The 48,490-nt window shown below is 50.7% G+C and carries 44 protein-coding genes and 7 pseudogenes (1 of these 51 only partly in view); 14 read left to right on the forward strand and 37 right to left on the reverse strand.

From position 1 onward, the window contains the following. A protein-coding gene (locus GC087_RS24610) for an Ig-like domain-containing protein (RefSeq protein ID WP_324030755.1) crosses the window boundary here: on the reverse strand, positions 1 to 4,059 show its 5' portion. The gene continues 3,165 nt to the left of window position 1, outside the view; the window shows 4,059 of its 7,224 coding nt (coding positions 1-4,059); the start codon lies at positions 4,057 to 4,059; its stop codon lies off the left edge, out of view. A gap of 570 nt (positions 4,060 to 4,629) precedes the next feature. On the opposite strand from GC087_RS24610, the gene GC087_RS24615 reads away from it, so the two are divergent. Together GC087_RS24615 and GC087_RS24620 are read left to right on the forward strand one after the other, a co-directional pair. Then, on the forward strand, positions 4,630 to 5,067 hold the full coding sequence (locus GC087_RS24615; protein WP_210523163.1) for a YuaE family lipoprotein: 438 nt from the start codon (positions 4,630 to 4,632) through the stop codon (positions 5,065 to 5,067). A gap of 427 nt (positions 5,068 to 5,494) precedes the next feature. Further along, positions 5,495 to 6,079, forward strand: a complete 585-nt coding sequence (locus tag GC087_RS24620) for a hypothetical protein (RefSeq protein WP_210523165.1) — start codon at positions 5,495 to 5,497, stop codon at positions 6,077 to 6,079. A 90-nt stretch (positions 6,080 to 6,169) separates the two neighbouring features. On the opposite strand, the pseudogene GC087_RS24625 reads toward GC087_RS24620, so the two are convergent. From GC087_RS24625 to GC087_RS24690, 14 genes and pseudogenes are all read right to left on the reverse strand, one after another. After that, positions 6,170 to 6,610 (reverse strand): annotated as a pseudogene (locus GC087_RS24625) (Tn3 family transposase); the annotation flags it as partial. Positions 6,611 to 6,706: 96 nt separating this feature from the next. Next, a pseudogene (locus tag GC087_RS24630) lies at positions 6,707 to 7,081 on the reverse strand (hypothetical protein); the annotation flags it as partial. Between the two features lie 332 nt (positions 7,082 to 7,413). After that, positions 7,414 to 7,548 (reverse strand): hypothetical protein, encoded by a 135-nt coding sequence (locus GC087_RS24635; protein WP_275273048.1) that lies wholly within the window; start codon positions 7,546 to 7,548, stop codon positions 7,414 to 7,416. A 239-nt stretch (positions 7,549 to 7,787) separates the two neighbouring features. Beyond that, complete coding sequence (locus GC087_RS24640; RefSeq protein WP_324030756.1) at positions 7,788 to 8,675, reverse strand: metal ABC transporter permease; 888 nt, start codon at positions 8,673 to 8,675, stop codon at positions 7,788 to 7,790. Further along, entirely contained in the window at positions 8,672 to 9,547 is an 876-nt protein-coding gene (locus tag GC087_RS24645; RefSeq protein WP_324030757.1) for a metal ABC transporter permease, read from the reverse strand. Before GC087_RS24645 ends, GC087_RS24640 begins: the two co-directional genes overlap by 4 nt. Beyond that, the gene (locus GC087_RS24650) at positions 9,541 to 10,374 is read right to left on the reverse strand and encodes a metal ABC transporter ATP-binding protein (RefSeq protein ID WP_324030758.1); all 834 of its coding nucleotides are present in this window, start codon (positions 10,372 to 10,374) and stop codon (positions 9,541 to 9,543) included. Before GC087_RS24650 ends, GC087_RS24645 begins: the two co-directional genes overlap by 7 nt. Next, entirely contained in the window at positions 10,361 to 11,275 is a 915-nt protein-coding gene (locus tag GC087_RS24655; RefSeq protein ID WP_324030759.1) for a metal ABC transporter substrate-binding protein, read from the reverse strand. The genes GC087_RS24650 and GC087_RS24655 overlap by 14 nt, the downstream gene beginning before the upstream one ends. Before the next feature lie 224 nt (positions 11,276 to 11,499). Further along, positions 11,500 to 12,404, reverse strand: a pseudogene (locus tag GC087_RS24660) (IS5 family transposase). A gap of 66 nt (positions 12,405 to 12,470) precedes the next feature. After that, entirely contained in the window at positions 12,471 to 12,638 is a 168-nt protein-coding gene (locus tag GC087_RS24665; RefSeq protein ID WP_324030760.1) for a hypothetical protein, read from the reverse strand. A gap of 75 nt (positions 12,639 to 12,713) precedes the next feature. Further along, entirely contained in the window at positions 12,714 to 13,553 is an 840-nt protein-coding gene (licT, locus tag GC087_RS24670; RefSeq protein ID WP_324030761.1) for a BglG family transcription antiterminator LicT, read from the reverse strand. Then, complete coding sequence (locus GC087_RS24675) at positions 13,550 to 14,974, reverse strand: glycoside hydrolase family 1 protein (protein ID WP_324030762.1); 1,425 nt, start codon at positions 14,972 to 14,974, stop codon at positions 13,550 to 13,552. Before GC087_RS24675 ends, licT begins: the two co-directional genes overlap by 4 nt. Then, positions 14,971 to 16,851 carry a beta-glucoside-specific PTS transporter subunit IIABC gene (locus GC087_RS24680; RefSeq protein ID WP_324030763.1) on the reverse strand — a complete coding sequence of 627 codons (1,881 nt, stop codon included), beginning with the start codon at positions 16,849 to 16,851 and terminating at the stop codon, positions 14,971 to 14,973. Before GC087_RS24680 ends, GC087_RS24675 begins: the two co-directional genes overlap by 4 nt. A 198-nt stretch (positions 16,852 to 17,049) precedes the next feature. Beyond that, positions 17,050 to 17,178, reverse strand: a pseudogene (locus GC087_RS24685) (hypothetical protein); the annotation flags it as partial. Positions 17,179 to 17,360: 182 nt separating this feature from the next. Further along, a complete protein-coding gene (locus GC087_RS24690; RefSeq protein ID WP_324030788.1) occupies positions 17,361 to 17,492 on the reverse strand; it encodes a putative zinc ribbon protein in 132 nt (43 codons plus the stop codon). A gap of 80 nt (positions 17,493 to 17,572) precedes the next feature. On the opposite strand from GC087_RS24690, the gene GC087_RS24695 reads away from it, so the two are divergent. Beyond that, positions 17,573 to 17,773, forward strand: coding sequence for a hypothetical protein (locus GC087_RS24695; protein ID WP_324030765.1), 201 nt, complete (start codon positions 17,573 to 17,575; stop codon positions 17,771 to 17,773). Next, positions 17,767 to 18,075, forward strand: a pseudogene (locus GC087_RS24700) (transposase zinc-binding domain-containing protein); the annotation flags it as partial. The gene GC087_RS24695 and the pseudogene GC087_RS24700, both read left to right, overlap by 7 nt. 45 nt (positions 18,076 to 18,120) lie before the next feature. Here GC087_RS24700 and GC087_RS24705 read toward each other — a convergent pair. Continuing rightward, on the reverse strand, positions 18,121 to 18,816 hold the full coding sequence (locus GC087_RS24705; protein ID WP_210523173.1) for an IS6 family transposase: 696 nt from the start codon (positions 18,814 to 18,816) through the stop codon (positions 18,121 to 18,123). A gap of 46 nt (positions 18,817 to 18,862) precedes the next feature. Next, complete coding sequence (locus GC087_RS24710) at positions 18,863 to 20,521, reverse strand: hypothetical protein (RefSeq protein WP_324030766.1); 1,659 nt, start codon at positions 20,519 to 20,521, stop codon at positions 18,863 to 18,865. Positions 20,522 to 20,773: 252 nt separating this feature from the next. Here GC087_RS24710 and GC087_RS24715 point away from each other — a divergent pair. After that, positions 20,774 to 21,468 (forward strand): IS1 family transposase gene (locus GC087_RS24715; RefSeq protein WP_210523126.1). Its coding sequence is split into 2 segments (ribosomal slippage): positions 20,774 to 21,020 and positions 21,020 to 21,468, totalling 696 coding nucleotides; the frame shifts between segments, so codons are not numbered across the junction. A 335-nt stretch (positions 21,469 to 21,803) separates the two neighbouring features. Here the strand turns inward: GC087_RS24715 and GC087_RS24720 are convergent. The 17 genes from GC087_RS24720 to GC087_RS24800 all read right to left on the reverse strand — a co-directional run bounded on the left by GC087_RS24720 (position 21,804) and on the right by GC087_RS24800 (position 39,752). After that, complete coding sequence (locus GC087_RS24720; RefSeq protein WP_210523124.1) at positions 21,804 to 22,910, reverse strand: IpaD/SipD/SspD family type III secretion system needle tip protein; 1,107 nt, start codon at positions 22,908 to 22,910, stop codon at positions 21,804 to 21,806. A gap of 63 nt (positions 22,911 to 22,973) precedes the next feature. Further along, positions 22,974 to 24,218, reverse strand: coding sequence for an IpaC/SipC family type III secretion system effector (locus GC087_RS24725; protein WP_210523122.1), 1,245 nt, complete (start codon positions 24,216 to 24,218; stop codon positions 22,974 to 22,976). A gap of 50 nt (positions 24,219 to 24,268) precedes the next feature. After that, positions 24,269 to 26,239, reverse strand: coding sequence for a type III secretion system translocon subunit SseC family protein (sctE, locus tag GC087_RS24730; protein ID WP_324030767.1), 1,971 nt, complete (start codon positions 26,237 to 26,239; stop codon positions 24,269 to 24,271). Between the two features lie 83 nt (positions 26,240 to 26,322). Continuing rightward, positions 26,323 to 26,874 carry a type III secretion system translocator chaperone SicA gene (gene sicA / locus GC087_RS24735; protein ID WP_275273040.1) on the reverse strand — a complete coding sequence of 184 codons (552 nt, stop codon included), beginning with the start codon at positions 26,872 to 26,874 and terminating at the stop codon, positions 26,323 to 26,325. A gap of 132 nt (positions 26,875 to 27,006) precedes the next feature. Next, positions 27,007 to 28,119, reverse strand: a complete 1,113-nt coding sequence (locus tag GC087_RS24740) for an EscU/YscU/HrcU family type III secretion system export apparatus switch protein (protein ID WP_210523118.1) — start codon at positions 28,117 to 28,119, stop codon at positions 27,007 to 27,009. Between the two features lie 12 nt (positions 28,120 to 28,131). Then, a complete protein-coding gene (sctT, locus tag GC087_RS24745; RefSeq protein WP_210523116.1) occupies positions 28,132 to 28,896 on the reverse strand; it encodes a type III secretion system export apparatus subunit SctT in 765 nt (254 codons plus the stop codon). A gap of 12 nt (positions 28,897 to 28,908) precedes the next feature. Continuing rightward, positions 28,909 to 29,163: a type III secretion system export apparatus subunit SctS gene (gene sctS / locus GC087_RS24750; RefSeq protein WP_112287156.1), complete on the reverse strand. Its 255-nt coding sequence runs from the start codon at positions 29,161 to 29,163 to the stop codon at positions 28,909 to 28,911. Further along, positions 29,160 to 29,831 (reverse strand): EscR/YscR/HrcR family type III secretion system export apparatus protein, encoded by a 672-nt coding sequence (locus tag GC087_RS24755; protein ID WP_210523114.1) that lies wholly within the window; start codon positions 29,829 to 29,831, stop codon positions 29,160 to 29,162. The genes sctS and GC087_RS24755 overlap by 4 nt, the downstream gene beginning before the upstream one ends. Continuing rightward, positions 29,821 to 30,744 (reverse strand): FliM/FliN family flagellar motor switch protein, encoded by a 924-nt coding sequence (locus GC087_RS24760; RefSeq protein ID WP_210523111.1) that lies wholly within the window; start codon positions 30,742 to 30,744, stop codon positions 29,821 to 29,823. Before GC087_RS24760 ends, GC087_RS24755 begins: the two co-directional genes overlap by 11 nt. After that, on the reverse strand, positions 30,741 to 31,754 hold the full coding sequence (locus GC087_RS24765) for a SpaN/EivJ family type III secretion system needle length determinant (RefSeq protein WP_210523109.1): 1,014 nt from the start codon (positions 31,752 to 31,754) through the stop codon (positions 30,741 to 30,743). Before GC087_RS24765 ends, GC087_RS24760 begins: the two co-directional genes overlap by 4 nt. After that, positions 31,735 to 32,196 (reverse strand): SpaM family type III secretion system protein, encoded by a 462-nt coding sequence (locus GC087_RS24770; RefSeq protein WP_210523107.1) that lies wholly within the window; start codon positions 32,194 to 32,196, stop codon positions 31,735 to 31,737. The genes GC087_RS24765 and GC087_RS24770 overlap by 20 nt, the downstream gene beginning before the upstream one ends. After that, on the reverse strand, positions 32,180 to 33,475 hold the full coding sequence (sctN, locus tag GC087_RS24775) for a type III secretion system ATPase SctN (RefSeq protein ID WP_210523105.1): 1,296 nt from the start codon (positions 33,473 to 33,475) through the stop codon (positions 32,180 to 32,182). Before sctN ends, GC087_RS24770 begins: the two co-directional genes overlap by 17 nt. A 17-nt stretch (positions 33,476 to 33,492) precedes the next feature. Beyond that, positions 33,493 to 33,900 (reverse strand): InvB/SpaK family type III secretion system chaperone, encoded by a 408-nt coding sequence (locus GC087_RS24780; RefSeq protein ID WP_210523103.1) that lies wholly within the window; start codon positions 33,898 to 33,900, stop codon positions 33,493 to 33,495. A gap of 12 nt (positions 33,901 to 33,912) precedes the next feature. Then, positions 33,913 to 35,964: an EscV/YscV/HrcV family type III secretion system export apparatus protein gene (locus GC087_RS24785; protein ID WP_210523133.1), complete on the reverse strand. Its 2,052-nt coding sequence runs from the start codon at positions 35,962 to 35,964 to the stop codon at positions 33,913 to 33,915. A 47-nt stretch (positions 35,965 to 36,011) separates the two neighbouring features. Further along, the gene (gene sctW, locus GC087_RS24790; RefSeq protein ID WP_210523101.1) at positions 36,012 to 37,133 is read right to left on the reverse strand and encodes a type III secretion system gatekeeper subunit SctW; all 1,122 of its coding nucleotides are present in this window, start codon (positions 37,131 to 37,133) and stop codon (positions 36,012 to 36,014) included. A 14-nt stretch (positions 37,134 to 37,147) separates the two neighbouring features. Next, positions 37,148 to 38,929: a type III secretion system outer membrane ring subunit SctC gene (sctC, locus tag GC087_RS24795; RefSeq protein WP_210523099.1), complete on the reverse strand. Its 1,782-nt coding sequence runs from the start codon at positions 38,927 to 38,929 to the stop codon at positions 37,148 to 37,150. After that, positions 38,922 to 39,752, reverse strand: a complete 831-nt coding sequence (locus GC087_RS24800; RefSeq protein WP_324030768.1) for a helix-turn-helix domain-containing protein — start codon at positions 39,750 to 39,752, stop codon at positions 38,922 to 38,924. Before GC087_RS24800 ends, sctC begins: the two co-directional genes overlap by 8 nt. 470 nt (positions 39,753 to 40,222) lie before the next feature. Between GC087_RS24800 and GC087_RS24805 the strand changes: the two genes are divergently transcribed. The 8 genes from GC087_RS24805 to GC087_RS24840 are packed head-to-tail and all read left to right on the forward strand — an operon-like array spanning position 40,223 to position 45,006. Then, the gene (locus GC087_RS24805; protein ID WP_416383447.1) at positions 40,223 to 41,497 is read left to right on the forward strand and encodes a PrgH/EprH family type III secretion apparatus protein; all 1,275 of its coding nucleotides are present in this window, start codon (positions 40,223 to 40,225) and stop codon (positions 41,495 to 41,497) included. Further along, positions 41,490 to 41,753, forward strand: a complete 264-nt coding sequence (sctF, locus tag GC087_RS24810) for a type III secretion system needle filament subunit SctF (protein ID WP_210523095.1) — start codon at positions 41,490 to 41,492, stop codon at positions 41,751 to 41,753. Before GC087_RS24805 ends, sctF begins: the two co-directional genes overlap by 8 nt. A 50-nt stretch (positions 41,754 to 41,803) precedes the next feature. Further along, positions 41,804 to 42,127: a type III secretion system inner rod subunit SctI gene (sctI, locus tag GC087_RS24815; RefSeq protein ID WP_210523093.1), complete on the forward strand. Its 324-nt coding sequence runs from the start codon at positions 41,804 to 41,806 to the stop codon at positions 42,125 to 42,127. After that, positions 42,127 to 42,897, forward strand: coding sequence for a type III secretion system inner membrane ring lipoprotein SctJ (gene sctJ, locus GC087_RS24820; protein ID WP_210523091.1), 771 nt, complete (start codon positions 42,127 to 42,129; stop codon positions 42,895 to 42,897). Before sctI ends, sctJ begins: the two co-directional genes overlap by 1 nt. A 20-nt stretch (positions 42,898 to 42,917) precedes the next feature. After that, the gene (locus tag GC087_RS24825) at positions 42,918 to 43,448 is read left to right on the forward strand and encodes an OrgA/MxiK family T3SS sorting platform protein (protein WP_246874576.1); all 531 of its coding nucleotides are present in this window, start codon (positions 42,918 to 42,920) and stop codon (positions 43,446 to 43,448) included. Beyond that, on the forward strand, positions 43,429 to 44,109 hold the full coding sequence (locus GC087_RS24830) for a type III secretion protein (protein ID WP_210523087.1): 681 nt from the start codon (positions 43,429 to 43,431) through the stop codon (positions 44,107 to 44,109). Before GC087_RS24825 ends, GC087_RS24830 begins: the two co-directional genes overlap by 20 nt. Then, positions 44,102 to 44,458 (forward strand): hypothetical protein, encoded by a 357-nt coding sequence (locus tag GC087_RS24835; protein WP_210523085.1) that lies wholly within the window; start codon positions 44,102 to 44,104, stop codon positions 44,456 to 44,458. Before GC087_RS24830 ends, GC087_RS24835 begins: the two co-directional genes overlap by 8 nt. Before the next feature lie 44 nt (positions 44,459 to 44,502). Continuing rightward, positions 44,503 to 45,006, forward strand: a complete 504-nt coding sequence (locus tag GC087_RS24840) for a lytic transglycosylase domain-containing protein (protein WP_210523083.1) — start codon at positions 44,503 to 44,505, stop codon at positions 45,004 to 45,006. Between the two features lie 326 nt (positions 45,007 to 45,332). On the opposite strand, the gene GC087_RS24845 is transcribed toward GC087_RS24840, so the two are convergent. Continuing rightward, entirely contained in the window at positions 45,333 to 45,890 is a 558-nt protein-coding gene (locus GC087_RS24845; RefSeq protein WP_210523081.1) for a winged helix-turn-helix domain-containing protein, read from the reverse strand. 1,070 nt (positions 45,891 to 46,960) lie between these two features. Between GC087_RS24845 and GC087_RS24850 the strand changes: the two are divergent. Then, a pseudogene (locus GC087_RS24850) lies at positions 46,961 to 47,065 on the forward strand (IS1 family transposase); the annotation flags it as partial. Between the two features lie 64 nt (positions 47,066 to 47,129). Here GC087_RS24850 and GC087_RS24855 read toward each other — a convergent pair. Together GC087_RS24855 and GC087_RS25905 are read right to left on the reverse strand one after the other, a co-directional pair. Continuing rightward, positions 47,130 to 47,825: an IS6 family transposase gene (locus GC087_RS24855; RefSeq protein WP_324030753.1), complete on the reverse strand. Its 696-nt coding sequence runs from the start codon at positions 47,823 to 47,825 to the stop codon at positions 47,130 to 47,132. Positions 47,826 to 47,888: 63 nt separating this feature from the next. Further along, positions 47,889 to 47,972: pseudogene (locus GC087_RS25905) on the reverse strand (IS1 family transposase); the annotation flags it as partial. Positions 47,973 to 48,490: the final 518 nt, after the last annotated feature.

The raw sequence follows: 48,490 nt of genomic DNA on the forward strand, positions 1-48,490 counted from the left end.
GGCCACCTTGCTCACCGCCGTGCCGTTCAGCACCACCGCGCTCACCTTCGCCGTCGCCGCGTCCGCCACGAAGCTCACCGCCCTGTCAGCGCTCACGGCCGCCGTGCTGCCCACCTTCGCGCTCACGGTGATGTCCGCCACCGCCAGGGTGCTGCTGGTCAGCGTTACCGTGGCCTGACCGGCAGCGTCTGTCGCCCCGGCCGCTTTCACCGTCACACCGGCCTTATCCGCCGCCGGCTTCACGGTGACGCCGGTGACCGGGTTGCCGTTGCCGTCCTTCACCGTCACGGTGTAGGTGAAGGCGCTCTCACCGTCGGCCACCTTGCTCACCGCCGTGCCGTTCAGCACCACCGCGCTCACCTTCGCCGTCGCCGCGTCCGCCACGAAGCTCACCGCCCTGTCAGCGCTCACGGCCGCCGTGCTGCCCACCTTCGCGCTCACGGTGATGTCCGCCACCGCCAGGGTGCTGCTGGTCAGCGTTACCGTGGCCTGACCGGCAGCGTCTGTCGCCCCGGCCGCTTTCACCGTCACACCGGCCTTATCCGCCGCCGGCTTCACGGTGACGCCGGTGACCGGGTTGCCGTTGCCGTCCTTCACCGTCACGGTGTAGGTGAAGGCGCTCTCACCGTCGGCCACCTTGCTCACCGCCGTGCCGTTCAGCACCACCGCGCTCACCTTCGCCGTCGCCGCGTCCGCCACGAAGCTCACCGCCCTGTCAGCGCTCACGGCCGCCGTGCTGCCCAACTTCGCGCTCACGGTGATGTCCGCCACCGCCAGGGTGCTGCTGGTCAGCGTTACCGTGGCCTGACCGGCAGCGTCTGTCGCCCCGGCCGCTTTCACCGTCACACCGGCCTTATCCGCCGCCGGCTTCACGGTGACGCCGGTGACCGGGTTGCCGTTGCCGTCCTTCACCGTCACGGTGTAGGTGAAGGCGCTCTCACCGTCGGCCACCTTGCTCACCGCCGTGCCGTTCAGCACCACCGCGCTCACCTTCGCCGTCGCCGCGTCCGCCACGAAGCTCACCGCCCTGTCAGCGCTCACGGCCGCCGTGCTGCCCAACTTCGCGCTCACGGTGATGTCCGCCACCGCCAGGGTGCTGCTGGTCAGCGTCACCGTGGCCTGCCCGGCCGGGCCGGTCACGCCGCCCGCCTTCACCGTCACGCCGGCCCTGTCCGCCGCCGGCGTCACGGTGGCGCCGGAGACCGGGTTGCCGTTACCGTCCGTCACCGTCACGGTGTAGGTGAAGCTGCTCTCGCCGTTGGCCACCTTGCTCACCGCCGTGCCGTTCAGCACCACCGCGCTCACCCTCGCCGTCGACGCGTCCGCCACGAAGCTCACCGCCCTGTCAGCGCGCACGGCCGCCGTGCTGCCCACCTTCGCGCTCACGGTGATGTCCGCCACCGCCAGGGTGCTGCTGGTCAGCGTCACCGTGGCCTGCCCGGCCGGGCCGGTCACGCCGCCCGCCTTCACCGTCACGCCGGCCCTGTCCGCCGCCGGCGTCACGGTGGCGCCGGAGACCGGGTTGCCGTTACCGTCCGTCACCGTCACGGTGTAGGTGAAGCTGCTCTCGCCGTTGGCCACCTTGCTCACCGCCGTGCCGTTCAGCACCACCGCGCTCACCCTCGCCGTCGACGCGTCCGCCACGAAGCTCACCGCCCTGTCAGCGCGCACGGCCGCCGTGCTGCCCACCTTCGCGCTCACGGTGATGTCCGCCACCGCCAGGGTGCTGCTGGTCAGCGTCACCGTGGCCTGCCCGGCCGGGCCGGTCACGCCGCCCGCCTTCACCGTCACGCCGGCCCTGTCCGCCGCCGGCGTCACGGTGGCGCCGGAGACCGGGTTGCCGTTACCGTCCGTCACCGTCACGGTGTAGGTGAAGCTGCTCTCGCCGTTGGCCACCTTGCTCACCGCCGTGCCGTTCAGCACCACCGCGCTCACCTTCGCCGTCGCCGCGTCCGCCACGAAGCTCACGCTCGCCTGCCGGCTGCTCTCACCCAGCGTCGCCGTCACCGTGCTCGCGCCCGCCTTCGTGCTGGTCACCGCCACCGCCGCCGTGCCGTCCGCCCCGGTGGTCACGCTCTCCGCCACCGCCGCGCCGCCGGTCGCCGCCAGCGACACCTTCTGCCCGGCCAGCGGGTTGCCGTTACCGTCCGTCACCGACACGGTCAGCCCGTCCGCCGCCCTGCCGTCCGCCTTCGCGCCGTCCGACGTCACCGTCAGCGCGGCCACCTTCGCCGTCGACGCGTCCGCCACGAACGTCATTGTGGAATCACTGTAGTTTCCGTTGTCCATCAGCGCCCTGATGCGATAGTTCCCTGACACTGAGGCACTCACCATCACCGCGGCCCGCCCCTGCGCATCGGCGTCAATGCTGAGTGGGCCCTCCGTCCGCCCGCTTCCGTCTTTACGCATGAACGTCAGCTTGCCGCTCCGCGCTTCCCCGGGGCCTTCAGACACACGCTGACCACTGAACGTAACCCGCATACCCTTAACTCCGTCCTTTTCAGACAGGGAACTGACCTGCCTCTGCGAGGCCACAAGCCGTGCCGTCACCAGGGAGCGTGCTTTTCCGTCCGCGATCTGCCTGTCGGGTGTGATGGTCAGGGTTTTAACAACGTTGCCGGACGGCGAAACCGAAATAACGGTAGTGGCGGTGTCTGACTTGTTGCCTTTTGAATCAGTCGCCACCGCGCTCAGCGTGTAGGTCTGCGGTCCGGTCGCCGCCCGGGCCCACTGATAGGCCGGCAACGTCATCCGCACTTCCCGCGATGAAAGTCTCTGCAGCGTCCCCCCGTCCGCAAGGAAAGACGGGGAAACCGTCCAGTCAATGTCCCTGAGGCCGTATTTTGACCGGCTGACAACGGCAGCCAGCGTCAGCGTATCCCGCGCGTGCCCGTTAACCTGCGGCGGCAGAAAAATACTCAGCAGCGTCTGCTTACGGTACTGCATGACGATGTCATAGTTGCGGTCAACCAGATCGTAACGGTTTCCAGCCAGGCTGCGGGACAGATCCACGTAGTCCGGGTCGGTCTGATGGCTGAGGGGAACCCCCGGCCGGTAGGTAAACGAAACGCCCAGCCGGGTGTCCGCATCGTCGCCGCTGCTCCGGGTCGCGCTTAACGTCACGAGGGGGACCGGCGTCCAGCTCAGTCCGTAGGAGAATGCTGACGGACTGTTACGCAGCGCGTCGGCTGAGGCGCTCCCGGCCAGGTCGACCCCTTTTCCGAAATATTTTTCGTATTTGAATGTCACGCCGAGCTGCGGGTAGGAAGGCAGAAAGGCTTCTGTACGCAGGTCAAAGCCGGTTGCCGGCCTTTCGTCGTAGTCAGTCATCGCGTCCAGAACCGACTGATGCCAGCGGGTTAATCCAAAATAACCGTTCGCCGCGAGTTTAAGATAATCAGTCCAGGCTTCGCCCCCCACCCCGAGCCGTGTGTTATGGCCGGTAAGGTCGTAATCCCAGAAGCTGTTGAGGCCCAGCATCCACCGGTTGAGATAGTGCCGCCACCCGGCTCCCACGTTCACGATGTTGCGGTTGGTGGTTTTACGCGTGCCCAGTTGCGAAAAAAGAACGTTATCCGGTGAATCATACAGCGGAAGCAGCACGTCACCGCTGATGCGTCCGTCGCTGCCCAGCGACACGTTGCCGGTACCATACTGGCTGATCCAGCCGTTGATTTTCTGGTTTAAAAGGCCCTGACCGATGCTTCGCGCGTAGTTCACCGCCTCCTCGCTGTTTCTGACGGAGGACAGCACGCCGGCTGCCTGCGACATCTGTCCGCTGTAGGGCGAACTCTGTATTTCGCCGCCGTCCTGTTTCCAGAAACCGTCATCCGCACGGCGGGCGGCGCTGCCGTCACTGGCCGTTTTATCCGGTATGCCTAAGGAGGGAAGCGGAGATGAAATCAGAGCCGCCCCCCCGGCTACGGGAGGGCCCGGGATATATCCCGGGCTGTAGGAATGAATATTTACTGAAGAAGTATCAGCTGATTTGTCTTCGTCCCTTACTGCCGCTCCTGAATTACCAGATCCGGCTTTCGTCAGGTCTGAAATAGCCGACATTGTCGTCTTCATTTCCTGAAAAGAATGTATTTCCGCTGCGCGTGCCACACCGGTGACGGATGGAAAAATAATAAGAAAAAGCTGGATAAATATAAGAGCAGACGAAACGGACTTTCTCATCCCTGAGCAAAACATTCCTGAGACCTTCAAAAAGAATGCCGCATCAACGGAGAGGAATCAGCGGCAAAATGGGTAAGAGGGGTAAAAGAGAAATTAATTAAAGTAAAACGTTTTCTTATTTGAAAATAAACATTAAAAACCCACGAGTAAATTCATTTAAACCGATCGATCCAGAAATTATGATAGCTTTTGACTATCAAGTATGGCTTAATGATCGCCTCAACCGATTTATAATTGAAATTATTTCTTTGATGAAGATCAAGAGAAACACAGTAGAAACCTATAAAAACAATAATTTACACTTAGAAACCTGCAGTTCACGTGCCCAGTACCCACTTCATGTAAGTGGCTTTTTTTATTTTCTGCTTTACCTCAACGTTATTTTGTCTTTTAATTATCCCCGGGCATCAGTCTAATCATTTAAGAAATATTAACTGTAAAGGGAGTTTTATGAAAAAGAATGCAGCTACGGCTATTTTATCTTTTTCGGTTCTTATAATCAGTGGCTGTGCAACAGGAAATGGCATAGCAACTAGCGCCGGCAGTAAAAACCATAATGCACAGGTCAGTAATTATATAAATGACAAAACCTCACTGACATACGGTAACGCCATTCCTGCTTCCGGTAACATCTGCATCGATCAGTTTAATTTTCTTAAACAGTCAGGAAGTCAGAAATACAGTATTTACACTCAGCAGTACGACAGGATAAACAGCAACTTTGTCTTTTTGAATAAAAACAAAAACATTATGGACAAGGATGCCGCCCGAATGCTTGCAGAAGCGCTTAACATGCAGCTTGACAGCCTGTGTGCCAGCGTAAATTTTACGGGGTTTCAGCTCGTAAAGCGGAAAATTGGCGACATGGTGCAGGGGAAACATAACTGACGAAAAAGCGTGTAATATTTCAGCGTCTGGGCATGGCCGGACGCTGACGACCGGTGGTTGCTCCGTCAGTTTTATCCCTTCCGGGCAAGCAATATACAGTTCCTGCCTGCACCCCAGAGGGATACTGAGCCGCCCCGCGGTAGACTTTTCAGGGACAGAAAACGGCCGGAAAGTACCATGAAGAACGCTGCAGTGTGGCTGAATATAATGAATAACGCTGAACTTATATGCTGCAAACAGAAGTAACGTGTTGAGTTTCGCCATCGTCAGCGCTCGCTGCCATGATCAGAACGCAAAAGCCTCTGAAAGACTTCGCTGACGGAGCATCTACTGTAAAACATACGCTCAACTTATTGAATGCACAGCTCCTTCTCAGAAGGAGCCCCGTTTGCTTTGAGTGATACATGAGTCCACAGGACAGCACACCTTGAGTTATAACTTTATCTTTATCACACTTCCTGTCGTAGCGATTCTGACAGCACTGTTGTTATACGGCTATAACCTGCATCTCAGTGTCAGAAAAAAAACAATCCGGCTTCATGCCCTTGAGGTTATTGTTTTACTTGAGGTTTTCGCAGAAAAATGTGTGAGAGTATCAGGGGACTGGGGGGAACCGCTTCCGGATGGCACCCGCAGGGCAAGAACTGACTTCCCTGTTCCAGAAATCAACAGAATGAGAGAAATTTCATACGCTTTTCCGCTCAAAATAGTGCAAAAGCAGTTTGACCTTTTTCTTGCACATTCACAGGCCGTCAGGATCATCAGCGATGCATACGATGAAAGTACTGATACTGATGACTCGCACTACTTTTTTGAGAGACAGTGCAGGGCGACATTTCTCGGGATAAAAGCGCTTTTGATTTCACGGCGTATCCGAGTGATTTTCAGGATTTCAGCCTGCACACGGCCTTATGGCAGCAGACTGGGAGCAGAAGATATTCTTTGGCAGGAGTGGCGCAGGCAGAGAAGGATGGTGGCAAGGTACAGAAATTTGCTCGACTGGGTGTGCTGAGTAGGATGCCAGATGCCTGCCGGAGGTCTGTCAAATTAGCGACAAAGGGTCAGTAGAGGGGTCTGCCGGTCAATCGTGTAAAAAACCACATTAAGTAGATAATTTACTGTTTAAAATGAGATTTAATAGTTTTAACTCTCCCTTCAGAATATCCTCCGGCAGCGTAAACGTATAATGCTCCAGCATATTGATCTGCCCGTGCATCAGCGGTGACAGGAGGGCAATATGTTCATCATCTGGCGGTTCCCCCATCATCCTGAGATGTGAAATAGCTTCGTGCATGTAAAGCGTGTTCCAGGGCACTACCGCATTCGTCACCAAGCCCAGCGTACCAAGCTTTCACCTCTTACGGTAACGTTTTCTTACCCACGCTTCCCATCAGATAGCCCTGGCGACGGCATGTCGCCCTTCTTCCCAGTTCAGCTACGTCAGGATCCGTCGGCAATAATCCTTATCATCAATATAATGCAGAAGGTACAGCGTCAAGTTGACCAGACCTTACTCTATGATCGCCTGCACCAGCGCCGATGGGGGAAGCAGGGATCCGCTCCAGTGAGTTGCTCAGGCTGTCTGTTCGCCGTTGTTGATCGTGTCGTACACGCAGAAATTGCAGCTGCTCACGGCCTACCAGTGCTCAACAGTCGCTGACGGAGCGTCGCAAACACGCGGTCGCACATGTGAGATGTGTCAAAATCTACTTCTAGGAAGTCAGGGGAGCTGTCACCCACCTCCAGCTGGCAGCCCTCCGGCCACTTCACGCCGTACCGGGCAATGTAAAATTCATAACTGCCCGGTACGCCATCCAGCAGACCACCATTGAAGCCGTTGATTTCCACGTCCAGCCGTGTCGGCAATAGCAGGCGCATACGTGTTGTCCGTTACCGGACGCAACAGCCCGGCGCAGCCTGCCAGAAACGGCTGGATACCATCTGCTTTCTCCCACGCGTATAACGGGCGAACCGCCCTCGCCGTCAGCACTCGCAACTTATTTACGTTCTCCATTAGGCCGGTCACACGCAGCCTGTTTGCACATCAGCTCGGCATGATTTGCTCCTCTGTCGGTGGTTGCACGGTCTCACCTGCGCCGTATCGCCACAGCAGTCGGGCGAAAAGCAGCCACGGACGGACGCGCGTACCGCATGCGCCGCCGGCGCGGACTGAATGTCCCACGCATGGCGGGGAAAGGTGAAGATGATTAACATCTGTTCACAAAATAACCCAAGTTATCAGCATCAGGTATTGGCGCAGCGGGTAAGATAAATGCGGTAGTACCTCATCGGGCCACCCGCGTGGTGCCTGAATCATCAAACTTAGTCCGGGCGACTGGGCATTTTTTACTCACCATGTTGCATGGTAACGTGCTCCCATATGGCCTGCCGGACCAGCCAGAACCCGGAGGAATAAAATGCCAGCCCCTGTTTTTCTGCGAGTGACGGCGTCACGGGCTGAAAATCACTCAGGATGCGCATTACCTCTCTTCCGCTGTGCCCGAAACGCCTGCACAGCCCCACCATGGTTAGGTCATTCTCGGGGTCTGACGGTCAATGATGTAAAAAAACACGTTAAGAAAATAATTTGTTGTTTAAATTGAGATTTAATGGCCTCAGTTCTTACCCCAGAATATCCACAGTGGCGTGAGTCGGACAATAAACTCGCCATCCGGCTTTTCTCCTTTCGTCAGAAATTGTGAAAGCGGGCCGCGCGTGACTCATTTAGGTTTTCTACTTCCCTTATCATCGCCTCCAAGGCTGAGATTAATGCGCCGCAGTAGTCCATTTCGCGGCGCTAACAGGAATGCAAGCAGGAACAGGGCAGCCTGCACCAGCACAATAGTTGCTCCCGTTTCACCGTTCAGCCAGAAGCTGGCGAACGTCCCCACGACTGTCGCGATAACGGCTGATAATACTGAAACCAGGAGCATAGGGTAAAAACGCCGGGTGAGTAAGAATCCGATGCATCCAGGGGCTATCAGCATGGCAACAACGAGCACGATGCCGGTCACCTGCAGCGCAGTCACGGCCGTGGCCGCAACCATCACCAGTAAAATAAGTTCAAGCCGGGCCGGCGAACGTCCGATGACGCTGGCCTGACAGGGATCGAAACAGAAGAGGATCAGGTCTTTACGCATAATCAGCACCGCCAGAAGCGTCAGCGTTCCGATAATGACAGTCTGAATGAGAACGCTGGTTTCAATTCCCAGCAGATTCCCGAACAGAATATGCATGAAATGCATATTACCCGGTGTTGCCACCAGTAGAATCATCCCCACGCCAAGAAATCCCGTAAAGCAAATCCCCAGAAGGGCATCCGGTTTGACCGTGGTCAGATTTCGCGCTGCACCTGCAATCATTACGCAGGTCACGCCGCTTACGATCGCACCCAGGGCCATCGGCACCCCTATGATATAGGCGAAGATAACCCCGGGGAGAATAGCGTGAGATATGGCATCGCCAATCAGTGCCCAGCCTTTCAGCACAATAAAGCAGGAGAGTACCGCACACACTGAACAGACGAAGACGCCGATAGCCATCGCCTTCAGCATAAAATCGTACCGCAGCGGCTGGAGCAGCGATTCCAGTATTACTTCGAAACTCATTGGCCAGCCTCCCTGTTGAGCGCCTTACGGTGGCGGGTTGGCAGGATGCCCTTTGCAGGCGCGAAGAGTAGAGCCAGAATAAACATCGCGGTCTGCAGCACAACGATGGCTCCTCCGGTTGAACCGTCCAGGAAATAACTGGCAAAGGCCCCCCCGGTACACGCCAGTGCGGCAAGCAGAGGCGCAATGAATAGCATCCGGGAGAACTTCTGCGTCAGAAGCTGCGCGGTTGCTCCGGGTGTTATCAGCATGGCCACCACCAGTAAGGCACCCACCGCCTGCAGCGCCGCAACTGCAGCCAGAGACAGCAGTATCAGCAGCAGCAGGTGCAGCGCGCTGACGTTAAGACCGATGGCCCGCGCATGACTCGGGTCAAAACAGTAAATCAGCAGGTCTTTCCATTTCACCGCAAACGTGATGATACAAATGACACCGATTATTGCCACCTGTACCAGATCAGCCGTCGAGATACCCAGCAGATTACCGAAGAGAATAGTCTGGATGCGGATGTTGGAGGGGAATACAGAAATAATAAATAACCCTGCCGCAAAAAAAGCGGTAAAGACGACGCCAATTACGGCATCATTCTTCAGCACGGTATTCCGCTCTATCAGCCCTATCCCCAGCACCGCCAACAGGCCAGCCACGAACGCGCCGAGGGCAAAAGGGCCGCCTGCCAGCGCAGCAACCGCCACACCCGGCACAACAGAATGCGAAAGCGCATCACCCAGCAGCGACCATCCCTTTAGCGTCACAAAGCAGGATAAAAGGCCGCACAGTGCGCCAACCGCTGCGCCACCAAACATCGCTTTTATCATAAATATGTAGCTGAAAGGTTGTGCAAGCAGAGACAGGAGAGAGTCGTTCAGCATGATGAAACACCTTCTCTGCCGGATGGTCTGCCATCCTCAACCCCGGAATGCGCCAGGCCGACCGGAAGCTGATTGATCGCACCGCCAAAGGTTTTGCCAAGGTTATCCGGAGTATAAACGTCACTCACCGGGCCGGAGGCAATCAGGGTGACGTTAATCATCATCACCTCATTACAGTAGCCTGGCACGCTTGCCAGATTATGAGTTGAGACAATAATGATATGTCCCTCATCCCTCAGCTCGCGAAGAATATCAATAATAGCGTGTTCGGTCCTCACATCAACCCCGGTGAACGGCTCATCAAGCAGCATAATCTTGCTCTGCTGTGCCAGCGCACGTGCCAAAAATACACGTTTGCGCTGGCCGCCGGACAGCTCACCGATCTGACGGTCAGCAAAGGCTTCCATGCCAACACGCTTCAGGCTTTCCGAAACGATTACCTTATCCCTTTCAGTAGGGATACGTAAGATGCCCATACGCCCCTGACGCCCCATCATCACGACATCATGCACTGACACAGGAAAAGTCCAGTCCACTTCTTCGGTCTGTGGGACATACGCGATAATGTTCTGCTTCTGCGCCCATCTGACGGGGCGATGGCAGACCTCAACTTTACCGGATGTTGGTGAAACGAACCCCATAATCGCCTTGAACAGCGTCGATTTTCCGGCCCCGTTCATACCGATTAGCCCACAGATCGTGGGCTTGCTGAGTTCAAAGCTAACATTTGAAAGGCCGATATTGCCACCCCGGTAAGAAACACTCAGATCCGCTATGCTGACAGCCGGAGAGAGAGAATGACGATCGGTATAATTATTTGCCAACATTGAATGCCTTCAGAATGGTTTTAGCGTTGTAGTCAAGGAGCTTGATGTAGGTGGGAGCCGGCCCTTCATCAGTGGTCAGGCTGTCAACGAACAGCGTTCCGCCAAATTTCGCGCCTGTTTCAGAAGCCACCTGCTTCATGGCTTTATCGTTAACTGTACTTTCACAGAACACGGCAGGCACATGGTTTTTGCGTACCTGATCGATGACGCGGCGTACCTGCTGTGGCGAGCCTTCTTCATCAGCGTTGACGCCCCACAGGTACAGCTCATTAAGGTGATAGTTGCGTGTCAGGTAGGAAAATGCACCTTCGCAGGAAACCAGCGTGCGCTCATTTGCCGGAATTTTTGCGAGCATGACGGAAATTGGCGCGTTCAGGGCTTCAAGCTTTTTCGTGTACTCTGACGCGTTGTGGTCATAGGCAGCAGCATTCTCCGGGTCAACCTTATTCAGCGCTTTCCGGATGTTCTCAACGTATATCACCGCATTTGCGGGTGACATCCAGGAGTGCGGATTTGGTGAGCCTGAATATGGTCCATCCTTGATAATCATCGGTTCGATGCCCGTCGAAACGACGACACTCGGTACGTTGTGAACACCCTGGAAAAATTTATCGAACCAGCGCTCCAGACCGAAACCGTTACGCAGAACCAGATCGGCTGACTGCGCTTTCACAATGTCCAGCGGCGTAGGCTGATAGTCATGTATTTCCGCTCCTGGTTTGGTGATGGACTCCACAATAGCTTTATCCCCCGCAACGTTCTGTGCAATATCCTGCAGAATAGTGAATGTTGTCAGAATCCTTTTAGGTTTTGCATCCCGTGCCCCAGCTGGGATGGCTATCAGTAGGGACATGACCACGGCCGCAGAGGCAATTATAAAACGTCTAGTTTTATTGAGCATTTACATTTCCTCGACTGTTTAAAAAGAAAACAAAATTAGCAAGTGCTATATGTTATAGCACTTGCTAATTTAAATGAGAATAATAGTCATTCAATTTATTCCTGATGAATGCTCTGATGCGACCTCTGTTCTGCGGGGTGACGAGTAATGTGGCTTTGTTGAATAAATCAGATTCGGGCCTAGTGCCTTTGTAGCAGGGCAGACTTTCAGGCAATGCATACGCTTTATTGCATTCCTGCCTTTGTCATACGGTTCAGTGCTCGAACCATGGCCAGCGCCTCTGCCACCTGACCATCATAATCCCGCAGCGTCAGTGAACCGCCGAACAGCTGCTTTACCCGGTACATCGCCGTTTCCGCTATCGAGCGACGGTTGTAATCTGTTGTCCATTTCCATCGGGCATTACTTCCGCTCAGGCGCTGATTCGCAACGGTACGGTTCCGGTCCGCGTATTCACCGGGCCAGTAGCCCGCTCCTTTTCGGGGTGGGATGAGCGCGCGGATATTCTTACGCCCCAGTTCATCGTGACACAGGCGGGTATCGTAAGCTCCGTCGGCTGCTGCTGCCCTGATTTTTCTGTGAGTCTGCCTGATAAGGCCCGGGAGGGCTTCTGAGTCCGTTACATTGTTCCGGGACAGGCCCACACAGATGATTTCGTGGGTTTTACCATCAACCGCAATATGCAGCTTTCTCCAGATATGACGGCGCGCTTTGCCGTGATTTTTAACTTTCCATTCGCCTTCCCCAAAAACTTTCAGCCCGGTGGAATCAATCACCAGATGCGCGATTTCACCCCGGGTGGACATTTTGAAACTGACACTGACCGACTTCGACCGCTTGCTGACACAGGTGTAATCCGCGCATCGCAAAGGAATCCCCATAAGGGAAAAATGGAATCAATAAAGCCCTGTGCGCCCCGCAGGGTCAGGCGGGATAAGCGTTTAATCATCAGGAAGGTAGTGATGGCAAGGTCAGAATAGCGCTGAGGCCTTCTCCGGGATGAAGGCGTTGCTGACTCATACCAGGCCTTAATCGCCTCATCGTCCAGCCAGAATTTGAGGGAGCCGCGGTTGATAAGGGCTTTGTTATAGGTGGGCCAATTGGTGATTATGAACTTTTGCTTTGCCATGGGGCTGCCTGAATTGTCAGGGGATAGGGGGATCTGATCCCCTAGCTCACTAAAAGTTTGATTTATTCAACAAAGCCCTTTAAACCCTGACAGTCCTGCAGCAGCATGTTCCAGCCTCAGATTATCTGCTGCTATATTGATGCCAATTCCGACATAATCGGCTCTTTTGCCCTTCAGCAAATACCAGTTACGCCCCCCCGAATTTCCCTCTGGCATGAGTTTTAAATCACTCAAATAGTCCCATGGTTAAAAAAAAGGCATCCACCACGATGCCTTTTCAGGATGCTCCCAGCCTTCACATGCGATAATTTACGCATCAGGTCCGGTGATCCTTTCCAGGTGAACTGTAAGCCATAATAGTTCGTTACCGCCAAGGGTGACCTCAAGTTGAGATTTCACATAATCACGAATCAGTAGCGCACAGCGGTATGCTTCCGGATACTCTTTGATCACCTGTACCAGCAGAAAGCCATCGCGCGTACTGTCCAGCTTCCGCTCCTGTAAGCGCTGAAGGAAGAACTGCATATGGATCAGAAAGCGAGAATAGTTAATAGAATGGGTGTCAACTTCTTGCTTAAAGTGGTATTGCACAAGATTGAAGATATCCTTCATCATTTTTACATATTGCATGGTCTGTGCAAAATCATCGCCGTCGCTCTGCCCGTTAACTAGATGAAACGCAATATTACCGGCTTCCTCCTCCGGCAGCGCAATATCATACTTCTGGCGAATAATCTTCACCGCTTCACTTGCGACATTGAACTGTTGGGGGTAAAAACGTCTGACTTCAGGTAACAGGCGGTTTTGAATGGCTATCCCTTTGCGGCTGCGTTCGATGGCGAAGGTCAGATGGTCGGCGAGAGTAAAGAATATCTGTTCGCGGACCTTGCTGGAAAGCTGCATATTGGCGCGGGAAATAATCATTGCGGCCATTTCTATGACCTCGTCCGGGATTGCGGAGAGTGCCTCAAGATAGACTCTGCGCGTGCCGAGCGTCTGGGTCACAAACAGCTTTTCTATCTTTTCCGGGGCGATCTCATCCCCGGGTCTGCTGTTGAAGCCAATACCTTTCCCCATGACGATAACCTCCCTGCTATCATCATCCGTAGAGAGCACCAGGCTATTGTTGAGCACCTTATGAACAATCATCTCTGCGACTCGTCGTGGTTGCCGTTTTGCGCGATGACATCCTTATACCACCAGAAACTGCGTTTGCGGATCCTTTGCAGGCTCCTCAGGTCCTCCTCGCCGCGATCGACATAAATAAAACCGTAGCGCTTGGCGTATCCCTGATGGGTGCTGACCACGTCAATCGCCGCCCACGGGCAGTAGCCCATCAGCTCGACGCCGTCGGCTATCGCCAGACGCATTTGCTCGATATGCGCCTTTAAGAAAGCGATGCGATAGTCGTCATTTACCGTCCCGTCATACTCCAGCTTGTCCGGCGCGCCCATGCCGTTTTCGCTAATCAGAATCGGCAGGCCGTAGCGTTCGCACACTTTACGCAGCGTCAGGCGCAGCCCCACCGGATCAACCACCCAGCCGTAGGGGGTTTTGCTAACCCACGGGTTTTCCGCAGGGCGATAAACCCCCTCTTCGCCCAGCATAATTTGCTGGTCCCCGGCGCGGGGCGCAACGTCTGCGCCGTCGCCTAGGCTGGCGGCAATGGTGGCGGTAGAATAATAGTTAATGGCGATAAAATCCGGCCGTCCCTGCTGCAAAATCAACGCATCTTCTGGCTGCATTTCCGGCGCAAGGCCGCGGTCCTGTAAATACGCCCACGCCAGGGCGTTGTAGCGGCCATGTACCGCCACATCCAAAAAGCTCCAGCAGCGCAGCGTCTCCCAGTTATGCGCGGCGATGGCGTCCTCCGGTTTACAGCTTTCGGCGTACATCGACGTGGTGTTTATCGCCGGGCCGATGCGCGCCCCGGGGAACTCCCGGTGGCATAAGGCGAAAATCTGCGCCTGGGCCAGCATCATATGGTGGTTCTGCTGGTATAGCGCTTTCTTGTCCGGCAGTTCGCGATCCGCTGGCACGCCAATCGCGCCGGGATGCAGAATCATGGTGTTCTGTTCGTTAATGGTCAGCCAGAGCGGAACTTTATCGGCAAACTCGCTGAACAGCAACCGGGCATAGCGCATGAACGCCTCCCCGGTTTTGCGATTCAGCCAGCCGCCTTTTCGCTCCAGCGCCCATGGCAGGTCGAAGTGGTACAGCGTGACGATGGGAGTAATGCCATGGCGCGTCAGGGCGCTGATCAGGCGGTGATAAAACGCCAGCCCGGCCGGATTCGCCGCGCCGTCGCCGTCAGGTATCACCCGCGACCAGGCCACCGAAAAGCGGTAAGCCTTTAGCCCCATCTGTGCCATCAGCGCGACGTCTTCCTCCACCCGATGATAGTGGTCGCTGGCGATGCGGAAGTCCGCCGTTCCCGGCGGATGGCTGAGCATATCGACCACCGAAGGGCCTTTACCCTCTTCATTCCACGCGCCCTCGACTTGATAGGCCGAGGTGGACGCGCCCCACAGAAAACCGTCCGGGAACTGCGCTTTCTTTTGATAAATCATGCCTGCACCTCCTTAGCGGATTGCACCATTAGTTGCTCGCCGTAATCTACCTGCGCGGCGGCGGTCAGGCGCAGCGAGTGCTGCTCGTCACCGTTGACCACAATAACAGGAGTAATCAGGTCATACCCGGTCTGTTCGATGGCGGAAATATCAAAGCGGATCAGTGCCTGTCCGGCTTTCACCCTATCACCCACCTTCAGCTTAGAGCTAAAGTGCTGGCCGTTAAGATTAACGGTATCGATACCGATATGGATCAGTAGCTCAAGACCACTGTCGCTCTTTAGGCCAATGGCGTGGCAGGAGGGCAGGAACATTATCACCGTGCCGCTAAACGGCGCTCGCAGTACACCCTCTTCAGGACGAATCGCCAGCCCCTCGCCCAGCAGGCCGGCGGAAAAAACGTCATCGTTCACTTCGCTGAGCGCAACCACCTGGCCGCGCAGCGGGCTGAATACTTCCGTCTCCCCCTCGCTTTTCGGGCTCACCGCAGGCTGCTGCGCCTCGCCCACTTCTTCTTGTTCCTCAGGAACATCTTTAAAAGCGATAAACCAGGTCAGGGTAAAGGTCACCACGATGGAGATCGCGCAGGTCACCAGCGCATGGACGATGTTCATTGGGTTTTCGCCTATAAACGCCGGCAGCGCCGCGAGTCCTGGCGAGACAAACGCGTAGCGCACCAGCCCGCTCACCCCGGCGTAAACCCCGGCGCAGCCGCCGCCGATCATCGCGGCAATCAGTACGCGGCGGAACTTGAGCAGCACCCCGTACAGCGCCGGTTCGGTGATCCCCAGCAGCGCGGTAAAGCCCGATGAAGAGGCAAGCTGGCGCAAGTTACTATTTTTGGTTTTCAGCGCCACGCAGAGCGTCGCCGCCCCCATCGCCACGTTGGACGCCAGCATCCCAGGACCGTTAATCATCTCGTAACCGCTTTTACTCAGCTGGCCGGTGGCGATCGGTGTCATTGCCCAGGCGGTACCGGTAATGATCAGGAAGGGCTGCAGGGTGCCCATCAGCAGCGGGATCAACCAGCTGGCATGGCGGTCAATAGCGCCCGCCCCGGCGGCGACCAGATCGTTTAGCAAAATACCCGCCGGGCCGACCACAACCAGCGCCAGCGGCGCGGTAATCAGCAGGATCAGCATCGGCTTAACGAAGAATTTGATAATCGACGGCGAGACTTTTTCGGCAAAGCGCTCCACCCACGACATAAGCCACACGGTCAGAATAATCGGCAGAACCGAACCGGCGTAATCAGACAGCAGGACGTTGATGCCAGCAAAATCAACCGCTTTACTGGTCGTCAGCATCTGACCGATTCCCGGATGCAGCAGCACGCCCGCGAGGGTCATCGCCAGAATTGGATTACATTCAAACTTAAGCGACGCTCCGTAGGCCAGCAGCATCGGCAGGAAGAAGAAGGCGGCGTCGGCAATAATATTCAGCAGCTGATACGTCGAGCTGGTTTCGCTAGTCACCCCCGTGAGCTTGAGAATAGCCAACAGCGCTTTAATCATCCCCGCTCCGGTAATTGCCGGGATCACCGGGGTAAAGGTGGTAGAAATGACGCTGATAATCCGTGCGACGATGCTGGCCGGCTTCGCATTTTTATCGCCGCCTGCCGGCCCTTTTTTCTCCGGCAGCGTCTTATTGAGCTGGCGGTAAACCTGCTGCACCTCGTTGCCGATCACAATCTGGAACTGGCCGCCCTTATCTACCACGCTGATTACGCCGGGAAGGGTGCCAATCTGCGCATCGTTTACCTTTGTGCGGTCGTTGAATTCCATGCGCAGCCGGGTCGCGCAATGGGTAAGCATGCGGATATTCTCCGCACCGCCCACCTCGTGGAGGATTTTGTCTGCTGTTTCGTTATAGTTCATAGTGTTCCTTGGTGTTGGGGCAAAAAAAAACCAAAACAGAGACGCCCCCCTTGGCGGGAGAGCATTTCTATTTTGGTCTTGCCTGCTTTCGCAGTAGCACGCCATCTTAAAAATGGGTTATTTCGTCGAATTATCTAAGCGTCTTTTATCAATGACAACGGCGGCCGAACAAAAGTGTGACCTGGATTCAGTAAATTCTTACATCAGGGTATTCGCCCACAGCTGTAACCGCTGCGGCCCAGGCTGTTTAAGGTTTTTGCAGTAACGCCGCATATCGATAATAACCGCCGCGACGATAATGATGCCTTTGATAATGTCCTGCACGTAATGAGTCCTATTGCATGAAAATCTTTACTCAAGTCACGGAAGATCAACTTTTATCCCTCGTTGACAAGGACTGGCTTATACTTTGCTGAACACACCGGAGTATTTATGCCATTTTCACAATACAGTTACCCACGACATTCGCGGAATTGATCGCTGTTATGTAGCATATCGATATCTTTCATTTATTTGCTGTAGATATGCTGTCCGCACTCCGGGCAACACCGGTGACCATAATATTCACGCTGGCAGAGTACGCAGAAGTAATCTCTGTCTGAAGGTGCTGGCAGCCTGGCGGCTGCAAATTGAAAACACAGTCGTCAGCCTAACCCTGAGTTGCCATACACTGACTCGAATATGTATGATCTGACTATATATTTTTTCAGAGCCTTTACCCATGATGACCCGTAAAAGTATCGATACCATTCAGCTCTCCGTTGCCGCTGATAAGCTTTCACAGCCTGACTGGGACAGGATTAAGCTGATGAAGCCCATGGATCCGCCTCCGGCCATGGTCGCCAGCGCCATACAGGAGCACCGCCACGATGTGGCGGCTCTTGCCCGACTGCAGGAAGCAGGGGATTTACCTGTGTGGTGATTTCTGGTTTCAGCCTCCACCCGCTCAAAAAGCTGTTCACTGCTAACCAGTGCTGGACCTCTTTTCTCGACGCCGGTGGCCTGCGCGATATTAAGATGGAAGCCGTCACAAAGATGTTCGCCTGCAGCTCCCGCATCAGCGGCCTGAAGGAATATGGCTGCGGTAACCCCGGCTGCCACCACGTAAAATATATCACCAGTGCCCGCCACAGCCGCGCCTGCCCGTCCTGCGGCAAAAAGGCCACCGACCCGTGGATTGCCGCCCAGTTCAACCGCCTGCCGGACTGTGACTGGATGGCTCTGTCGCATTAACGGCAGTAAGTCAGCAAAAGCTGCGTAATCTGTTTTTCAGTCAATCAAAAGATAGAATTGTTCTGCCGGTGACAACCCGTTCCCCTGCGGATGTTTATACTGCCCTTTGCGTATCATATGGATTAACTCAATGCCGGCCAGTATCGTCTGCGCCCGGCGAAATGATTTGAACCCCAGCATCAGTCGTATCCGCCGTTTGATGTTCCGGTGATCCTGCTCAATCAAATTGTTCAGATACTTGCTTTGCCTGACGATAATGGTTTCTTCATCTGCTTTACCCGCGTTGAGTGTATCCAGAGCCGCGGTATTCGCGCCGCTTTTATCAATGGTTACCACCTCCGGTTCCCCGTTATTGCGGATAGCCTTGCGGAAGAAACGCAGAGCAGCTGCCGCATCACGTTTAGCGACCAGCAGGAAGTCGATGGTCTGCCCCGTACTGTCAACTGCCCGGTACAGGTATTTCCACTGCCCCCTGATTTTGATGTAGGTTTCGTCCATTCGCCACCGTCGGCCAGGATTACGTTTATACCGGCGAAACGCCTTAGCTAAGCGTGGTACCAGCCGGATGACCCAGCGGTGAAGCGTGGAATGATCAACGACAATCCCCCGCTCAGCCATTATCTCTTCAAGATTTCGCAAGCTGAGTGAGTAAGCCAGATACCAGCGAACGCACTGGGCAATAATATCGACGGGATAATGCAGGCGTTTGAAGGCTTTTCGGATCAGAGACATGGGCAGGGAACATCGCAAAAAAAACTGCATGTTACCTGACGACTCCTTAATGCGACAGAGCCGGATTTAGTGGGGGTTCAGGTTCAGGCCTTATCAGGCTATCCGTTAAGTTCTTCTCAACATTATGCTCCACGGTTGGTTTTGCCTTTTCCCCTTCAGAAGCCAAGGCACCGTTTTTTTCCAGGTGAGCGAAGGCTGAAGGAGCCCTTTGCTTCAAAGCTTCAAACTTATCCGCCAGCGTCACGACTTTTCCGCTTGCCCGTTCAGGTTTAGTCTCTGGCCCTGGAGGGATAAAATGCGTCGGCATTGAAGATCTGCGATTCAAAGGATCAATGTTGCGCGAGGTGGTGTAAATAAAATCACCATTTGATAAAGAGGTGCGGCCAGACGGCTCCTTTTTCTCGCGCAGTACGACGCCATTGACGTTGTCCGCTTCCAAATTTTGCGCATTCTGCGTTTTGGACGCCTCGCCATCGAACGCCGTCTTCAGCATGTTTTGTTCAACCACAATGGTTGGCTGTTGCTGAACTTTGGGCTCAGGGCCAAGGCTCGAATCGTGAATAGTTTCGGTTTCAGTCGCCCTCTCAGTTTGAGTAGCGATGCTCTTTAATTCAGGCTTTGGTGTCTGGGTTTCAATTTCTCGCCTGGCAACGTTTTGCTGCGGAGCGTCGACAGCCAGCTCTTGCTTGAAGCCCTTTACGCCAGCCAGATTTCCAAGGAAGTTTCTACCGCCTCCAATGCCAGCATTAAACAGGTCTTTAATGAGACCCACCTTTTCAATATTGGTAAGCCCTGAATCCAGAATGTGCTTAACAATCGTAGAGTTAGAGTCCGCAGGCGAGGTATTCGCCGCACCAACTGAACGGGTAATATCGCCAACACTCCCCCCTTGGCTGGTGATATTCAGAGTAATGCCGCCCTGCCTTGGCCCGGTTGGAATAAATACTCTTTGGTTATCTGCACCACCGTCGGGGTTAGGATTCAGCATCTCCGGGCCTTGTGGTGCAGGGGGCACCGGTTCCGCATCATAAAATGTTAGCGTTTTCGAAATAGCGGCACAGTCATTGACGAAAAAGTTCAGCTTCTGGGCCATCGTTTCCCATGGCTGATTGGGCTGTGTCAGACCTTCTACGTCGTGCTTCAGGGTAGATTTGCAAACATCCAGACATTGCTTGAAGATGGCCTTGTCGTGAGTATCCACTGACTTCGCCTGGTGATGATCTTCCCAAGCTTCCATACAGTGTTCAATATACTTGTTGATCACCTTCTCAAAAGCGCCCGCGCTGTATTTTGAAACTAGGCCTGAGAGTTCTTTTGCTACCTTCTGCTCTTTATTTTCATTGCCGTTAGCTTCGGCAAGTTTCTTACAAACTTTATCAAGCTTGGCTAGATCTTCTGGATTACCGCTATCTTGCACATCCTTATAGATAACACCGATAAGCGTCCTGATCTTATTTCCTTCAGGGCTTAATTCTTTTTGAAGAAAATCGGCTGGGAGATTTTTTTGCGCCTCATGCCAAACAAGCTGTTTTGCATTAACGGTCTGATGCGGCTGTTGTCTAAATAGGGCTATCGGATCGTTTCTACCTTCTGTAATCAGATTGATAAAAGCGGGTCTCTCGGTCGCGCATGCAGAGCTATCCATGCCTCTGGCATAGATAGATTGAATATCCTGTCTGACTGCACCATTAATAGATCCAAGCATAATAATAACTCCTCAACTGTCCTATATTTTGACTTTGATGCAGGGCATAAAGCATCGGGTTAGGAAATTTAACAGCCGCTGAAAGACCGTTTTTTTGGCTTGTCACTCATTTCTCGATAGCGACTGTATATTTCAGGCTGCGCGATTAAAGCTTGATCGGCACGGTCATTATTGTGCGAAGTAGCTTGTTTTAGTGGGTGGTGCCTCTAATTGGTTGAGTTGATGTATCATGTTTGCTTTTGAGGTTTACTCATGGCCTGCGTCACCGTTTATTGCCCCCGTTGTCAGTCTGCTCAGGTTTATCGGCACGGGCAGAACCCGAACGGACACGACCGATTCCGCTGTCGGGAGTGCCATCGCGTGTTTCAGCTCACTTACTCATACGAGGCCCGTAAACCGGGAGTTAAAGAGCAGATTACCGAAATGGCCTTCAACGGTGCCGGGGTTCGTGATACCGCCAGGACACTGAAAGTCGGTATTAACACCGTCATTCGCACTTTAAAAAACTCGCGCCACGACGAACAACGTCATCTCCGGTAGCCCATGCTGATGTGACGCTTATCTGTGAACTTGACGAACAATGGAGCTTTGTCGGCAGTAAAGCCCGACAGCACTGGCTCTGGTACGCGTACAACACGAAAACAGGCGGTGTACTGGCCTACACTTTTGGCCCACGAACCGATGAAACCTGCCGCGAATTACTGGCACTGCTAACGCCTTTTAACATAGGCATGATAACCAGCGACGACTGGGGGAGTTATGCCCGAGAGGTGCCGAAGGATAAGCATCTGACCGGCAAGATTTTTACTCAACGCACTGAGCGCAACAACCTGACGCTGAGAACCCGAATCAAACGCCTGGCCCGAAGAACTATCTGCTTCTCACGCTCTGTAGAGCTTCATGAAAAAGTCATTGGGGCCTTCATCGAAAAACATATGTTCTACTAATTGGAGGCATCACCTTTTAGTGTATCGGCTCGCAGATGAAAATAATAACGTTGTGCGGCGCAACCCCCTTCACCTAGCAATGAATGATTCTCTTCTAATGCAGAAGCATAGCCAAAATGGTCTTTAAAACTCCCCTGCGAGCTGTTAGACGACCCACTGTTCATACGTCTTAAAAAAAGTGTCTGGTTCCGCAAATTTCACCTGCAAACCCGAAACGCGGCAGGCGAATGCACCATAGGTTTCATTTACTCCCTGAGTCAGATAAATATCTTGTCTTAAACTTTCTTGCGATGCGAACCTGTAGATGCTGTTCATATAACCCACCCAGCAAATTTTTAACCTAAGGCTTTAAGAACGTCTTTTGCACTTTCTGCAAGGGACGCGATCGCACCACTCAATACTTTATTTAAATTATCGAAGGTGCTGTTTGCTTGGCTATAACGTTGGGCAAAAACCTGCATATTACTTTGCAGGGCGCTGCAGCCTGCATTAAAGGAGGCAAGCCACGCCTGGTAGCTGGCCGTAGAAACTTTGCCACCGCTAATACCTGATGGATAATTAGGTGCAGCGCTGTACTGTTCGAGGCTGAATTCGATTTTACCGCTATCGTTTACTTTAAAGGCAGGCGCAAGCGTGGTTTCCATACTTTTACGCTCTTCCGGCGTCATTTTATCCCAGTTTTTTAAACTGCCCAGGTCGATACCTTTAACTTCATTCCTGAAGTCGTCATACCCTTTTTTCATGACGGATGTATCGAACTTAACATTATTACCGTCATCACCTGTGGAAACGGCTTTGGATGCCGCTCCCTGCACGTGCGTATTATAAGCTTCGTACATTTCCGTATACTTCTGCATCAAATCGGCATAGAAATCTACGTAATCGCCTTTGATTTCTTTAATGGCGAGGGCCATTCTGGCCCACAGCTCGGCATAGCTGGAGTGGGTGGAAATTTCGTCATCACCGCTCTTTGGCTCCGGTGCAGGTTCCTGCGCCGCTCTTTGTTTCTCAGCCGAAAACTGGCTTAACGAATAGTTCGCCATAGTACGATTTGTTACGATCTCGCGTTGGATATCCGATAACGCCTGAGCGCTACTCTTTACACGCTGTTCCTGATTGTCGACCATCTCAGCAACGTCATCCGACGGTTGCGCGCCGTCATTGGCCGTTTTGAGACACTCTAATGTGGCAAGCAGTTTGCTGTTATTAAAATCTTCGCCGCTGGTATCCAAACCATACTGACCAAGTAGAGCCCTAATTTCATCAAACTTATCCGCCTTATTAGGGGTATCCAACTGAGCAATAAGCTCTTTTATTAGTTTCGTAGTCAGTTCCGAAGTTGAACCTGCGTGGGTTTCAGCCATCGGCACAGCTTGGGTAGCGTTGGTATCGGAGGAATAATAACTAACGGGATTGGGCACAGCATTATTTACGTTAAGCATGGCGAAATTCCTTTTGAGCAACGTATGCCGGGTATCCCTGCATACGTTGCTTATTCTTCAGATTTAGCGTGTACGTTCCGCGATGGAAGATACCGCGCTGTTATTAGCGTTGAGTATGGTGTCGGTCATACTTCTGATGGCCGCATTGGTCTCAGCGGCCTTCTTGGCCGTTTGACTTTGGGTATTGGCCAGTTCGCTGTTAACATCGCGATCGGCGCGGGCCAGCTCTGCCTCTTTCTGCTTCTCAGCGGCTGATACGCCAAATGCCCCTTCAACAGCCCCCTGCCCGGAACGAATACCCTGGTTGGCGTACTCGGCGGTAGCACGGCTCTTCTGCGTCGCAAGCTGTACCGAATTGTGGGCATCGCGCTTAAGCGCGCATTTGTGCATATCAGCAGCATGCGGATGTGTCATGGTGGCCTCAACATCGCCGGACAGCTTTTTGTTCTGATGAACCATGGTGTCCTTGCCACTCTTAATCGCGGTCTGATGCTCGCGAACGCCAAGCTCAAGGTTGTGGGCCGGTTCCAGATTCTTGGTGATGGAAGTGCCTTCTTTATTTAGCGCCTTCATCTGGGTCGCGGTCGTTGCCCCCTGTCCTGCAATACCCAGCACGCCGGAGGTGATCGCCCCGTTGAGATTCTGTCGAGCAGCCTCAATGGTTTTATTACCTGCGCGAGCCGCCGCATCTACGCTGCGGTTTGTTGCCGCCGCCGCCGCTTTGTTGGCATCTCGTTCAGCATTTAACATTACGGTGGTGATGGTATTGCTCACCTCGAGCTGCTTCATGGAACCCACAACGTTGATTAACCGTGGGCCCGCGGCATCTGCGGCGTGAATATCAGTGCCGCCTTCAACAGCGGGCTGCGAACGAGCTTGACCAGCGGAAGACGAAGCGTTGCTCACGGATGACTGACTGTCACTTTTCCCGATATCTGCCGATTTATTATTTGGCTGCGTAATATTGATCTGTGAAGTTAAAACGCCAGGTACGGAGGCTGCCAAGCGCTCTGCTTTATTTGCATCCCCTTCCCCTGCGACGGATAATTTCACAGTTTTAGCCGGGGTGTCGGTTTCAATTTCTCCCCCTTTGCGTTTCTGTGCCGCAGATGATGCCTGAGTCGTATCGGTACGCAGACTCTGCTTTTCCATCATTAACGAGAGCATGCCCTCTTTTTTTGCGAGATCGGACATGTCCTGGACACTTCTTTTCTCTTCCTGAATGACAACACTTTTTGTTTCGGTCTTAACGTCCTGCACTCGTAAATAACGTTCTGACGCACCAGCACCAATGATTGGATCGGACATAACTGATAAAACTCCTTTATATTATTGCGGGTAAAAAATAGTTCCGCCGTTTATCCCGCAACTGCACTCATCTGTTTAGTAATATATTTACCGGCCTGCGCCTGGTTTTCCGCAACCGTTGAGATATTGCGCACAATCTCACTGACCGATTCCATTCGATGGGTAAAGCTATCGATGGCGCGATTCATCATTTCGTTAAGCAAATCCTGAAGCGCTGCGTCCTTCATCATTTCAGCTCTGATCTTCGACGCTTCCAGCAGCATACTGGCCGCAACAATCCCGACAGCCGCCTGGCTTGAGGTATTGACCACGCTCAGAGCCACCACAGCCTTCTGGCTGTAATTAGAAACCTTGGCCATTTGCAGCTCGTCTGCACCCAATGAACGGCCAAAACCTTTGCTTAGCCGCTTAATAACCTGCCCGATGGCACTGTCCATCAATTTTTGCATGGTAGATTTTGTGGCTTTTTCAGCCACTTCTTGCGCTACCTCTTCCGCAACTTCCTTCACCGCGGTGCGCACCACGTTTTTGGTGACGTCTTTAACGACCTCTTTTTCCACTTCAACAGCAACATTTTTGGCCATGGTCTTGCTGGCTTCTTCTGCCACGTCGACACCAATCTTTTTCATCACCGTGCCAAAAACTTTGCTCATTACGCTACCCGCCACCATTACACCGGCGACAAGTACCGCCGCCGCCGCGATCGCGCCCAGGATTTGTCCCACCATATCTGCCGTGTCTTTATCGACGCCGAAGGATTGAAGAATGGCTGAGAATATTTTGCCCATCATCTCCATCAGCGGTTTCACGATCGCATCCATCAGCGGCTGCATCGCGTCGGCCATAAACGAACGGCCGGTCACGGCCTGGCTTATCTCGTCACCAATCGCCAGCGCTAGCCCAACGGCCGCCAGTGCCAAAGAAGCGCCACCGGTGAATGCCGCAGCGGCAAAGCTGACGGCCGTAACAATCCAGCCCAAAATCTTGCCAATGCAGCCCATCGTCTTCTGCATTTCTTCAGCTTTACGCACTTCCTCTTCGTATTCCTTGGCCTTTTTCTCCGCGTCCTTGGCCGCTGCTTCCGCCAATTTCTGCTTCAGCTCCGCCGACGCCTGAAAATCGTCACTGGAACTTTTGTTAATCAGCTGCGCCATCAGGGCCGTGAGGAATGTCAGGGTTTTAGACTCTGCGTCAGCCTCCTTACGCCGCTGTTCAATGGTGCTTTGCTGCTGCGGGTTGAACGACTCAACCATCTTCTGCGACTTAGCCTGCGTCGCATCTAATGCCGATCGGGCGCTTTTCTCCGCAGCAATTGCAGGATTCAACGTCTTATTAGCAAAGTTGTTATAGGCGGTTGTGGCCTGAGTGAGGTTAGCCTGCGCAGCGTTCACCGCCGTTTTAGCAGCATCAACCTTGCCCTGCAGTTCTTCAGAAACCGGGTCTTGTTTTGCGGCCTCGGCCTCAAGGGCCGCTGATTTTCTTTGCGCGTCATCAAGCGCAGATTGGGCCTTTCCGACATCCTGTGAAAGCGCATCCGCCTGCTGTTGCGCAGCTTTAAGCGCGTCAGCATCGCTGGCCCATTGCGTCCCCTGCAGCTCTAACTGGGCTGCCATCACGGAATAGACATTCGCGGCGCCATCCATCATGGCGTTGATGCCCTGCAGCTGGGCGAGCAGGTTACTCATCGACGCTTCATTCGTGAGCTGCATGACTTTCCCGAGCAATGCCGTCGCCCAGGCCGAAGCAGAAAGCTTCGCTTCGCTGCCGCTTTTTGCCGTGGCGGGCTCGCGGCTCGCCGGAGACTTAAGCTGAGGAATGTCCTGGTTATCTAAGTTCGTCCTTGGGGTATTCCCGTTGACGGTATTGATAGTCGATTTCAACAGCTTGAGCAGCTGATCGGGCTGCAGGGTTTGCAGCGCACCCTTAACAGAATTCAGCTGCGAATGATCTTTTAAGTCCGCATTGCCGAGGCGTTTTGCCTGTGCGGTTTGTTTTTTTAACTCAACATCGCCCGCTTCCATCCCCGCCTGATGTTGGTCTACCGGCTCTTGGGTCGCTTGCTCCAGAATGACTGGTCGCGCCACCTGCCTGATTATCTCCATTATTATTCCTCATTAAGTTTCTCCTCTTCAGGAGTATCGGTCTTGTCATTATTTATTTTATTAAGCGCGGAAATATAGGCTTTCGCCTTTTCACTTAATAACGCGTCTTTACACCTGCTAATAACAATATCGAAGCATTTACGAGCCTGCACACTCTGTCGCAACATCAGGTTACATTGACCGGCATAAAACATTGGCCTGAAGTCTTCTTTAGATAAGGAATAAGCAAGTGCATAAAATTCGATAGCTTTGGCATAATTCTTTTTAAGCTGATAAACCGCCGCAAGACCCATTGCATATTCAGGGTTATAGAAATCATAAATGCACAGAAAACGGAACAGAGACTCGGCATCTTCCAATTTTCCATGATGATAAAAATCGTACGCCAGCTTATAAACGTCCTGCATGGTGTTATTAGGTACGGCATAGACATCCTTAAGCGTCGCCCCGTTTCGAATGGCATCCAGCAGGCTTTCAGCATAAGCATCGAGTTGCTCATCACTTTTAAATTCTTCTTCATCGTTGAGTAAATCCAACATATTTCTATTAGCCATTGCAGCCTCTTTCCTTATTAGTTGTTAACATCTAAAAACAGCCAATTAACCCAAAGGCGAACAGTGAAGAGGATATAATCATCATACTGTTGCGCCCCGGTAGTTAATACAAAAAAACCGCACAGGTGTCCGCTACGAATGGCCCGTTGGCGGTTGTTGACTTTGCGGCAATGTAGATTCGGCCTCCTCGTCGGCCACAGCCATTTGGGTTATGCCCGCGGCTTCGACCTGACGCAGCCAGATAAGAATGTCCATAACGTCAATCAGCACATCATCATTTAGCGAAATGAAGCTGTACTGGCTATAGGTGCGATACAGCCTGCGGGTAAGCGGAATATTGCGTACTACCGGCAAGCCGATTTTTTCCGCATAGGCAATCGCCGCTTTGGCTTTCATATTGGTGCAACGCAGAGCAATAAAGGGCAGCGATGCCACTTCCGGGTTAAAATAGATCGCCATCGCGATATGCGTTGGGTTCGCCATCACCACCTCAGAATTTCTGACCGCCGCCATTTCCTCCCCGGAAAGTATTTCCTGGTGCGCTCGCCGTCTGGCACTTTTAATCTGTGGATTGCCGTCGCTCTCTTTACGCTCCTGTTTGACCTCATGTTTATCCATTTTGAGATCTTTGAAATGGAGAAAATGTTCAACGATAAAATCTGCAGTCAGCACAAAAACCGACGAGCCAATAAACACCAGCACGGCCTTCAGCGTCAGCGAAACCCAACAAGCAATAAGCCCGGCTATATCGGTCCGATAAAGCGTTAATGCCTGGCGAAGGTCGTTGTGAATCAGGCAGTAGCAGGTCGCCGCAAATACAATGAGATAGCAAACTGATTTCACCAGCTCTTTTACCGTGCGCATGCTGAAGATCTTTTTTACCCCTTCCACCGGGTTTAGCGCTTTGAAATTTAGCTTGATGGCTTCAGTTGCGATAGAAAACCCAGTCTGCAGCAAGGTTGCGGCCATACCCACCAGCGCACAAAGCGCAATAAATGGCAGGCTAAGCAAAAAGAAAATACGCATTAAGCCCATGAGGAAATCATTTATCCCAATCTGGGTGCTGTACAGCAGGGTCATGGAGTAAAAATGGGTAAAGTCACTGAAACTCATGCCATAGGCCAGGTAAAAGATCCCGGTCAGCAGTATCACCGTGGTAATAAGATCCTTACTTTTAAACGTCTGGCCCTTTTTAGACGAGTCCTTGCGCTTTTTACTGGTAGGCTGTTCTGTTTTTTCTGCCATAGAAATATTTCCTCAGGGAAGAAATTGCTGAAAACCTGAAAGCGAGAACATGTGTAGCGGTTTCTCAGACAGCGAGTGAAAGCCGTAGAAAAGGAAAACTGCGAAGGCGATAAAGCTCTTGATGGTTAGAGACAGTGAAAAAGGGTTGAGCTGCGGGCAATAACGTGCGAACACGCCGAGCAACATTTCGGCGATCATCATCACTAACATCACCGGCGCAGCAAGGAGAATGCTGTTTTGCACTAATACCACCAGCAGGTGTCCGGCCTGTTCCCAGTGAACACCTTCTAAGGAACACCCTCGTGGAAACATTTGATAGCTTTGCACCATCACTTCCATAAGTAGCCGCATGCCTCCGCTGGCAAAAAAAATAGCACCGAAGGCAAAGTTTAAAAAACCCGATGATATCGAGCTTTGCACCCCGTTAACCGGGTCGATACTGTCACTGATTGTCGCGCCGCGTTGGTTATCAAGAATTTCACCGAGGCCGATGACTACCCAGAAAGGCATACACAGCGTAAACGCTAAAATTAACCCGAGAATACATTCTTTAATTATAATAATAAGCCACCCCTGCTCTGGACTTAATACCGTTTCAAAGCAGGGCCAAAGACCGATGATCGTCAGCGAGATAATCGTGTTTTTAATAATCAGATTTGATAGAACCCGTTCGCCCAGTACCGGCAGCATATAAAAGACGATCGCCAGCCGCGCGTAAACGATGACAAAAGTCAGCACGCTGTGCTGAAAATTAAGATAGAACGCCACAAACAGCATATATTTTCCGTTTTAACGAAAAGCCATATAAAAAGCCTGAGTGGCGAAATTCGTCATTTCGGCTGAAAACCACTCCATCAGCATAAAAATGCTGGCAAATACCGCCAGCATTTTCAGCCCAAAGGGCAGCGTTTGTTCCTGAATTTGCATGATGGTCTGAAACAGGCCAACGATAATGCCAACGATGGTAGCAAAGGCGATAGGTACCGCCGTTAGCTTCAGCACAACGAGCAGCGCGGAGTTACCAATAAATAATACATTACTCATGATGCCATCAGATCGGCGTACTGGGCGATCAGTCCTTTGGTTAACAAACTCCAACCGTTCATTGACACGAACAGAATGAGCTTAATAGGAATCGAAATGGTCACCGGGCTCATCATCATCATCCCCAACGCCAGTAGGATGCTAGAAACCACCATATCGATGACTACAAACGGGACGTAAAGATAAAACGCAATTTTAAATGCGCTCTGTATTTCGCTTAGCGCATAGGCTGGCATCAGGGTCATGAGCGGCAGGCCCGTTAATTCATGGTCTTCCACCTCAGGCTCCGGCTCACCGGTTGTTTGCTGCTGTACTTTATTAAAAAAGCGGATTAAGTCATGATCGGAATAATTCACCAGATAAGCCCGGTAACTTCCCAACCCCTGATCCATAAGTTGAGTTACGGAGCTGCTGTCATTGAAGTCGATATGGTTTTCTTCAATATAGCCGCAAATTTTCTGACACACGGGCATCATGACAAAAGCGCTTAAAATAAGCGCTACGCCATTTAGGGTTAAGGTCGAAGGTACCTGTTGGATCCCGAGGGCATTGCGCACCATCACCAGCACAATGGAGAACTTAATAAAGCAGGTCCCCCCGGCAATAATAAAAGGCAATAAGGTGAAAAACGACAATATCGCTATTAAAGAAATATCATTACTCAACATCAGGCTGTACCATGTTACCTGGCAGGGTGGGATTCACGTGATTAACCTCAACCGCCAGAGATCCGTTCTCCAGAGCCACCAACTCACCGCGGGCAAATAGCTTTTTGTTAAGGTAGATTTTAATATTTTGTTCTGCTTCTGGGGTCAGCCCCAATGACGTGCCCGGCGTTATTGCATCTAATTCCGCCAGTGTCACCGTCCGACCATCCAGCACAAATTTAATATTGACGGGCAGACTGGTCCAGTCGTGCAAAACCTCATCTTCATAGTATTCCTGGTAATGCTCTTCTAAACGCTCTTCCACAATAACCTCCTGATTAGGGTAATAACTCAGTTTAAAAAGTCGGCGATCGCCTACCGCCAGATGGGGCAAGTTCTGTTTTATCAGCAGCAAATCCCCGGCAGCCACGTCTGCTACTTGGGCAAGGGAGAGCTGGCTGTATCCCAGCACGTAGTTCAGCTGGAAAGGCACCTGATTGGCGGAGATGGCCGGTACATGCAATGCGCGCTCCCCGCTCTGTGGCCAGTCAAGGCACAGCAGCTGGCAAGGCTCTGCGAGGATCGCAAGCGCCTTTTCCGGCAGGGCGCCTGCGGGTAGCGCAATCTGTACCGCATCCCACACCTGCTCCTCTACCAAAAAGCTCAGTTCGAGATGGTTTAACCAGCGCGCCAGATAGTTGAGGGGAACCTCCGACCAGGGGATATCGGGCAGGTGGACATCCATGTAACCGAGCCAGGCGTCAACGCTAAGCCAGGCCTGCGACCGGCTACCCTGCTTATCCTCAAGCTGCACCTGCAAGTAGCGCTCCTGCCCGCTAAACTCAGCGATCTCACTACCAGGGTGATGGTTACGCAGCAGCTCAAGCGTCAGTTGGCGGCCGTCAAGCTTGCGTAAATGACCTCTCAAACTCATTCCTGATCCTCACCCTGCTGTTGCTGTTCATATCGCTCCTGCTGCGGGCGCAGAAGATTGAGGCTGAGACCTGTCAAATGGCCCATATTGCGAAGAAGCACATCCGCGGCACGAGCATCGGAAGGAAGCAAAGTGACATTCCCTTCCCGGCGTGCTTCGGTTGGCACCGAAATTCTGACCGAATGGTCGCCGGACCAGCGTTGAAACTGATAGTTCACTTCGAGCGTCAGGCCTTCGTTTCCGCCTTTCACCCCGCTTTCCAAACCGGCCTGAGTCTTCAGCTGCTGGAGCGTTGCGGGGCTATTTCTGCTTTGTGCCGCTGTTTCGCCCTGCTTTGGCACCACGTTCTCCAGCTGCTTCGCCCCCTGCCAAAGCGGTTTTGCTTCGCCAGAATCTTCCTTTATTCGAAACGGCTTTTCCTGGCGGCACGCCTCAGCCTCCGGGGCCGATATAGTGACGATGCCAGGGTTTATTACGGCGGCAGCCTGAGGGTGCTGAGCCGTGGTGGATTGATGAAGTTTAGTAGCCGCGTCTACGAGCGTATTTGTTGCAACGTTTACGGCGACAGACGTGGTGGATTGCCCCTCGGTTCTAGATGCGATCGCCACAGCCCTGGTGCTAAACGGGCTGGTGACCCCGCCTTTTTGGACGACCACGGAGTTTTTGCCTGCGTTCGGCGTAGCCATCTGGCCAGCAACGATCGACGCCACCTGCCGACGCAGGCCATCGCCCTTCTTCGTCTGGCGTGCTTCGGCGGCAAGGCCCAAAGAGGCGGCAGCGACTTCTTTTGCCGTCTGCTTTTCGGTTTTCTGCAGGCCTCCCCCCTGCGCTAAGGAGGTCGTTAACCTAACCAGCGCACCCGGCGGTAGCATGGCGGCCAGCGAAATATTCTCGCCGCCCTCATCCTGTTTTTTCTTTTTCGCAATATGTTTTAGCAGCGTGTTGTCATCCGGCGTTGAATCGCCCTTCATCGCAACGCTCACACTGACTTCAGAAACTTTTCCTACCATAACCCGCAATCTCCTGAATTTCGTTTTCTGCAGCATTGTCGCAGCGGCCTATATAATCGCGGCGCAGCGGCTGCAAATAATAAGAAAGTTTGTAGTGCTTTTTATCCAGCAGGCTCATTGCGGCGCGATGCTGCTCAAGATTGTGCTCTAGATTATATTTTTCATTTTCCAGCTGATTTATTTTATGATGAACCAACTGCTGGTGAGTCAATAAAGCCCCCTGCTGTCTTATTCCCTTATAAATATCCGCACGGCTGTGTAAGCCGGAAGGGGTTAACATTTTTATTTGCTGGTTGATATCGGCGCACTCCTGCTGATGCTCAGCAATTGTCTGCCTTATTTTTGCTAATCGGTTTTCCGTTTTTACGATATCACCCTGCAGAATCTGTTGTTTGCGCTCCAGCAGGGAGACAAACTCGCGCCCTTTACGCCACACTTCCATATAAACTTTCCAGACAGGCCTGCATGTCGGTTTTTTCGTCCATGCTTTGTTGGAGAAAAGCTTCCATCTGGTTTTTGTGATCAAAAGCGGCATCGTTTTCCGGATTCTCGCCGCGTCGATATTCGCCGAGATCCAGATAGAGCTGCATCTCTTTTTGACGTACCAGATTTTCACGAAAGCGTTTTGCTAACTGACGGTGTTCCGGGTCTGTTACCTGTAAAAATACGCGGCTAATGCTCTGCATAATATCAATCGCCGGATAGTGTCCTTTCACTGCCAGCTTTTTACTGAGATAAATATGCCCGTCAAGAATCGAGCGGACTTCATCGCCAATGACATCCGACTCTTCCTCATTTTCAATCAGCACCGTATAAAAGGCGGTGATTGAACCGGTTAAAAACCGTCCTGGCCGCTCCAGTAATTTCGGCAAGGCCTCAAATACGGATGCCGGGTAGCCTCTCCGGGCGGGCAGCTCTCCCATACTTAGCGCCACATCACGCAGCGCTCGCGCATAGCGGGTTATCGAGTCTATAAACAGAAGTACGTTTTTACCCTGCTCGCTAAAGAACTCGGCTATCGTCGTGGCAATCTGCGCCGCGTTGCAGCGCTCAACACAGGAACGGTCTGACGTTGCGTAAACCAGCACGATCTGTGAACAGCGCGGCGAACACTTTAGCTCTTCAACAAACTCGGTGACTTCACGTCCACGCTCGCCAATAAGCCCGATGACGTAGATATCCGCTTCGGAATGTTCAACGATCATGCTCATCAAAGAGGTTTTGCCGCAACCCGCCGCCGCAAAAATCCCCATACGCTGCCCCTGGCCACAGGTCAGCAGGCCATCAATTGCCCTGACGCCGGTCGCCAGAGATTCAGCGATAGGCTTACGCTGGGTAAAATCTTTAGGTGCCCCGCAGGCCTCGAGGCTATGCGCACCGGTCAAACTCTGCTGCACGGAGTTGTCCAGGCGCCCGCGAACAGTACCGGTTGCGTCAATGATTGCCCCGGCGATATTTTTATGAACATCGATACGAAAAGGCTTGCCGGTCGGCAGCAGGACATTGCTGCGTGAAAAGCCCTGATTATCGTTAAGCAAGCTCAGTAACGTATGCTCCTTATTGAATCCAATCACCTGGGCCGTCCCCAGCACTTCGGGTTCAAGTAATGATTTCTGAATCTCGCATATCTCACCGATGCGCGTCCCCGGCAAATGCGCTTCAATCACATTTCCCTGAATACGTAACGGGTGTGCTAGATGAACCAGGCATTTGGCTACCATTTTGTGAACCTCAGTAATTAAACCAGTACGGCGCGGTATTCCTGCAAAATACTCAGGTAGTTATCCAGCATCGATAAAAAATCATCCGGCGCCTGCAGGTATTTTCCTTTCACCTGAGCACGCAGTTCAATATTGCCGTCAACGGGGTATAAACACGGCTGTCCGGTGTAAAAATACTCTTCGCTGTGATTAAGCATCAGGGGTAAAAGGCTCGCGCTGCAATAGCTTAAAGAGGCTGGAGCCTGCTCAACAATTTTCGCCCACACCCATACTTCATCATCTTCACTTCTGACGTGAATAGTTGGAATATCATCTTTCATATTCAGAGAGATTGTTGAGTGGTTGCTCAGATCGCTATCCAGAATATCAGCCATCCCAGCATCTTTAAGCATGGTGGAAAGCAGTGCAACAACGTCGTATTTCATTTATTACCTCAATTAATTTTCTAACGAACCAATGACATTAACATCCACGCCGGATGCAACATCGCCATAAGAAATCACTTCCATTTCCGGGTAGCTTCCTTCAATAATTTTTTTCACAAAGCGACGAATATCCAGTGACACCATCAAAATAATATCGCGAGCGTTAGCACCATTGCTGCTAATGCACTGTTCGAGGCTTCTGATAATACTTTCAATTTCCGGTGGCGGCAGATTGATAAATGTCCCGCCAGAAGTTTGGCGAATTCCACCACGAACCAGGCTTTCCATATCGTGCGACATAACCAGGGTGCTAATCTGCCCGTTAGACGCAAAGCGGTTAGAGATATAACGTGATAACACGCTGCGAACGTGCTCCACCAGCATAATGGGGTCCTTTTCCTTGGGTGCCCATTGAACTAAGGCCTCAAGAATCAGACGCATATTGCGAATAGAAATACGCTCCTGTAATAGCCGCTGGAAAACTTCGGTAATACGCTGCACGGTATTATTTCGATAACACTCTTTGAGTAGCTCAGGATATTTTTTCTCCAAATCGTCAAGCAGCGTTTTTGCCTCCTGAATGCCGAAGAACTCGGAAATATTGTGCACCAGCAAAGTTGAGACGCAGGCATAGAATTCATCGATCGCCGTTCTTGAATAAAAACCAAGCTGTAAGGCGGTTTCACTCCGTTCTTCAGGGATCCAATAAGCGAAACCCTGAGCCGTTTCTACCGCCTGCACGATAGAGTCAATAACTTGCAGCTCGTCGCCACGCATCAGCACTTTGCACATGCGCGGTAAAATGTCATACGTGGCAACCTGAATTTCATTGATTGAAACCGTTAGCTTGCCGCGCACCATTTGCTGGTCGTAGTTCATCACAACATCCGGCAGACGAACGCCGTACTCAATAAAGAAGTTACGTTTGAGCAACGAGCACAAATTATGCTCCTGGAAATATCTCTCGTAGCCTTTCCAGGCGGTAATGATGAGCGGAATCGTTTCTGGGATGTACTCCCCGTCGATCATCACCGGTTTGCTTTTCAGTACCGGTTCTTCATCTTCTTCTACAGAATTAACTGTCGGCTTTTTACCTTTTTTAGCATCAAGCTTATCCTTGATGAACAAGCCTAATAGTAAAGCTGCCAGCAGAACGAAGACCGGTAACGGAAAGCCCGGCAATAGCCCCAGAGCAATAGCCAATACGGCCGTAACTAGTAGGATGAATTTATTATGAAACATATCCTGCAAGATTTTTGCGCCGAGGTTCGTGTTCTCACTGTTATTTACGCGGGTGACGATCAGCCCGCTGCTTATTGAGATTAACAGCGCCGGAATTTGTGCAACCAGAGCATCGCCGATGGTCAATAGAGTAAACACAGACATCGCATGAGATAAATCCATGCCGCGCTGTAATGTGCCCACCGCTATCCCGCCCAGTAAGTTCACGAAGATAATAATGATCCCCGCGATGGCGTCGCCCTTAATAAACTTCATCGCACCATCAAGCGCGCCGTATAACTGGCTTTCAGCTTCAAGATCGCTGCGGCGACGCTTGACTTCTTTTTCATCGATAACCCCTGCCTTGAGGTCAGCATCAATGCTCATCTGTTTGCCCGGCATGGCATCTAAAGAGAATCGTGCAGCCACTTCCGCGATGCGCTCCGACCCTTTGGTGATGACGATAAACTGCACGATAGTAACGATGAAGAAGATAACAAAGCCCACCACCAGGTTATCCGCAATGACGAACTCCCCGAAGCTGGCAATAATTTCACCGGCGTCGGCATCCGCCAGCACCAGTCGACTGGTACTGATAGAGATTGCCAAACGGAATATCGTACTAATTAGCAGAATTGATGGAAAAGTCGAAAAATCCAAAATCCTTGTAATATAAAAAGAACCAAAAAAAATCAGCAGTGCCATCGTCAGGTTAAGTCCAATAAGGAAATCAACCAAGCATGTCGGCAACGGGAGAATCAACATCCCCACGACCATAATCATTATCGTTAAGATAATAAGCTCTGGCCTGTTACGAATTTCGAGAATAAATCTTCTAAGCATGAGTAGTTGCACATCAATCCATGGCAGACAAACTAGTTTGCCTGCGACTATTTGTAATATTCATTCCAGATGCCGGTATTTTTCTCTTTTTCGAGCATTTTATGCAGTAAAGCAGCCAGATGATTGACAATAACTTCCCAATAAAGCGTATCGACGAAGAGGAACTCAGGCGTCATATTATAAACATTGCGCAGTTCTTGAATGACCATCGACCGCTGCTTGAGCAGCAGCAATGACATAAAGTTTTTACTGAACTCTTTTAACGCCAATTTAAATTCGTCAGTATCCACTAAACCCGCTATATAAAGCCCTACAATATCGGACTCGCCCAGCATCAGCTGATTGTGTCTCATCTGTCCCCTAAACGGGAATTTAGCAAAACTTTCATTTAGCAGCTGGTCCAGCGTGTGGAGCAAGCGTGCATCTGACAATTTTGCGCTGAGTGGGCCAAATTCAGAAGAGTGAATTCCGGGTTCATTGGCCTTCATATCAGCAATCAGAGCCGACAGTGTGAAAGCCAATAAACGCGTTCTGTTCTGATAACCGTAAACATCAATCCAGTCTTTGTAGATAAAGCCTGCGGGCATCTCTAGTTCAAGAAAATTAAGATAGCTATTGCGCAGGTCCTTTGCCGACAGGGGCCTGTCACCGCTACCGTCGCTGAACCGTTTTGCCAGGCGACCTACATTCATTCCTGACTGCATTTTTTTGGTGTCGCCAAATTTTTCTAAATCGGCGATCGCTTCTTTGATTTTCTTCTTCTGAAGTTCAGACAGCTGGCGACTCAACAGCATTTCACGCAGCGCGAGCATTAAATCATTGTCATCCGGGAAAAGCTGGCGGGCGAAGTTCAATAGGTTATTGAGGTCACGAAGTTGGGTCACATGCTTAATTAATGTGTCCAGCTTTTCATCTGCCAGATCCTCAAGCATAGAGGAGACAAAATCGTTATCTACGCTGTCGTTTTTACGCCCGGCTTTGCTAAAGCGACCAAATGCGCTGAGGAGATCGGCCATTTCCTCTGCGGCATTACTCATCTCTTCCTGCAAATTAATAAGCAGCGCTTTTTCGCCCACATCAAATACGGGCTGGCCTGCTGCGCTACGGTTTTCCGGGATTTGCGGTTCAATGCGATTAAAATCAACGCCAGCAACAGAACGAATGTCCATAACTCACCTGGTCCTTAATTGTTTTTCATCGTTTCACGTAACATGGAGACCGTCGATTTCAACGTCACCTCGTTCCCCACCCAAGTTCGGCCCAGCACGGGGTTATTTTCCTCCGGTCCCCGACCCTGCCAGGTTTCGCCGCTTGCCAGTAAACCTGGCTGTATAAGGAATAAGCGAACCATTTTCTTGTGGCTGGTATAGCTGTAATCAAACAGCTTACCCAACACAGGAATGTCGCGCAGGAGCGGGATGCCCACGCTGTGATGTTCATCCTGGTCGCGGCTGTAGCCACCGACCAACAGGCTATAGCCCACAGGCACGCGCGCTTCCGTACTTATCTGGGTGTTATTCACCATTGGCAGGCTGTCGACATTTTCGGTTTTACCCTCAGAGTTGAGAGGCAGGCCGCCATCCTGAATATTCAGGATCATCTCAATCTCCTGCTGGCGCTGCGCCAGACGCGGCAATACGCTAATCATGGTGCCGTAGGTAATCTTTTCGAGTGAGGAGTTACGCTCACCTACCAGCTTGGCGTAAAAGCTGCTGTTATTATCAAATAGCGCCGGAACATTTTCCTGAGTCAGGATCTCCGGACGTGAAACCACCTGTGCATTGCCTTTTTGCGCAAGTGCGGATACATCCGCCAGAAAATGAATGCTGTTTTCCGGAGTCAGTGAACTGGTATTAAAAGCAACGCCGGTATTGCCTATTTTTGCCGCACCCTGCCAACGAATTCCCAGCTCGTTAATATCATCCTTCGAAATATCAATGATCCACAGCGACAGCTGTATCTGCTGTTTAGGTACATCAATTGCGCTGACTAAATCCTCAACAAAACTTACCTGCCTTTCGGAACCCTGAATGAGCAAGCTGTTGGTATCCGAATAGCCGACAATATTGATGGACGATTGGCCGAGGGAATCTGACTCATACTCCCGCTTCGCCGATGACCCCGAATTAAATGAAGGCAACGGCGGAAAATTTCCCTTTTGTGTGGCCGAAGCGGCCTCAAGCGCGCCTCGCGTATCATTATCTACGGTGATGTTCGCCCCGGCTGGCGCTGAACGTACGCCACGGCTATCGCCTGAGTTATTCAGCAGCTGGTTCAGCACCGTCGCAACGCCAGGCACGATGATAGGGCTGTCGCGCTGGGTAAAGGTGCGATCGTTCACAAAAGTATTTTTAAGCTTGATCACGCGGATCGTGTTTTCACCCGTTCCGGGACGGGCATAGGTTGCATCAATATACTTTGCAGCCGCCGCGATAAGTTCGACATAGACCGGCGGCCCTGAAACATAAAAAGAGCCAGAGCGCCCGTCTGAACGTAGCGGGAAACGAGCGTCGTACAGCCCTGAGGACTTGATGAAGGCAACCAGCCGGTCAAACGGCGCATAGGACAAGCGCACAATGCTGCTTTTGATTTCGCTGGCATCGTAAACGTACACAGAGCTGCCATCGTCATACCAGATAAGCCCGGTACGTGAAGCCAAGGTATTTAACAGCTCCTTCGGCTTGCTAAGATCGAAACTTCCTGAGACCCGTTTTTTGGCCGCCTCCGTACTGACAACAAAGGGTTTATTCAGCGCGCCACCGATCACAAAAAATAGCTGTTGAACGCTGTTATTACTGGCGACGTAGGTATTTTCGTCATCCCGCGAACCGTTACGGACATCGACTGGGCCACCCGAGTAATCCTGGGTATCCAATAATGCGCCGACCGCCGAATTACAGCTCAATACTCCCAGCAATAAATACGGCAGATAGCGGACCGGCAGTTTCGCAATCATCTTATTCATGAAGCAAGCCTTCCAATTTTTTAAACTCCCTCGGTGTAATGCCAAACAGTGATTTTATTTCACTAGAAAAATGAGACGACGACGCATAGCCGTTATTCCCTGCGATAGCCGCAACTGAGTTATCTTTTTCAATCAACTGCAGGGCACTGTGCGCCGCTCGCCAAAGGCGTAACTGTTTTTTTGGCCCCCGGGTAAAAGCATGGTGGCAAAGCTTCCTGAAATAGGATTCAGATACGCCGTAGATCTTACTGGCATTACCAATCTTATGACTGTCACTCTCTTTATCTTCATTCATTACCTGAGATAACAGAAAATGGGCAATCCAATAGCTTTCGACATTCCTGACAAACGAAAAGAGATTTTCCAGGCGGCGATCCTGAGGCTTTAATAATGTAAAAATCAACATCCCCATCAGCGATTTGCATGCATCGTCCACAAAAATTGCCAGATTCCGCTCGGTGTGCATCAGCAACGAAGTATTTGTCTCCCCTATGCGCGGCTCGGCGTTAACGCTGCGAGATTTAGCCTGATAATCCAGGAATGAAAACAACGTGCTGGCCTGTGACATCGACAGTATTTCAACCATCCAGTCACCCCGAAATGCGATCTCCATGTTATTCAGGGTCGATAGCACAATGGGTTGAAGAATATTATTAAGACGATCGTCATAGTTCTCCCTCAGTTCAACTGAGGCAGATATGCTCATAACGGATTCACTATTTAGCGGTCGCGCAAACAACACGCCGTTATTTAAATCGATACATTCGTCACTCACGTAAAGCGGCATTTCCGCATTTGCGCTATCATTTACGCGTTGCCGCATTATGTTTTTCTGATGGCATTGAGCATTGCAATCTAGCATAGCTTCCCCTTACCTCAGCTTGTATTTATAAATATTATTCAAGCACTTGATTAAGAACTATATAATACAGCGCACTCGAAGTGCCAGTTAATTTATCAGAAAATCCTCGTTCGTCAATGCAAGTTGAAAGAGATAAAAAAAGAATAAACACTCTAAAAAAAGCCTCAACAAAAAATCAACAAAAAAATATTGAGTTTAATAATCGGTAGCGCTACAGTGTGCCGTCTTAAAGATGCAATATCCGTATGCCTCCAAATAAATTCATCGCGAATGCAAAAATATTTTTCCCATTCGCGAGGTACTTGATTCCTTTTGAAAATTTTCTATTAAATGGCACGGCTTAGCATTAGGAAGTTTTAGTGCAGATTAAAATAAAATCACACGGGCGCTGCTCGTTAGATTGCTTATTTACATTATTAATGGCCCTTTCTATGAACAGCGACATGAACGAATTAAACGATGATATGCCTGTACCAGAGGCACTGAAAAAATTCACCCTGAAGGTGCTGTTTGGACCCATGTTTGGTTGTGAACTCCACCTTCCAGCAGACGATTACTTTCTCATCATCAACCCGGGACTTGCACTCCAGGATAACGCCACGGGAACGATGTTGCCCGGAGAGCATGCCGCAGCCTACACGCTGAATACGCTTTACCTACCCTGTGATATGCCGTCACCCAACATTATCTTGCGTTTGTCGGCTCTTTTCCGAGATGAAGAATCGGAAGAAGGATATCGTCTTGAAGTACAGGGGGTGGATAGAAGCTACCCAGCGCTGCTGAAGGAAAATGAAGTTTTCGTGCATGAACACATCCGCTTTGCCATCAAACCTAGCGAAGATGACTGGCCTGAAGATATTAAAAACTTCAACCTTCCCCCGGCGCTCGGTGCTGAATTCAGCGAACAGGTGAAACTGGAAAAGTTTAATGCAAAAAAAAATCATGCTCTCGTTTTCGGTTCAATTATTCTCTTACTTCTTTTGATTACTGCAGGCGTAATCTGGTATAAAAAACTGGAAAGTGATCGGCAGGTTTTAACATTAAATGAAGCGCTGGCGGGCGCACCGATGCCTGTGGATATTGTTCGTGGCCGTGATAATAATCTTATCTACGTTCTTATCCAGAACTTTCAGGCAATGGAATGGACGCGGGAAGCACTCTTCAAATTGCAGCGCAAGGACAGCGTGATTCCTGTTTGGTTAACGCAGCAAAGAAATGAAGTCATTACGCAGCTGGCTAATGCAGGTTATCCCGTTTTACAAATTGACTATTCCAAACCTCAGCACCCGGCAATTGCACTTTACAGAGGATTAACCCTACAGGAAGAAAAAAACTTCAAGGCTATTGTTTTACAAAAAATCCCTTTTGCTCTCGACATCAAAGTCCTGGTAAAAATTAAAGCCCAGTTATTACAGGAAGCTCGCCAGGGCCTGGATCGTTTTAACATTTACTACCGCCAAATCAATTCTCCTAGCGGTTATGCTTTGGTGGTTCGTGATGCCCTGAGCGACAGCGCTCTACGTTCTTTGCAGAATTTCATTAAACAGTTCAATTACCAATGGGGAAACCGCGTGATTAATTTTTCAATTAATCTCGACGAAAACTGGTTACAAGATAAGTCATATGTTGACTCTTCTAATGGCTATCTGTTTTTGAATCCTCGTCATTGGTACTTCCCCCTAAAACAAGGAGACTTAAATGGCTGACACACACGCACCTACTGTGGATAGCAATGGCTATTATCTGGATGAAGTATCTGCCGGCTTCGAAGCAGGTGCTAAATCTATGATGGAGGAATTAAAGACAGCTGAAGCTGAATTGAAAGTCGACCCGTCTGACCCAGCCGTATTGGCAAAATATCAGTCGAAGCTACAGCAATACACGCTATTTCGTAACGCCCAGACAAGTACCGTAAAAGTCTATAAGGATATTGGCGCGGCCATTATTCAAAACTTCCGTTAATTAACCCGGGTACGTGTTGCTCTCGTACCCTTTTCTACTGTGGAGTAATTATGAGTCAATTTAATGAACCCCTGTCGGCATTAACCCGGCTCTCGCCAAATACCATCAACCCTGAAGCTAACCTATCCGTAAGCGTTCACGATCGAAATTTTAATAATTTAGTATCCAGCACGTTTACTAAAGTCAGCGAAACCGACGCGCAGTTTAAAAATGTGATTAATACCCTTAGCCAATCTCCGCATTACACCAGCAATCCGGAGAAGCTACAGATGCTACAAAACTATATCGGTGAATACAGTAACTACGTTTCCCTGGTGAGTACTCTTGCACGCAAGGCGGTGAGCACCATAGAAACCCTAGAAAAATCGCAATAATGATAAAAAAATATTCACGTGTCCTCGCTGCCGTGTTGTTAACTTTTATGCTTAGCGCCTGTAATGACGAGAACCTACTCTTCAACCTTACCCAGGAGCAGGCCAACCAGGTTCTGGCTATTCTGCAGCAGCATAATATTTCAGCGAAAAAGGACGGCAATCTTAAGGCTGGCTATACCGTCTCGGTCGGGGAGTCTGAAGGTACCGCCGCGCTGTCTATCATTAATCAGTACCAGCTGCCGTGGGCCGCTGACGTTCAGATAGGGCAGGCTTTTCCGGAAAGCTCTCTGGTTTCTTCACCCAACGCCGAGCAGGCTCGCGTACTCTCATTACAGGAGCAGCGGCTTGAGCAATCGCTGCGCATGATAGCTCCGGTCGTTAATGCGCGCGTTCACGTCAGCTATCCCCCCTTTAATAACAATACGAGCGGAAAAAAAGCCACCGGCCACGTCGGTGTGCTTATTTCCTATAAAGGCGAGATTGACGATAATTTGTTTATCTCGCAGATCAAAACGTTAATCAAAAATAGTTTCGATGACGTGCGCTACGAGAATATTTCGGTGGTTCTGTTCCCCGCCCCGGTTATCCAGTACGTTGCGCCTACCAGAGTACCCGCCAGCATCCCTGCCCTGTGGATTATCCTCTTTTCTGCTATGGCTTTGTGCGCAGGCGGCACGGCGGGCTTCATGCTCTACAAGCTTAGCCGCCGCCCGCCTTCAACCCAGGATAACGCTGCCGAACTGATTGAAGACGAGGCAGCAAAACCATGAGAGTCGGAGATCCGCGCATAATGTCCATTTTATACGCCCCGGCAAGCTATACACATCGCAGCCACCTGCCGGAGATATTCCGGGCGAGTGAAATCCGAGAGGACAGGCTACTTAATTTCTGGCTGCTGAGGCACGGCAAACTCTCTGACCTACCCGCACGCTGGCAGCCCGCCGAAGCCACGTGTTCGCTATTGCTTTCGCACTGGCATCTGATCCCCCTTGCTGCACATTTGGTTGGTGGCTATCTGCAGCGGAACAGACTGCCTGAAATGGGCGCTGAGCTTATGTCTGACCCACGTCTGCTGGCCTTTATCTCTTTGCCGCTGCTTCTGGAGGTAACGCTTGATGAAGGCGATATCCCGTTTGATACCGCTTCCTGCGGCGCAACGTTCCTTCTGGGACAGCTCTCAGGGTTACCTGCCGCGCTGCGACAGCGTCTGATGCTGCACTTCCCTTCCGGCATGGCGCTTGCGCAATTCGCGGCCCCCAAAACGCTAAACCACATTAATTTGCTACGAATGGCCTTCACCTATGCGCACCATTACTATTGATGAGTTACCCGAAGACCTGCATCGCCTGACGGTGATTAAATCTTCTGAGCGAACCCGCCATCAGCGGATAGCCGTGGCGCTGGAACGTACCCTAAATCGCTGCAGTGAAATTCATGCCGAGTATGAGTTACAGACGGTCAGGCTGCGTGAAAACTTTGAGAGGCAAGCGTTCCAGACCGGCTTTGAGCTATTTTTCTCGCAGCTGGTGACGCTGCTTGACGAGTATCAGCGCCAGCAGCAAAAGCGGCAGGAGGTTTTTCGCCAGCAGATCGGCACAGCTCTCAATCAGTCCTTACACGACCCGATGATCGTTGAGCGCATTATCCATCATCTTCAGGAACAGTGTGGGCATCAGAAAGCGCTGCGCATCGTTATTCCCCGAGCAGTAAAGCTGCCGGAAGGCGCGGACATCTCGAACTACCTGTATACCGATGATAATCACATTACCGTGCAAAATGACATGGATGCGGTGCGCTTTCCTAGTGAAACGCTTTGCCGCACGTGGCTACAGCAAGCGGATGATAAGACCGCCGGTTTTAATGAAACTATCAACAAACTGACGCCCGACATGCTTCGCAATCTGGCTGGGAAACTCATCGTTATGAGCCACCGGATGCCTTCAGAAACCGTCAGCTCAGATAAGGATGAAAACAATGAGTAACATCAACAGTATTGCCCCTTCCTCGCCGTACGTGAAAGACGGTGAATCGTCGGATGAGAGATTTAACGATAAAGTACTCCACTATTTCCAGCAGAATAAGCCCGACGATAAGCTGAGCGATGTGATGGATCAAATGCGGGAACTTTCCCCCGATAAGAACGTATCGATGCATCAATTGAACGAAGCGTTGCTCTACTCCGATACCTATTTGCGCAATACCGATGAGTACAAAGATTATGCGAACAACGTGCTGGGCAAGCGCACCTTCCAGCTGCTCGGCGTGAATATGTTTTTTAATAATATGATGTATAAAAGCTTTACCGAGACCGACAGCGATCCGTCGTTATAACCTTCCCCGCTATTAATCCCGGCTTAGTGCCGGGCATAAAAATCATGAAAATAAAATCATTTACACCCGTTGCTTTAACCTTATCTCTTTTGTTCTTCCCTTTTGCTACAGCACAAAAGGTAGATTGCATTGTCGAAGCCGCGCAGTGCTTCCAGATTAACCCCCTGCTGATTAAGGCTATTATTTGGCAAGAGTCCAGAAACCGTCAGCAGGCTATGAATCGCAATACAAATAGCACCGTTGATGTTGGCATTATGCAAATTAACACTGTGCATTTTAAGGCCTTAAAGTCCCTGGGCATTGATGAAGCTTTGTTGCGAGAGAATAGTTGCGCTAATGTTTTTTCAGGTGCCTGGGTGCTCAAGCAAAGTATTGAGCGCTATGGCTACACGTGGGATGGAATCGGTAACTATCATTCTAAGACACCGGTGTTTCATGACAGGTATGTCAAAAAAATCATATACTTAATTACACACCTAACATCAGTCATCGATAAAATCGAAGTGGCCAAACAAGACAGTATCCGCGAGCGTTTCGTCTGTCGATAAATAAGGAGTAAGGAATAACGCAAGCATCTTGCTTGCGTTATGGTACCAGAATTACGATGCCGCAAAGTCGATAAAGTTTAACAGATGAACGACTACATACTCCTGGATAAAATATCCATTGAACTGTTTAATTGTCGTCTACTAATACAATCTAAAAAAATAACATGTAATTTTCTTAATTATTTTGAAGGTATATCTTCCCGCTTGACGCATTTAGCACTTAACAAATTAACCTCAGGGTGGTAGGCTTCTTCAGCAGGATCGCAACAGTACAAAAAATATCATCTAATGGCACTAAAATGCAACGGATTATTTCTTGCCGTCATTCAAAAAAATAAGACTATAAAAAACGTAACTACTACACTCAAAAATAATGTCTGAGGCCTAAACCTCCTTCTGTCGGGCAACGTTCTTGGAGCAGAATAAGGAATAACCGACATCGAAGTAGCACCCATGGGAATGAAGCTATTCATCGATTTGGTGGAAAAGGAAACGTTGCCTGGTACGTTGCACCCTAGAAAAGATGACTCATAGCCAAGCTTATTAGTTTCAGGCTTTTCCCAGCGCGGTTCGGCCGTAAATTTATACCCCAACTTTGGAATAGTGACAATAATATTTTTAGTTTCATCACCCAGGCTGACTCTTAAAGAAAAAATCGTCTGTGCGATACTTTGCGAAGTAACATAACCGCCCCCCCATACTTCGGCAAGAAATTCAGCCTGAGAAACCGGTTCTGGGTATTTTTCGCAAAGTAATTCTAGCACATCTGAATGCTTTTTCCTTAATTGCAAAACGGTATCGTATTGCTGTAGCGTTCTGGACTTTGGATCAAATGTGAAATTAAGAAAGTAAATTCTTCCTGTATTTTCTACGCATTTTTTCATTTTAAATCCTTCTGGCGTTTGATATCTTCAGGAAAACGGTTCTGTCGCATTAACGGCTACAAGTCAGCAGGAACCGCAATTCCGGTTTTTAGGCAACCAATAAATAAAATTCTTCTGCTGTCGACACCGCCGCCACTGAGTTATCAACTCCGGCTTTCGTCAGGTCTGAAATGGCCGACATTGTCGTCTTCATTTCATGAAAGGAATGTATTTCTGATGCGCGCCCCCCCGGTAACGAATGGGAATAAAATCAGAAAAACCTGGATAAATATAAGAGCAGACGAAACGAGCTTTCTCATCCCTGAGCAAAACATTCCTGAGGCCTCAAAAAAATGCCGCCTCAACGGAGAGGAATCAGCGGCAAAATGGGTAAGGGGATAAACGAGGAAAAAAGCCAAGAGCAAAGATTTCCTCGGTTAGAAAATAAACATTAAAAAACCATGAGTAAATTCAATTAAACCGATCAATTCTGAAATCTTGATAGATTATAGCTATCAAGCCTTGATGAATGATCGCTACAACCGATTTATAATCGAAATAATTTGTTTGATGAACATCAAGAAAAGCACAATAGAAAACTATAAAAACAATATCTTACACTTAGAAACCTGCGGTTCGCATGCCCAATACCCACTTCATATAAGTAGTTTTTTTATTTTCTGCTTTACCTCAAGTTTATTTTGTTTTTTAATCATCCTTGGACATCAAGTTAATCATTCAAGAAATATGAACTATAAAGGAAATGTTATGAAAAGGAATAAGGAATGCAGCTACAGCTATTTTATCTTTTTCGTTCCTTATAATCAGTGGCTGTGCGACTGGAAATAGCGCAGGAACAACTTCCGGCAGTAAGAGTCATAATGTACAGGTCAGTAACTATATAAATGACAAGTCATCACTGACATACGGTAATACCATCCCAGGCTCCGGAAATATTTGTATCGATCAGTTTAATTTCCTTAAACAGTCAGGAAGTCAGAAATACAGCATTTACACTCAGCAGTACGATAAAATGGTGGTGCCTCTAATTGGTTGAGTTGATGTATCATGTTTGCTTTTGAGGTTTACTCATGGCCTGCGTCACCGTTTATTGCCCCCGTTGTCAGTCTGCTCAGGTTTATCGGCACGGGCAAACCCCGAACGGACACGACCGATTCCGCTGTCGGGAGTGCCATTGTTAGCGCCAAGGCTCTGTCGCATTAACGGCAGTAAGTCAGCAAAAGCTGCGTAATCTGTTTTTCAGTCAATCAAAAGATAGAATTGTTCTGCCGGTGACAACCCGTTCCCCTGCGGATGTTTATACTGCCCTTTGCGTATCATATGGATTAACTCAATGCCGGCCAGTATCATCGGCGCCCGGCGAAATGATTTGAACCCCAGCATCAGTCGTATCCGCCGTTTGATGTTCCGGTGATCCTGCTCAATCAAATTGTTCAGATACTTGCTTTGCCTGACGATAATGGTTTCTTCATCTGCTTTACCCGCGTTGAGTGTATCCAGAGCCGCGGTATTCGCGCCGCTTTTATCAATGGTTACCACCTCCGGTTCCCCGTTATTGCGGATAGCCTTGCGGAAGAAACGCAGAGCAGCTGCCGCATCACGTTTAGCGACCAGCAGGAAGTCGATGGTCTGCCCCGTACTGTCAACTGCCCGGTACAGGTATTTCCACTGCCCCCTGATTTTGATGTAGGTTTCGTCCATTCGCCACCGTCGGCCAGGATTACGTTTATACCGGCGAAACGCCTTAGCTAAGCGTGGTACCAGCCGGATGACCCAGCGGTGAAGCGTGGAATGATCAACGACAATCCCCCGCTCAGCCATTATCTCTTCAAGATTTCGCAAGCTGAGTGAGTAAGCCAGATACCAGCGAACGCACTGGGCAATAATATCGACGGGATAATGCAGGCGTTTGAAGGCTTTTCGGATCAGAGACATGGGCAGGGAACATCGCAAAAAAAACTGCATGTTACCTGACGACTCCTTAATGCGACAGAGCCATCGGTCGTGTCCGTTCGGGTTCTGCCCGTGCCGATAAACCTGAGCAGACTGACAACGGGGGCAATAAACGGTGACGCAGGCCATGAGTAAACCTCAAAAGCAAACATGATACATCAACTCAACCAATTAGAGGCACCACCAAAAATCTGGGGTTCCGGCGTAGAACCCCAAATAGCAAAAATCGCGCTTTTTTATTCCGGGATCTTGAACGATAAGTAAAGTTTGAACTTTATGCGGTATAGTGGGATCGAAATATTCATTTCCAGTGAAATTTCTTCAGTGATTCTAAATATACCCAATACTAAATTTAAAAGGATGAAATCATGCCCATACATGGTATCAACGCAAATTCTCCGGTAAGAAATCACATCAGTCACATAGCAGACAATGGAGTAGTTACGTCTAAAGTGGATTATTACAACAAAAAATATGACAAATCACACGGAAAGTGGAGTCTTCCTGACGATCTAAAGACTATAAGTAACACATCGTATGCAGATATGAAAAAAATTCAGGCTGATATCCCTGGGTTCAAAAAGGGCACTGTTGCAAATATCAGTCAGTGGTAAACTGATCATTATTTTTTGCTGACGGAGCAGCAC

Origin of the sequence: Pantoea sp. JZ2 (assembly GCF_035191405.1) — a bacterium.
In the GTDB taxonomy this organism is placed as follows: Bacteria; Pseudomonadota; Gammaproteobacteria; order Enterobacterales; family Enterobacteriaceae; genus Pantoea; species Pantoea stewartii.

Excerpts from the sequence above, each read along its gene's own strand:
- licT (WP_324030761.1), bottom strand. The coding sequence starts at position 13,553 with ATGATTGTTCATAAGGTGCTCAACAATAGCCTGGTGCTCTCTACGGAT.
- GC087_RS24830 (WP_210523087.1), top strand. The coding sequence starts at position 43,429 with ATGCGCACCATTACTATTGATGAGTTACCCGAAGACCTGCATCGCCTG.
- GC087_RS24825 (WP_246874576.1), top strand. The coding sequence starts at position 42,918 with ATGTCCATTTTATACGCCCCGGCAAGCTATACACATCGCAGCCACCTG.
- GC087_RS24635 (WP_275273048.1), bottom strand. The coding sequence starts at position 7,548 with ATGCGCATCCTGAGTGATTTTCAGCCCGTGACGCCGTCACTCGCAGAA.
- GC087_RS24770 (WP_210523107.1), bottom strand. The coding sequence starts at position 32,196 with ATGGAAGTGTGGCGTAAAGGGCGCGAGTTTGTCTCCCTGCTGGAGCGC.
- GC087_RS24615 (WP_210523163.1), top strand. The coding sequence starts at position 4,630 with ATGAAAAAGAATGCAGCTACGGCTATTTTATCTTTTTCGGTTCTTATA.
- GC087_RS24710 (WP_324030766.1), bottom strand. The coding sequence starts at position 20,521 with ATGCTTGGATCTATTAATGGTGCAGTCAGACAGGATATTCAATCTATC.
- sicA (WP_275273040.1), bottom strand. The coding sequence starts at position 26,874 with ATGGCTAATAGAAATATGTTGGATTTACTCAACGATGAAGAAGAATTT.
- GC087_RS24800 (WP_324030768.1), bottom strand. The coding sequence starts at position 39,752 with ATGCGGCAACGCGTAAATGATAGCGCAAATGCGGAAATGCCGCTTTAC.
- GC087_RS24695 (WP_324030765.1), top strand. The coding sequence starts at position 17,573 with ATGATGACCCGTAAAAGTATCGATACCATTCAGCTCTCCGTTGCCGCT.
- GC087_RS24845 (WP_210523081.1), bottom strand. The coding sequence starts at position 45,890 with ATGAAAAAATGCGTAGAAAATACAGGAAGAATTTACTTTCTTAATTTC.
- sctF (WP_210523095.1), top strand. The coding sequence starts at position 41,490 with ATGGCTGACACACACGCACCTACTGTGGATAGCAATGGCTATTATCTG.
- GC087_RS24755 (WP_210523114.1), bottom strand. The coding sequence starts at position 29,831 with ATGTTGAGTAATGATATTTCTTTAATAGCGATATTGTCGTTTTTCACC.
- sctN (WP_210523105.1), bottom strand. The coding sequence starts at position 33,475 with ATGGTAGCCAAATGCCTGGTTCATCTAGCACACCCGTTACGTATTCAG.
- sctJ (WP_210523091.1), top strand. The coding sequence starts at position 42,127 with ATGATAAAAAAATATTCACGTGTCCTCGCTGCCGTGTTGTTAACTTTT.
- sctW (WP_210523101.1), bottom strand. The coding sequence starts at position 37,133 with ATGGACATTCGTTCTGTTGCTGGCGTTGATTTTAATCGCATTGAACCG.
- GC087_RS24705 (WP_210523173.1), bottom strand. The coding sequence starts at position 18,816 with ATGTCTCTGATCCGAAAAGCCTTCAAACGCCTGCATTATCCCGTCGAT.
- GC087_RS24760 (WP_210523111.1), bottom strand. The coding sequence starts at position 30,744 with ATGAGTTTGAGAGGTCATTTACGCAAGCTTGACGGCCGCCAACTGACG.
- sctT (WP_210523116.1), bottom strand. The coding sequence starts at position 28,896 with ATGCTGTTTGTGGCGTTCTATCTTAATTTTCAGCACAGCGTGCTGACT.
- GC087_RS24680 (WP_324030763.1), bottom strand. The coding sequence starts at position 16,851 with ATGAACTATAACGAAACAGCAGACAAAATCCTCCACGAGGTGGGCGGT.
- GC087_RS24645 (WP_324030757.1), bottom strand. The coding sequence starts at position 9,547 with ATGCTGAACGACTCTCTCCTGTCTCTGCTTGCACAACCTTTCAGCTAC.
- GC087_RS24855 (WP_324030753.1), bottom strand. The coding sequence starts at position 47,825 with ATGTCTCTGATCCGAAAAGCCTTCAAACGCCTGCATTATCCCGTCGAT.
- sctE (WP_324030767.1), bottom strand. The coding sequence starts at position 26,239 with ATGGAAGCGGGCGATGTTGAGTTAAAAAAACAAACCGCACAGGCAAAA.
- GC087_RS24720 (WP_210523124.1), bottom strand. The coding sequence starts at position 22,910 with ATGCTTAACGTAAATAATGCTGTGCCCAATCCCGTTAGTTATTATTCC.
- GC087_RS24650 (WP_324030758.1), bottom strand. The coding sequence starts at position 10,374 with ATGTTGGCAAATAATTATACCGATCGTCATTCTCTCTCTCCGGCTGTC.
- sctS (WP_112287156.1), bottom strand. The coding sequence starts at position 29,163 with ATGAGTAATGTATTATTTATTGGTAACTCCGCGCTGCTCGTTGTGCTG.
- sctC (WP_210523099.1), bottom strand. The coding sequence starts at position 38,929 with ATGAATAAGATGATTGCGAAACTGCCGGTCCGCTATCTGCCGTATTTA.
- GC087_RS24840 (WP_210523083.1), top strand. The coding sequence starts at position 44,503 with ATGAAAATAAAATCATTTACACCCGTTGCTTTAACCTTATCTCTTTTG.
- GC087_RS24655 (WP_324030759.1), bottom strand. The coding sequence starts at position 11,275 with ATGCTCAATAAAACTAGACGTTTTATAATTGCCTCTGCGGCCGTGGTC.
- GC087_RS24805 (WP_416383447.1), top strand. The coding sequence starts at position 40,223 with ATGAACAGCGACATGAACGAATTAAACGATGATATGCCTGTACCAGAG.
- GC087_RS24765 (WP_210523109.1), bottom strand. The coding sequence starts at position 31,754 with ATGGTAGGAAAAGTTTCTGAAGTCAGTGTGAGCGTTGCGATGAAGGGC.
- GC087_RS24835 (WP_210523085.1), top strand. The coding sequence starts at position 44,102 with ATGAGTAACATCAACAGTATTGCCCCTTCCTCGCCGTACGTGAAAGAC.
- GC087_RS24780 (WP_210523103.1), bottom strand. The coding sequence starts at position 33,900 with ATGAAATACGACGTTGTTGCACTGCTTTCCACCATGCTTAAAGATGCT.
- GC087_RS24675 (WP_324030762.1), bottom strand. The coding sequence starts at position 14,974 with ATGATTTATCAAAAGAAAGCGCAGTTCCCGGACGGTTTTCTGTGGGGC.
- GC087_RS24640 (WP_324030756.1), bottom strand. The coding sequence starts at position 8,675 with ATGAGTTTCGAAGTAATACTGGAATCGCTGCTCCAGCCGCTGCGGTAC.
- GC087_RS24725 (WP_210523122.1), bottom strand. The coding sequence starts at position 24,218 with ATGTCCGATCCAATCATTGGTGCTGGTGCGTCAGAACGTTATTTACGA.
- sctI (WP_210523093.1), top strand. The coding sequence starts at position 41,804 with ATGAGTCAATTTAATGAACCCCTGTCGGCATTAACCCGGCTCTCGCCA.
- GC087_RS24785 (WP_210523133.1), bottom strand. The coding sequence starts at position 35,964 with ATGCTTAGAAGATTTATTCTCGAAATTCGTAACAGGCCAGAGCTTATT.
- GC087_RS24740 (WP_210523118.1), bottom strand. The coding sequence starts at position 28,119 with ATGGCAGAAAAAACAGAACAGCCTACCAGTAAAAAGCGCAAGGACTCG.